This is a genomic window from Variovorax nivicola, assembly GCF_051216475.1.
GTDB lineage: Bacteria > Pseudomonadota > Gammaproteobacteria > Burkholderiales > Burkholderiaceae_C > Variovorax.
In genome coordinates this window covers 56,565-112,978 of record NZ_JBPJZK010000009.1, presented here as the reverse complement: position 1 = coordinate 112,978, position 56,414 = coordinate 56,565, and the positions used below count along the sequence as shown (strand labels likewise).

Below are 56,414 nucleotides of genomic sequence, written 5' to 3'. Positions count from 1 at the left end.
CCGCGGAGCAACTGGGCGTGGCGCCGAGCGCCATCAGCCGCCAGATCGCCAAGCTCGAAGGCGAACTGCAGACCGCCCTGCTCGACCGCCGCGCCAACCGCACCACCCTCACGCCGGCCGGAGAGCTGGTGCTGGCACATGCCGACCAGGCCCAGCAGAGCAGCGAGGCGCTGCGCGGCGCGCTGCAGGAACTGATCGGCCAGCCCGCCGGCACGGTGCGCGTCGGCAGCATCGAGGGCATGGTCAGCCACTTCCTTGCGAACAACCTGGCGCGCTTCCAGAAGCGGCATCCGCAGGTGAAGCTGCAGGCCTCGGTGGTGGGCTCGCGCGCGGTGCTCGAGGCGCTGCAGGAAGGCCGCATCGACATCGCGCTGGCCTTCAACCTGCCCGAACGCCACGCCTTCCGCGAACATGCGCGGCTGGAGCAGCCGCTGTGCGCCATCGTCGCACCCACGCATGCGCTGGCGCGGCGGCGCAGCGTGTCGTTCCGCGAACTCGAGGGCCATCGCGTGGCGCTGCCCGACCGCTCGTTCCAGATTCGCCACCTGGTCGACCGCATCGCGTCGAAGACGCAGGTGTCGCTCGACCTGGTGATCGAGACCAGCACGCTCGACATGGCCAAGGGCGTGGTGCGCAACAGCGACCTCATCACCTTCCTGCCGCGCTATGCGGCGCTGCACGAGGTGTCGAACGGCGACCTGTGCGCCGTGCCGCTGCAGGAGCGCGACTTTGCCGCCACCGCGACCAGCCTGCTCACGATGCCGGGGCAGCGCCAGTCGCCGGCGTCGCGCGCGCTGCTCGAAATGCTGGCCACCAGCATGGGGCGCTACGGCTCCAATGCAGTGCCGCGTTCTGATTCCGGCAACACGCGCGTGCAGAAATGAGCCTTCCCGCCGGCCTCGCCGCTCCCTACATTGGGCGGCATGACGACCACAAGCACCGACGAAACCACTGCGTTCCCCGAAGGCGGCTACCGCTACGCGAAGGGCGTGTTCCAGTATTCCGCCGGCGTGGCGGCGCTGCCCGGCTTCGCCATCGAGCGGGTGCGCTTCCAGCAGGCCGTGCCGCTGGCTGATGGCTTCGATGCCATCGCGGCGCATCTGGGCGCCATCGGCCGGCCGCTCACCGCGCTGTGCGCCTGCGAACTGCGCTCGCCCGCGCCGTTCTCCGAGCGCGGCTTTCACGACTTCAACCGCATCTACGCTGGCACGCTCGAGCGCTGGCATCTGCTGCGCGGCGACCACAACCCGGTGGCGCGCACCAACGTGTGCCCGCGCATCGGTGCACCGGCCACGCCGGCCTTCCAGGCCTTCTCGTACACCGTGCCGGCCGACGACGATGCCGGGCCGCCGAGCTTCGTGGTCTCCGGCGGCGGCGAAGCGCCCGACGGCCATGCCAGCTACCGCGACGTGATGGTCCGCCTGGGCGACACCAGCCCCGACGGCCTGCGCGCCAAGCTCGGCTACGTGATGACGGAAATGGAGCGCCGCCTCGCCGTGCTGGGCTTCAGCTGGCGCGATGCAGCGGCCGTGCAGGCCTATACGGTGCATGACATCGGCGCGCTGGTGTTCGACGAGATCGTGCAGCGCGGCGCACTCACCACCGGCCTGACCTGGCACCTCGCGCGGCCGCCGATCGTGGACATGGAATTCGAGATGGACCTGCGCTGCGCAAGGCGCGAGATCGCGCTGTCATGGCCCTAGGCCGGGCAGGGGCTGACCGCCTGTTGGCACATGTCGTGCTTGAGAGTTTTTTTCGTCCTTTCCGCCATTCCAACTCAACGGAGTTCCATGTGAAGCGTGCTGCCCCTGCCCTGTTCCTGAAACCCCTGGCCGCATGCGCGGCGCTCGCCATCCTGGCCCTGGCCGCGCCCCATGCGATGGCCCAGGAAAAGACGCTGCGCATCGCCATGACGGCAGCCGACATTCCGCGCACGCTGGGCCAGCCCGACCAGGGCTTCGAGGGCAACCGCTTCACCGGCATTCCGATCTACGACTCGCTCACGCAGTGGGACCTGTCGAAGGCCGACGCACCGAGCGTGCTGATTCCCGGCCTCGCCACCTCGTGGGCAGTGGACGCCAAGGACAAGACCAAGTGGGTCTTCAAGCTGCGCCCCGGCGTCAAGTTCCATGACGGCTCGGCCTTCACCGCCGACGCCGTGGTGTGGAACGTGCAGAAGGTGCTCGACAAGGAAGCCGCGCAGTTCGACCCCAGCCAGGTCGGCGTGACGGCCTCGCGCATGCCCACGCTCAAGTCGGCGCGCAAGATCGACGACACGACGGTCGAGCTCACCACCAGCGAGCCCGACGCCTTCCTGCCGATCAACCTCACGAACCTGTTCATGGCCTCGCCCGCGCAATGGCAGAAGAAGTTCGATGCCGCCGCCGGCGCCACGCCCGCAGACAAGGCCAAGGCCGCCTGGACTGCCTTCGCCGCCGACCCCGCCGGCTCGGGCCCGTTCAAGGTCACCCGCTTCGTGGCGCGCGAGCGCCTTGAGCTGGCCGCCAACAAGGGCTACTGGGACGCCAAGCGCGTGCCGAAGATCGACAAGGTCGTGATGCTGCCGATGCCCGAGGCCAATGCGCGCACCGCTGCGCTGCTGGGCGGCCAGGTCGACTGGATCGAGGCGCCCGCGCCCGACGCGATGGCGCAGATCACGCAGCGCGGCTTCAAGATCTATTCGAACGCGCAACCGCACGTGTGGCCATGGCAGCTCTCGTTCGCCGAAGGCTCGCCCTGGCTCGACAAGCGCGTGCGCCAGGCGGCCAACCTGTGCATCGACCGCGGCGGCATGAAGCAGCTGCTGGGCGGCATGATGGCCGAGCCCAAGGGCACGGTGCCCCCGGGCCACCCGTGGTTCGGCAAGCCCACCTTCGACATCAAATACGACGTGAAGGCCGCGCAGGCGCTGATGACCCAGGCCGGCTACTCGGCCGCCAAGCCGATCAAGGTGAAGGTGCAGATCTCTGCCTCGGGTTCGGGCCAGATGCAGCCGCTGCCGATGAACGAGTTCGCGCAGCAGTCGCTCAAGCAGTGCTACTTCGACGTGCAGTTCGACGTGATCGAATGGAACACGCTCTTCACCAACTGGCGCAAGGGCGTAAAAGACCCGTCGGCCAACGGCGCCAATGCGGTCAACATCAGCTTCGCGGCCATGGACCCGTTCTTCGCGATGGTGCGCTTCGTGAGCACCAAGGCCTTCCCGCCGGTGTCGAACAACTGGGGCTACTACGGCAACCCCGAAGTCGACAAGCTGGTGGCCGATGCGCGCACCAGCTTCGACGACAAGGCGCGCGACGCCGCACTCGCAAAGCTGCACACGCACATCGTGGACGACGCGCCCTTCGTGTGGATTGCGCACGACGTGGGCCCGCGCGCCATGTCGGCCAAGGTCAAGAACGTGGTGCAGCCCAAGAGCTGGTTCATCGACATCGCCACGATGACGATGGACTGAGCGTTCTTTTCAGCCAGCCACGAGCCAGCCAATGTTCGCCTACCTCCTGCGCCGCGTGATCTACGCCGTGCCGATCATGATCGGCGTGGCCCTCGTGTGCTTCCTGCTCGTGCACATCGCACCGGGCGATCCGCTGGTGTCGATATTGCCGCCCGATGCTTCAGCCGACCTGCAGGCGCAGCTGCGCGAGCTCTACGGCTTCAACCGTTCGCTGCCCGAGCAGTTCGTGATGTGGCTGTGGCGCGCGATGCACGGCGACCTGGGCGTGTCCATCGCCAGCAACCGCGCGGTGGCCGGCGAGGTGTTCACCGCCGTGGGCAACACGCTGCGGCTCGCGGTGGTGGCCACCTTCATCGGCTTCGTGCTGGGCTGCCTGTTCGGCTTCGTGGCGGGCTACTTCCGCAACTCGTGGGTCGACCGCCTGGCCTCGATGTTCTCGGTGCTGGGTGTGAGCGTGCCGCACTACTGGCTGGGCATGGTGATGGTCATCGTGTTCTCGTCGCAGCTCATGTGGCTGCCGGCCACCGGCGCAGGCCCCAGCGGCTCGGACGACTGGGCCTGGAATTGGGAGCACCTGCAGTTCCTGCTGCTGCCGGCGCTCACGATGTCGGTGATTCCCATGGGCATCATCGCGCGCACGGTGCGTGCGCTGGTGGCCGACATCCTCGACCAGGAATTCATCGTCGGCCTGCGCGCCAAGGGGCTCACGCACCTCGGCGTGTTCCGCCACATGGTGAAGAACGCGGCGCCCACGGCACTGGCGGTGATGGGCCTGCAGCTGGGCTATCTGCTCGGCGGCTCGATCCTCATCGAAACCGTGTTCTCGTGGCCGGGCACCGGCTTCCTGCTGAACTCGGCCATCTTCCAGCGCGACCTGCCGCTGCTGCAGGGAACGATCCTTGTGCTTGCGCTGTTCTTCGTCGTGCTCAATCTGCTCGTCGATGTGCTGCAGACCCTGCTCGATCCACGCATTGCCCGGGCCTGAAAGACCATGTCCTCCGTGCTCACCCCCTCCTCCGTTGCCGCGGCCGTCGAGCCGCTGCCGGCCCAGCGCTCGCGCGGCTACTGGGCCTCGGTCTGGCTGCGCTTCCGCCGCGACCCGGTCGCCGTTGGCGCGGCCATCGTCGTGCTGCTGCTGATCGCGCTCGCAATCTTCGGCCCCTGGCTCGCACCATCGGACCCATACCAGTCGTCGATGCTCAAGCGCCTGAAGCCCATCGGCACCGAGGGCCTGCCCTTCGGCAGCGACGAGCTGGGCCGCGACATGCTCTCGCGCCTCATCGTCGGCGCCCGGCTGTCGCTGTTCATCGGCATCACGCCGGTGCTGTGCGCCTTCGTGCTGGGCACGATCATCGGCATCGTCGCGGGCTACGCGGGCGGGCTGACCAACACGCTGATCATGCGCACCATCGACGTGTTCTACGCCTTCCCGTCGGTGCTGCTGGCCATCGCGCTGTCGGGCACGCTGGGTGCGGGGGTGGTCAATTCGCTGATCTCGCTGACCATCGTGTTCATTCCGCAGATCGCGCGCGTGGCCGAGAGCGTGACCACGCAGGTGCGCACCCGCGACTACGTGGAAGCGGCGCGCGCTTCCGGCGCCAGCCCCTTCACCATCGTGCGGGTGCATGTGCTGGGCAATGTGCTCGGGCCGATCTTCGTGTACGCCACCAGCCTGATCGCGGTGTCGATGATCCTGGCTTCGGGCCTGTCGTTCCTCGGTCTCGGCGTGAAGCCACCGGAGCCCGAGTGGGGGCTGATGCTCAACACGCTGCGCACCGCCATCTATGTGCAGCCCTGGGTCGCGGCGCTGCCGGGCGCGATGATCTTCATCACTTCGATCTCTTTCAACATCTTGTCTGACGGGCTTCGGTCCGCCATGGACAACAAGGGGTGAGCATGGCATTCCGCTTTTTGAATCGCTGCGATTCGGGGTGCGCTCACGTCGATGGGGTACCTTGCTCCGCGAATGTCCCCCGGCCTGCGGCCTCCTCCTTTATTTCGCTGCGCAAGGCACCCCATCGACGTGATCGTCCAGCGCAGCGGTTGATCGGCCAGCACAACAGCTGCGCTCATGTGCGAATGGCACCGGGTGCTCCCCGCAGCGAAATAAAGGAGGAGCCGAAGGCGGGGGACATTCGCGGAGGGGAGCACCCGGTGTCATTCGCACGCACCCCGAATGCAGTGACCAGGAGCTAACAAAATGGACGCACCCAAAGACATCGGCGGCCCAGCCCAACCGCTCCTGACGATCAAGGGCCTGGTCAAGCACTTCCCCCTGAAGAAAGACCCCCTGGGCCGCGGCGGCGGCGTTGTGCGCGCAGTCGACGGCGTGGACTTCGAAGTGCTCAAGGGCGAAACGCTCGGCGTGGTCGGCGAATCGGGCTGCGGCAAGTCGACCACCGCCCGCCTGCTGATGCAGCTCATCGAACCCACACGCGGCGAAGTCGTGTTCGACGGCCGCGAAGTCGGCAGCCGCGACCTGCCGCTGAAAGAATTCCGTCGCCAAGTGCAGATGGTGTTCCAGGACAGCTACGCCTCGCTGAATCCGCGCCTCACCATCGAAGATTCGATCGCCTTCGGACCGCAGGTGCATGGCGTGCCGCGACGCGAATCGGTGGAACGGGCGCGCGACCTGCTCGCGCGCGTGGGACTGTCGCCGCAACGCTTTGCCGAACGCTACCCGCATGAACTCTCGGGTGGCCAGCGGCAGCGCGTGAACATCGCGCGGGCACTGGCGCTGCAGCCGCGCATGGTGATCCTCGACGAAGCCGTCTCCGCGCTCGACAAGTCGGTGGAAGCACAGGTCATCAACCTGCTGCTCGACCTGAAGACCGAGTTCGGGCTGACCTACGTGTTCATCAGCCACGACCTCAACGTGGTGCGCTACGTGAGCGACCGCGTCATGGTGATGTACCTCGGCCAGGTGGCCGAGATCGGCCCGGCCGATGCGCTGTACGAGGCGCCCGCGCACCCCTACACGCGTGCGCTGCTGTCCTCCATGCCGTCGATGGACCCTGACCACCGCACCGAAGAAGCCGCGCTCGCTGGCGATCCGCCGAACCCCATCAACCCGCCCTCGGGCTGCCGCTTTCATCCGCGCTGCGCGCTCGCCGCGCCGGTGTGCAGCAAGGTCGTGCCCGAGCGCATCGTCACCGGCTCGCAGCACGCGGTGAGCTGCCTGATCCACGAGGTGGGCAGCGGGCATCCGATGGCCATCGAAACCGCGGGGCAAGCAGCATGAGCGACAACAACGAACCGATGGTCCGCCTGCGCGACCTCAGCGTTACCTTCAGCGGTGGACGCAAGCCGGTGCACGCCGTCAGCGGCGTGAGCCTCGAAGTGCAGCGCGGCGAGGTCGTCGCGCTGATCGGCGAATCGGGCTCGGGCAAGAGCGTGACCATGCGCACCCTGCTGCGCCTGCACCCCGAGCGCCGCACCCGCATGGGCGGCATGGTGCAGGTGGCAGGCCGCGACGTGCTCGCGATGTCGCAGCGCGAACTGGCCGACTTCCGCGGCAAGGTCGCGTCGATGATTTTCCAGGAGCCGCTGCTGGCGCTCGACCCTGTGTATTCGGTGGGCGCGCAGATCGTCGAGTCGATCCGCCGGCACGAATCCGTCACACAGGCCGAGGCTCAACAACGCGCGCTGGCGCTGTTCGAGCGCGTGCGCATTCCGAGCCCCGAGCGGCGCCTGCAGGCCTATCCGCACGAGATGTCGGGCGGCATGCGCCAGCGCGCCATGATTGCGCTCGCGCTCGCCTGCAAGCCCCAGCTGCTGCTGGCCGACGAGCCCACCACCGCGCTCGACGCCACGGTGCAGATACAGATCCTGCTGCTGCTGCGCGAGCTGCAGCGCGACCTGGGGCTGTCGGTGATCTTCGTCACGCACGACATCGGCGCCGCCGTCGAGGTGGCCGACCGCATCGCCGTGATGTATGCGGGCCGCATCGTCGAGGAAGGCACTGCGCGCGAGCTGATCCGCTCGCCGCGCCATCCGTACACGATTGCGCTGCTCAAGAGCCGCGCGCACGGTGCGCTGGCGCGCGGCACGCGGCTCGAAACCATCGGTGGCGCACCGCCCGACCTGTCCGCGCTGCCGCCCGGCTGCGCCTTCGCCGAACGCTGCGCGCTCGCAAGCGACGCCTGCCGCGCCGCGCAACCACCGGTGGTCGAGCTTGCGCCGAACCACCGCGTGCGCTGCATCCACACCGATGCGGCCGCCGCCATTGCGCCGGTGCTCGTCGCCTGACAGACAACCTCTTCAACACCTTTCATCGCCATGCCACTGCACGACCCCGCCCACGCCTTCGTTCCGTACCCCGATGCGCCGGTGCCGCGCGCCGCGACCGGTCCGCTGGCCGACCTGAGCTTTGCAGCAAAAGACCTGTTCGATGTGGCCGGCTACCCCACGGGCGGCGGCAATCCCATCGTGCTGGCGATGTCAGGCATCAAGACCCGCACCGCACCCACCGTGCAGAAGCTGCTCGATGCCGGCGCGCGCTTTGCCGGCAAGACCGTGACCGACGAACTCGCGTTCTCGATGAACGGCAACAACGCGCACTTCGGCGCGCCAATCAACGGCGGCGCGCCCACGCGCATCACCGGCGGCTCGTCGTCGGGCTCGGCCTCGGCCGTGTCGTCGAACCTGTGCGACTTCGCGCTGGGCACCGACACTGGTGGCTCGGTGCGCGCGCCAGCCAACCACTGCGGCCTGTACGGCCTGCGCCCCACCCACGGCCGCGTGAGCCTCGAAGGCGCGCTCGACCTCGCACCCAGCTTCGACACCTGCGGCTGGTTCGCGCGCGACATCGGCACCTTCGCGCGCGTGGCCGACGTGCTGCTGGGCGCCGATGCGGCAGCCCTGCCCGAACGCGTGCGGCTGCTGCGGCCCGACGATGTCTGGGCACTGGCCGTGCCCGCCGCAATCGAGGCGCTGAAGGGCGCGGCCGACCGCGTGCAGGGCCTGCTCGGTGCCGCCAAGGGCACCACGGTGGCGCTGGAATCCTTCGACACGATGTACTGGAACTTCCGCTACCTGCAGTCGCGCGAAGCCTGGCTCACCGATGGCCCGCTGATCGAACGCTACGCGCCGCCGCTTGGCCCGGGCGTGGCCGAACGCTTTGCGTGGTCGCGGGAAGTGACCGATGCGCAGGTTGCGGCGGGCCGCACCTTCCGCACCGCGTTCCGTGAGCACCTGTCTGCACTGCTCGGCACCGACGGCGTGCTGCTGATGCCGTCCATGCCCGACATCGCCCCGCTGCGCAGCGACAGCGAAGCCGCGCTGGAGGACTACCGCAATCGCGCGATCCGCATGCTGTGCATTGCGGGCCTGGCGGGCTTTCCGCAGCTGTCGATGCCGCTGGCCACGCGCGACGGTGCACCGCTGGGCATCTCGCTGCTCGGGCCGGCGGGGTCGGACCGTTCGCTGGTTGCGCTGGCGCAGCGCATCGCGGGCTGAGGCCGGGGCTTCAGAGCTGCACGCTGCCACCCTGCCGAAGAAGGCAGACATCGCAATCGACACCGCTCCCCGCGCGTTCGATCACCACGAAGTCGCCCGCATCCACCGCCAGCAGCGCGTGATGCCAGGTGCCGGGCGCGAGCACCACGCCCTGGCGCCCGTCGGTGACGAAGGCCGCGAGCTGCTGCGCCGAAGTGGGCGCGTCTCCCGCGCGGGCGACCACGATCACGAAGCGCCTGTCGCCCAGCGGCACGAAGGTCTGGCTGCCCAGCGCGTGGCGCTCCATCTCCGACACCTCGTGCGGGAAACGCCGCGCCTGCGCGCGGAACAGCGCGAGCATCGGCCGGCCGCCTTCGGCGTCGAGCTGTAGGTCATCGAGCAGGTCGAAGCGCTGCGCATTGCCGCCGTTGATGGGCCGGCCCTCGCCGGTGGGCGCCTCGATCACGGTGCCATATGGGGCAAAGGCCTGGGAGGTCAGCGGCTGCGCAACGAGCAATGCGGCGCTGGCGGGAGAAAAATCGGTCATGCCGCGATTGCAGCAGAAAGCATGCCTTCCGCCTCGCGAGGGATACTGTTCGCCATGAGCACGACAGAGCCCCAGTTGATCGCCCCGGCGCTTGCCGATGGCGGCCTCGCTGCCATCTTCACGGCACCGGGCGGCGCCCAGGCCTTTGCCGTACGCTGGCAGGGCGGCGTGCACGGCTATCTCAACCAATGCCCTCATGCGGGCGGCCCGCTTGATTTCGAAGGCCAGGTGCTGGAAAGTTCAGGCCGCTTTCTGATGTGCGCGCGGCACGGCGCCATCTTCGAGCCCGACACCGGCAAATGCGTCGGCGGCCCCTGCCGCGGCGCTCGGCTTACGCCGCTGGCAGTGCATGAGAAGGCGGACGGCAGCGTATGGCTCGGCCAGGCCGAATGAAGACGAAGACAACCCTCCAGGAGAAAAAGATATGCGCAGCAACAACAGGCTTCACCCCCTCACCCTGTCGGTCACGGCCCTCGCCTTTGCCGGCCTCATGGCGGGCTGCACGGGCATGTCGTCCGGCATGGGCAAGTCCTTCACGGGCATGAAGGTCACGTCCAGCGCCTTCGGCGACAACGGCGTCATTCCGGCCGACTATGCCGGCGCGGGCGACTGCGGCGGCAAGAATGTCTCGCTGCCCGTGGCGTGGAGCAACCTGCCGGCCAAGACCAAGTCGGTCGCCGTGCTGGTGTTCGATCCCGACGGCGCGGCCGGCCTGGGCGTGTCGCACTGGGTGGCCTACAACATCGCGGCCGAGCGTGGCGAGCTCAAAGCCGGCGAAGGTCAGGCGGGCTCGAACTTCAACTTCACCATGGGCCCGAACGTGGCCGGTGCCCCCGCCTACCGCGGCATGTGCCCGCCAGTGGGCGACCGGCCGCACCACTACGTGCTGACCGTGGTCGCCACCGACTTCGCGCCGGGCAGCCTGCCGGCAGGCCTTGCGCGCGATGCGCTGCTGGCCGCGCTCAAGGGCCATGCGCTGGGCGGGCAGAGCGTGGTGGGCCTCTACAGCCGCTGAATGCAGCGGGTGCACGGGTAATAATTAAGACTTCAGTTCGCCGGCATTCGTCAGCCATGGCTGCAGCCGCTTCTTCGAAAGCTTCATCGATGGCCCAGCCCGCAGCCGCTTCCGACCCTTCTTCGGTTCCGCCGTCCGTCGGCGACCTCGACGCCATGTTCGACCTGGCGCCCGTCTCGCTCTGGATCGAAGACTACGGCGACCTCAAGCGCAAGCTCGACGGCTGGCGCGCCGAGGGCGTTACCAACCTGGTGGCACACCTGCATGCAGACCCGCAGCGGGTGAGCGACTGCATGGCGCTGCTGAAAGTACTGCGGGTCAACCAGCACACACTGAAACTCTTTGCCGCTGACAGCCAGGAGACCCTGCTGGGCGCGCTCGACCGCGTGTTCCGCGGCGACATGTCGGCCACCGTGGTGCACGAGCTCGACCAGCTGTGGCACGGCCAGCTCACCTTCGAGAGCGAGACCGTCAACTACGCCCTCGACGGCCGGCGGCTCGACGTGCGCGTGCGCGCCCGCGTGCTGCCCGGGTATGAAGACAGCTGGAGCCGTGTGCTGGTGTCGCTCGACGACGTTACCGAGCGCGTGGCCGCGCAGCGCCTGCGCGACGAGAGCGCCATGTATGCGCGCAGCCTGTTCGACCGCTCGCCAGTGTCTCTGTGGGTGGAAGACTTCAGCGCGGTGCGCTCGCTGCTCGAGAGCATCCGCGCGCGCGGCATCACCGACTTCGCCACCTTTATCAAGGTGCACCCCGACTTCGTTGCGCGCTGCATGCAGGAGATTCGCGTCATCGACGTGAACCACGAAACGCTGCGCATGTTCGGCGCGCCCGACCTGCCCACGCTGCTGGGCAGCATCTCGCGCATCTTCCGCGACGAGATGCGCGAATCGTTCGCTGAGCAGCTGCAAGACCTGTGGAACGGCAAGACCGTGCAGCACCGCGAGGTGCTCAACTACTCGCTGTCGGGCGAAGTGCTGAACATCCACATGCAGTTCGCGGTGCAGGAAGACCGGCAGGGCACCTGGGACCTGGTGCTGGTGTCGCTGGTGGACATCACCGCGCGCAAGAAGGCCGAGGCCTATCTGGAGTACCTCGGCAAGCACGACGTGCTCACGCAGCTGTGCAACCGCACCTACTACACCGAGGAGCTCAACCGCCTGTCGCGCAAGGGCCCCTGGCCGGTGTCGATCGTGGCCATCGACCTCAACGGCCTGAAGCAGATCAACGACCAGGAAGGCCATGCCGCCGGCGACTCGCTGTTGCGCCGCATGGGCGAGGTGCTCGACAAGGCCGTCGACCCGCCGGCCTGGCCCGCGCGCATCGGCGGCGACGAATTCGCGGTGCTGCTGCCGATGACCGACGAGCGCGGTGCCGAGGCAATGCGCGAGCGCATCCTCACGCTGCTCGAAATGAACAACCAGTTCCACGCGGGGCAAAGCGGCCATGCCCTGAGCCTGGCCATCGGGCTCGCGACCTGCCATGGAGACGAATCGCTGGAGGTTGCGCTGCAGCGGGCGGACCGGGCGATGTATGTGGACAAGTCACGGTATTACGAGAGCGTGACGGGGAGCCGGGAGCACTCGGCGTAGTGGGGCTTCGACTCTTGTTTTTCCCCTGACGGCTGATTAGGATTCCCGCGCTGTATCAGCATGTAGCGCGGTCGTCGTTCATCGATGGGCCGTCGGTCCCGGGCATCTGAGGGGGTGCACGGGGTCCGCTTCTTCCACGCAAAAAAAGGAAGAGCGGATGAGCGTGTTGGGGCAGCAAGGGAGGAGGTTGGTCTGTGACCGGCGTCCGGTATGGATCAATCTTGCTAGGTAGACACAAATGAAGAAGCGCTATGCCGCCTCGCTGGGCGTGCTCGTTCTGTCCTGTCTGATCGCTTCGTGCGGCGGTGGAGGCGGAGGTGGTGGGGGCGGAGGATTCCCCGGGCTGGTAACCCCTCCTCCGACCGGTGGCACGCCGCCGCCCTCCAATCCGGCCGGTGCATGGCTGACGTTCAATCCGTCGCCGGTCGAGCTCACGCTGTTCCCCAATACGCCCAAGACTTTCTCCGTCGTCGCGACGTCGACCAAGGTCATTTCGGCGCCCGTGTACGTCGGCATCATCGAGCCCAAGGGCGTGATCACGACCAACATCAAGATCTCGAGTGCCGGCCTGCAGTACACGGCCACCATGAACACCAACCCGGCGCTGGCTCCCGGTGTTCACACGGGCAACTTCGAAGTGCGCGTGTGCTACGACGCCAACCCGCTGGTGTGCTCGCAGCCCGTCGAGGGCTCGCCGTGGCAGTTGCCCTACAAGTTCACGGTGATCGATCCGGCTTCGCTGCACTACTCGGGCTGGGAAGCGGCGCAGACAACGCCCGGCTTCCTCGACAACTTCGCGCTCAGCTACCGCGGCGGCGCTCCCTTCGTGGTGACGGCCGGCTTCTACACCAACGTGATGGAGACCTGGACCTCCGGCGACATCGGCAGCACCTGGACCAAGGTGACCACTGCCCAGGTACCGACGCCGTTGACCAAAGGTTTCGCTCTCGCAAGCGATGACAGCGCGATCTACCTGAGTGGCGGGCAGTTGTCCGGCTCCAGCGCCTACCAGAACCAGGTCTGGAAATTCGACGGCACCGATTGGTCGCAGAAGACAGCCGCAGCCGAATTCCCCGGCCGCGCGAACCATGTGATGGCCAAGGTCGGCAATGCGCTTTATGTGGTGGCAGGCCGCACCACGGCCGGCGACGTGCGCAACGTGTGGAGGTCCGACAACGATGGCGTCAACTGGACGCAGGTGTCGCAGGGCCTGCCCGCGGCCCTCGGAAATCCGACCTGCGCGCTGAACTGGCAGGGTTCGCTGCTGCTGGTCGGGGACCAGGTGGCCACGTCCGCCGACGGTGCCACCTTCACCATGGCCAGCGGCTTCCCTTCGACCTTCCCCAAGGGCAGCACGCAATGCGCGGTGCTCAATGGCCGGCTCTTCATCAGTCCGACCAGCACCTTCTCCGACAACGGCTCGGGCAAGAGCGCCGTGTCGACCACCGACCTGGCCAACTGGCAGCTCGAGCGCAGCCGGCTCACGACCATGGGCGACGCCCCGGGCATGGCTGCGATCAACAGCCGCCTGGTCGTGACCACGGGCCAGGGCTCGTCGCAGCGGACCACCTACCGGACCGTGCCCTGAGCACGATGCGGGTGCCGGCGTCTTCGGTTCACTCCGGCACCCGCACCCGCTCCAGAATGAAATCGATGAACGTCCGGATCGCCCGCGTGTGCTGGCGGTTCGGCATGTAGAGCATGAACATCTGCGTGCCGAAGATGCTCAGGCGCCAATCGTCGAGCGTGGTCACGACGTCGCCGCGGCGCACGTCTTCCTGCACCACGTAATCAGGCACGAGCCCGATGCCCAACCCCGCGAGGATGGCCTGGCGCAGGAACAGGAAGTTCTCTGAAATAAGCGTCGGCTCCAGGATCACCTCGCGCCGCGTCTCGCCCTGGTAGGCCGACACGCGCAACTGCCGCCCGATGACGGCAGCGGTGACCACCGGCGCGCCCTGCAGCGCGTCGAGCTGCACCGGCAGCGGGTTCTTCGCCGCGTAGTCGGTTGAGGCACACGCCACATAGCGCACCGGCCCCATCTCGCGCGCCACGAGGTTCTGCGGCGGCTCGGGAATCACGCGGATCGCGATGTCGACTTCGTCGCGCAGCAGGTCCTCGATGCGGTTCTCGAACACCACGTCGAGCACGATGCCGGGGTACTGGCGCTTGAAGTCGATGAGCCAGTCGGCCATCACCAACTGGCCGTAGCCGCTGGGCACGCTCAGGCGCACGCGGCCCTGCAAGCCCTGCCCCAGCGTCGTTACCGATTCGCGCGCCGCCAGCAATTCGCCCTGGATGGCGACGCCGTGCTGGTAAAGCCGCAGGCCGATTTCGGTCGGCTCGGCGCGCCGGGTGGTGCGCCGCACCAGCTGCGCGCCGACCGAGCGCTCCAGCTGGTTCAGGTGGTAGCTGACGTTGGCGCGGCTCATCTTGAGCCGGCGGGCCGCCGCGCTCAGGTTGCCGGCGTCAAGAATTTCCACCAACAAAGTGAGCGACTGGAGGTCCATGGGCCGATTGTGTCAAAAATTCTTTGACAGTCTGTCAACCGCCTATGCAATTGTCAAAGCGGCGCAGCGGGCCAAGAATGCTGGGTTCACCCCCAGAGCCTCGAACCGCACGGTTCGCAACGCAAGAGACAAGCAAGCACATGGCCACCACAACTCCCAGCCCCTCCACGTCCAACGGTCCCGTCACCTTCCAGCGTCGAGGCGACGTGTTCGTGGTGACCATCGACAACCCGCCCGTCAACGCCCTGGGCGTGGATGTGCGCCGCGGCCTCGTGGCCGCCATCGACGCGGCCGAGGCCGACAGCGGCGCCGCGGCGGTGCTGATCGTCGGCGCGGGCCGCAACTTCATCGCCGGCGCGGACATCCGCGAGTTCGGCAAGACGCCGCAACCGCCGTCGCTGCCCGAGGCGTGCCTGAAGATCGAGAACAGCACGAAGCCGGTGGTCGCCGCGATTCACGGTGCCGCGCTCGGCGGCGGGCTTGAAGTGGCGCTGTCGGCGCACTACCGCCTCGCCTCGCCCACCGCCAAGCTGGGCCTGCCCGAAGTGGCACTGGGCCTCTTGCCCGGCTCGGGCGGCACGCAGCGCGCGCCGCGCCTCATCGGCGTGAAGCCCGCGCTCGAACTGATGCTCAGCGGCCGCCATGCGGGCGCGAAGGAAGCGCTGTCGCTCGGCCTCGTCGACCGTCTCGGCACCGATGCCGACGCGCTGGCCGAAGGTCTCGCCTACGCGCAGGAGCTGATCGCCGCCAAGGCCCCGGTGCGCCGCACGCGCGAAGCCGGCGCGCTGGCCGACAAGGAAGCCAGCCGCGCCGCCCTCGAGGCCGCGCGCGCCGACACCGCGAAGAAGAGCCGCGGCCTGTTCTCGCCGATGAAGATCATCGAAGCCGTCGAAGGCGCGCTCACGCTGCCCTTCGATGAAGGCATGGCGCTGGAGCGCAAGCTGTTCATGCAGTGCATCGACAGCCCGCAGCGTGCTGGCCTGATCCACGCCTTCTTCGCCGAGCGCGAAGTGCTGAAGGCGCCCGAAACCAAGAGCGCGAAGCCGCGTGCGCTGGAGTCGGCCGGCATCATCGGCGGCGGCACCATGGGTGCGGGCATCGCGGTGGCGATGCTCGACGCGGGCATGCCCGTGACCATGATCGAGCGCGACGACACCCAGCTCGCGCGCGGCCGCGCCAACGTGGAGAAGGTGTACGACGGCCTCATCAAGAAGGGCCGCATGACGCCCGAGGCCAAGACCGCCGTCATGGCGCGCTTCTCGGGCTCCACGAACTACGAGGCGCTCGCCAACGTCGACATCGTGGTCGAAGCCGTGTTCGAGGAAATGGGCGTCAAGAAGGCCGTGTTCGCCGAGCTCGACCGCGTGTGCAAGCGCGGCGCCGTGATCGCCACCAACACCTCGTACCTCGACATCGACCAGATCGCCGCCAGCATCTCGCGTCCGCAGGACGTGGTGGGCCTGCACTTCTTCTCGCCCGCCAACATCATGAAGCTGCTGGAGATCGTGGTGCCCGCCAAGGTGAGCGCCGACGTGGTCGCCACCGGCTTCGAACTCGCGAAGAAGCTCAAGAAGGTGCCGGTGCGCGCCGGCGTGTGCGACGGCTTCATCGGCAACCGCATCCTCGCGGTGTATCGCCAAGCCGCCGACCACATGATGGAAGACGGCGCCTCGCCATATCAGATCGACGAGGCGGTGCGCAACTTCGGCTACCCGATGGGCCCGTTCCAGGTGTCCGACCTGGCCGGCGGCGACATCGGCTGGGCCACGCGCAAGCGCAAGGCCGCCACGCGCGACCCGCAGGCGCGCTACGTGCAAGTGGCCGACCGCATCTGCGAGCGCGGCTGGTTCGGCCAGAAGACGCAGCGCGGCTACTACCTGTACCCCGAAGGCGCGCGCACCGGCCAGCCCGACCCCGAAGTGCTGGCCATCATCGACGCCGAGCGCGAACGCGCCGGCATCAAGCCGCGCACCTTCACCGAAGAAGAAATCATCCGTCGCTACATGGCCGCGATGATCAACGAGGGCGCCAATGTCGTGCTCCAGCGCATCGCGCTGCGCCCGCTCGACGTGGACGTGACCTTCCTCTACGGCTACGGCTTCCCGCGCCACCGCGGCGGCCCGATGAAGTACGCCGACACCGTGGGCCTGCCCAAGGTGCTCGCCGACATCCGCGAGTTTGCGAAGGAAGACCCGATCTTCTGGAAGCCCTCGCCGCTGCTGGTCGAACTGGTCGCGCAAGGCGCCGATTTCGCCAGCCTCAATCAATCCGAGTAATCAGAGTCCACCTCAGTCAGCCGTCCAGGAGACATTCCCATGCGTGAAGCCGTCATCGTTTCCACCGCCCGCACCCCGCTCACCAAGGCGCACCGCGGCGAATTCAACATCACCCCCGGCCCCACGCTGGCGGCCTTCGCGGTGAAGGCTGCGGTCGAGCGCTCGGGCCTCGATGCGGCGCTGATCGAGGATGCGATCCTCGGCTGCGGCTATCCCGAAGGCACCACTGGCCGCAACATCGCGCGCCAGGCCATCATCCGCGCGGGCCTGCCGATCAGCATTGCCGGCACCACGGTGAACCGCTTCTGCGCCTCGGGCCTGCAGGCGATTGCGATGGCCGCGGGCCGCATTGTGGTGGACGGCGCGCCGGCCATGATCGCTGGCGGCGTTGAAAGCATCTCGCAGATCCGCTCGCGCAGCGCCACCGACAGTGGCGACAGCGGCATGGACCCGTGGATCGTCGAGCACAAGCCCGCGCTGTACATGGCGATGATCGAGACCGCCGACATCGTGGCCAAGCGCTACAACATCAGCCGCGAAGCGCAGGACCGCTTCTCGGCCGAGAGCCAGCGCAGGACAGAAGAAGCGCAGCTCGCCGGCCGCTACAAGGACGAGATCGTCGCCTGCACCACCACGATGGCCGTGACCGACAAGGACACGAAGGAAGTCAGCTACCGCGAAGTCACCGCCACCGAAGACAACTGCAACCGTCGCGGCACCACCTACGAGGCGCTCGCCAAGCTGAAGCCGGTGATGGGCGAGGACAAGTTCGTGACCGCAGGCAACGCCTCGCAGCTGTCGGACGGCGCATCGGCCTGCGTGCTGATGGAAGCGAAGGACGCCGAGCGCGCCAACATCAAGCCGCTGGGCGCCTTCCGCGGCCTGGCAGTCGCTGGCTGCGAGCCCGACGAAATGGGCATCGGCCCGGTCTTCGCGGTGCCCAAGCTGCTCGCGCGCCACGGCCTCAAGGTGCAAGACATCGGCCTGTGGGAACTCAACGAAGCCTTCGCCTCGCAGTCGATCTACTGCCAGGACAAGCTGGGCATTCCGTCGGAGCTGCTCAACGTGAACGGCGGCGCGATCTCCATCGGCCACCCCTTCGGCATGACCGGCGCGCGCCTCACGGGCCATGTGCTCATCGAAGGCAAGCGCCGCGGCGCGAAGTACGCCGTGGTCACGATGTGCATCGCTGGCGGCATGGGCGCGGCCGGCCTGTTCGAAATCTATTGAGGAGCCTGCGATGGACCTGAACTTCACCCCCGAAGAAGAAGCCTTCCGCAGCGATGTGTACGCCTTCCTTGCAGCAAAGCTGCCCGTGCGGCTGTCGGAGAAAGTGCGCAGCGGCAAGATCCTCGAGAAGGCCGACATGCAGGAATGGCACGCCATCCTCAACGAGCGCGGCTGGCTGGCCAACCACTGGCCCGAGCAGTACGGCGGCCCGGGCTGGACGGCGGTCGAGAAGTTCATCTTCGAGAACGAATGCGCGCTGGCCTTTGCGCCGCGCATCGTGCCCTTCGGCGTGAACATGCTCGGCCCTGTGCTCATCAAGTACGGCAACGAGGCACAGAAGAGCTACTGGCTGCCGCGCATCCTGAACGGTGCCGACTGGTGGTGCCAGGGCTACTCGGAACCCGGCGCGGGCTCCGACCTGGCAGCGGTGAAGACATCGGCCGTGCGCGGCATCGACGCGCAGGGCGATCACTACATCGTGAACGGCCAGAAGACCTGGACCACGCTGGGCCAGCACGCCAACATGATCTTCTGCCTGGTGCGCACCAACCGCGAGGCGAAGAAGCAGGAAGGCATCAGCTTCCTGCTGATCGACATGAATTCGCCCGGCGTGGAAGTGCGCCCGATCATCACGCTCGACGGCGAGCATGAAGTGAACGAAGTGTTCTTCTCCGACGTGCGCGTGCCGGCCGAAAACCTCGTGGGTGAAGAGAACAAGGGCTGGACCTGCGCCAAGTACCTGCTGACCTACGAGCGCACCAACATCGCGGGCGTGGGCTTCTCGGTGGCCGCGCTCGAACAGTTGAAGGGCATTGCGGCCACGCAGACGAAGAACGGCAAGCCGCTGGCCGACGACCCGGCCTTCGCCGCACGCATGGCGCGCGTCGAGATCGACCTGGAGAACATGAAGACCACCAACCTGCGCGTGATCGCGGCGGTAGCCGGCGGCGGCGTGCCCGGCGCGGAAAGCTCGATGCTGAAGATTCGCGGCACCGAGATCCGCCAGGAAATCTCTTCGCTGGCCCGCCGCGCGATGGGCGTCTATGGCCGCCCCTTCATCGCCGAAGCGCTGAAGGACGGCTATACCGAGAACGGGGGCGAGACCTTCGGCCCCGACTACGCATCGGCCGCCGCCTCGCGCTACTTCAACAACCGCAAGCTGTCGATCTTCGGCGGCTCGAATGAAATCCAGAAGAACATCATCAGCAAGATGATCCTGGGCCTGTAAAGGAGACATGCAATGAACTTCGAACACACCGAAGACCGGCGCATGCTCGCCGACAGCCTGAACCGCTTCATCAGCGAGCAGTACGCCTTCGACGCGCGCGACCGCATCGCGAAGTCGGAGCACGGATTCAGCAAGGAAATCTTCCAGCAGTTCGCCGAACTGGGCGTGATCGGCGCGCTGTTCAGCGAGGCCGACGGCGGCTTCGGCGGCGGCGGTTTCGACATCGCCGTGGTCTTCGAGGCACTGGGCCGCGGCCTCGTGATCGAACCGCTGCTGGGCGCCGTGATGGTCGGCGAGGCAATCAGCGCCGCCGGCACCGACGCGCAGAAGGAAAAGATCGGCGACATCATCAATGGCGTGACCGTTGCGGCCTTTGCGCACGACGAAGCAGACACGCACTACGAGCGCACGCGCGTGCAGACCAAGGCCGAGCGCAATGGCGACGGCTGGGTGCTCCACGGCGCCAAGGCCGTCGTGCCGCAAGGCGAGCAGGCAGACCTGTTCCTGGTCTCGGCCCGCACCTCGGGCAAGGTGGACGACGAAGCCGGCATCTCGCTGTTCCTCGTGCCCGCGAAGACTGCCGGCCTCACGGTGCGCGGCTGCCCCGCCATCGACGGTGGCCGTGTCGCCGAACTCGCATTCGACGGCGTGAAGCTGGGCGCCGATGCGCTGCTGGGCACCGAAGGCCAGGGCTACGCCACGCTGGAACGCGCCATCGGCCGCGGCGTGCTCGCGCTGTGCGCCGAAGCACTGGGCGCGATGGAAGCCGCCAAGACCGCGACGCTGGAATACCTGCGCACGCGCAAGCAGTTCGGCATTCTCATCGGCAGCTTCCAGGCGCTGCAGCACCGCATGGCCGACCTGCTGCTCGAAATCGAACAGGCCCGCTCGGCCGTCATCAACGCCGCAGCCGCCATCGACACCGACGAGCGCCTGGCGCGCGAGCGCGCGCTATCGGCCGCCAAGTTCAGCATCGGCCGCATCGGTGCGCTGGTGGCGGAAGAAAGCATTCAGATGCACGGCGGCATCGGCATGACGTGGGAGCTGCCGATGCCCCACTATGCCAAGCGCCTCGTGATGATCGACCACCAGCTGGGCGACGAAGACCACCATCTGCAGCGCTACATCGCGCTCGGCAAGGAGGTCGTGGCATGACAGACAAGACGGTGTTGATCTCGCAGGAGGGTGCGGTCCGCATCCTCACCAACAGCAACCCCGGCGCACGCAACGCGATCACGCCGACGCTGTACGCCGAACTCTCGGCCGCGCTCGCCGACGCACAGAACGACCCCGAAGTGGGCGCCATCGTCTTCACCGGCGCGGGCGATTTCTTCTGCTCTGGCGGCGACCTCAACCTGCTGGCCAAGCGCCGCGAGCTGCCTGCCTCGGAACGCCGCGAAAAGCTCGAAGGCCTGCACGACCTGATCCGCGCTATCCGCGATTGCGGCAAGCCCGTGATCGCGGCCGTCGAAGGCGGTGCAGCCGGTGCGGGCCTGTCGATGGCGCTGGCCTGCGACATGCTGGTGTCGGCGCGCGACGCCTTCTTCACCGTGGCCTACGTCAAGGTCGGCCTCACGCCAGACGGCGGCGCCACGGCCTTCCTGTCGGAGTTCGTCTCGCGCCAGGTGCTCACCGAGATGTGCCTCACCGGCGACCGCATGCCGGCCGAGCGACTGCACGCGCTGGGCGCGGTCAACCGCCTCACCGACAAGGGCGCCGCGCTGGCCGAAGCCATCGCGCTCGCAGCCAAGGTGGCCAGCGGCCCGCAGCGCGCGAGCGCCCGCATCAAGACGCTGTGCCGCCAGGCGCACCGCGCCACGCTGGAAGAACAGCTCGACGCCGAAGCCGTATTCATGGTCGAGTCGCAGGCGGACGCCGAAGCAGCCGAAGGCATCGGCGCGTTCCTCGGCAAGCGCAAGGCCGACTTCGTCGCACTGCGCCGCCAGAAGCAGGACGCGTCCTGACACGCGCCGTGCTCACCCCTCCAACCTCTTGCACGCAGGTGCAGAGGTTTTTCGTTTTTCTGGAGCTGCCATGTCTTCGCTGAATTCCTCGCTGCCGCTTGCCGGCGTGCGCGTCCTCGATCTGTCCCGCATCCTCGCGGGCCCCTGGTGCGGCATGGTGCTGGCCGACATGGGTGCGGAGGTCATCAAGGTGGAGCACCCGGGCCGCGGCGACGACACGCGCGACTGGGGCTTGCGCGTGGGCAAAACCGAGACCGCCTATTTCAACAGCGTGAACCGCAACAAGCGCTCGGTCACGCTCGACCTGCAGACGCCCGAAGGCCAGCAGATCGCGCGCGACCTCGCCAAGCAGTGCGACGTGGTGATCCAGAATTTCAAGTTCGGCGGCATCGACAAGCTGGGCCTCGGCTATGAACAGCTCAGCAAGGAGCATCCGGGGCTCATCTACTGCTCGATTTCGGGCTACGACCGCACCGGCCCCGAAGCCGCGCGCCCGGGTTATGACCTCGTGGTGCAGGGCGAGGCCGGCCTGATGGCGCTCAACGGCGAAGCAAACCAGCCGCCGCTGAAGTTCGGCGTGGCCGCCGTCGACCTGTTCACCGGCATGTATTCGGCACAAGCCATCCTGGCGGCGCTGTACCAGCGCGAGAAGACCGGCAAGGGCCGGCATGTGGAGATGGCGCTGTTCGACTGCGGCCTGATGATCACCGCCTACTACGGCCTCGAAGCACTGCTGATGGGCGAAGACCCGCCACGCTATGGCAACTCGCACCCGTCGATCGTGCCCTACGGCGTGTTCGATGCGGCCGATGGCCCGCTGGTCATCACGGTGGGCAACAACGCGCAGTTCGCGCGCTTCTGCACCGACGTGATCGAGCGGCCCGATCTCGCGGCCGACGAGCGCTTCAAGACCAACATCCTGCGTTCGGCGAACCGCGCGGTGCTGCTGCCCGAGCTGCACGCCGAACTGGCGAAGCGCCAGCGCGCCGACCTGCTTGCGAAGCTCACCGCCTCGGGCATTCCGTGCGGCGAGGTGCTGGGCCTGCTGGAAGCGCTGCAATCGAAGCGCGCGACCGATGCCGGCCTGGTCACCACGCAGCCGCACCCGGTGGCCGGCACGGTCAACGTGCTGGCGCCGCCCTACCGTTTCGATGGCGAGCGCCTGCCCGTACGCAGCGCGCCGCCCACGCTGGGCGAAGGCACGCACGACGTGCTGCAGTCCCTGCTCGGCCTGTCGGATGAAAAGCTGGCCGCGCTTAAAACGAGTGGCGTCGTCTGAAGAAGACAGGCGCCCGCATTTCCAAAGTAGACAAACCCAATGGCATCCCTTTCTTCCCTTCGCAGTCCCGTTCGCCGCGCCCTTCTCGCACTCGCCCTGCCCCTGGTGGCCGGCACCGCCTTCGCACAGGCCTGGCCCGCCAAGCCGATCACGCTGATCGTGCCCTTCCCGCCCGGCGGCCCGACCGACGTGGCCTCGCGCATCGTGGCGCAGAAGATGTCGCTCGCGCTCAAGCAGAACATCGTGATCGACAACCGCAGCGGCGCATCGGGCACCGTGGGCGCCGCCGCGGCAGCGCGCGCGCCGGCCGACGGCTACACCTTCGTGATGCTGGCCACGCCCACGCTGCTGGCCTCGCACCTGTACGGCCCCACGGGCTACGACATCTTCAAGAACTTCACGCCCGTGGGTTCGGTGTATGACCTGCCGATCGTGCTGGTGGTCAACCCCAAGTCGCTGCCCGACGTGACCGGCGTGCAGGGCCTGATCGCCAAGGCCAAGGCCGAAGGCGGCAAGCTCAACTACACGAGCGCGGGCGCCGGCAGCTTCGGCCACCTGACGACCGAGCAGCTGAAGAACATCGGCAAGTTCGACATGCAGCACGTGCCCTACCGCGGCAGCGCACCGGCCGTGACCGACCTGATCGGCGGCCAGGTGCCCGCGATGTTCTCTGACCTGGTGGGCGTGCTGCCGCACATCAAGGCCGGCAAGCTGCGCGCCATCGCGGTCGGCTCCGGCCAGCGCGTGAGCCTGCTGCCCGACGTGAAGACGGTGGCCGAGCAAGGCTTCCCGGGCTTCGACGCGACCTCGTGGGGCGGCCTGCTGGCGCCGGCTGGCACACCGAAGGACGTGATCGACCGCATGAGCGCAGAGCTGAAGACCGCGCTGGCCGACAAGGAAGTGCAGGACAAGCTCCAGAGCGTCGGCACCTTCTCGGCCTACCGCACGCCCGAGCAGACGGGCGTTCGCATGCGCGAGGACTTCGAGCGCTGGGGCAAGGTCATTCGAGACAACCACATCACGAACCAGTAAAACAACCGGGCCGGCAGGGCGACAACACCAAGGAGACAAGACATGACAGACAGGCACGACAACAACTACAGCACCCCGGTCGGCGCGCCGTTCCGCCCCGCCCTTCCCGTCCGCAGCCTCGCCGACATCCGCAAGCTCGAAGAAACGCCGCTGGAGCAGGCGCTCACGGTGCGCAGCACCTACGAGATCTTCCGCAACGCGGGCCATGCCTTCGGCGGCAAGACCGCGCTGACCTTCCTGCGCACCGGCAATCCGGCCGACGAGCCCATCCGCTGGTCGTACGCCGAACTGCTCGCGCGCATCCACCAGACCGCGAACATGCTGCACACGCTGGGCGTGGGGCCGGGCGACGCGGTGGCGGTGCTCCTTCCTGGTTGCCTGGAGTACCACCTCGCGCTGTGGGGCGGCGAGGCGGCCGGCATCGTGCAGCCGCTGAACCCGCTGCTCACCGACGAGAAGCTGGTCGCGCTGATGACCGCGGGCCGCGCCAAGGTGCTGATCGCCTACGGCTCGGACAGCGAATCGGGCATGTGGTCGAAGGCGATGCGCCTGCGCGGCCAGGTGCCGACGCTGACCACTGTGTTGCGCGTGGCACCGCACGACGAGGCGCCCGGCGCCGCCGGCAAGCTGCCCGAAGGAGTCGCCGAGTTCGACGTGCTGCGCGCCGCGCAACCCGACGACCGCCTCGTGAGCGGCCGCGATATCGCACCCGCCGACATCGCCGCCTACTTCCACACGGGCGGCACCACGGGCGCGCCGAAGCTCGCGCGCCACAGCCACGGTGCGCAGGTGTTCACGGCCTGGGCCAGCGTGCAGGTCGCGGGCATGAACGAGAACGGCATCTCCATCAACGGCTATCCGCTGTTCCACGTGGCGGGCGTGCTGCCGGCCTCGCTCTCGTCGCTGTCGGCGGGCGTGGAAGTGATCATTCCCACGCCCTCGCTGCTGCGCAACAAGGAGGTGCTGGCCAACTACTGGAAGCTGGTGGCGAAGTACCGCCCGACCTCGCTGTCGGCCGTGCCCACCGTGCTCGCCGCGCTGGCCAACGTGCCGTTGGACGGCGCGGACATTTCATCGATCACCTACTGCCGCACCGGCGCCGCCGTGCTCGCGCCCGAGCTGGCCGCTCGCTTCGAGCGCCTGTTCGGCCTGCACGTGCACGAGAGCCTGGGCATGACAGAGATGGCCGGCATCTCGACCATCACGCCGCCGGGCGTGGACGGGCCCGCGGGCTGCGTGGGCTTTCGCCTGCCGTACATGCAGATGCGCGTGGTGGCGCTCGACGAGAACGGCAATGCCAGCGACCGCGAAGTGGCGCCCGGCGAACAGGGCATGGTGCTGTTCAAGTCGCCCAACGTGTTCTCGGGCTTCGTGGACCCGGCCGACAACGCCAAGGCCTTCACGGCCGACGGCTGGCTCGCGACCGGCGACCTGGGCTGGATCGACAGTGAAGAGCGGCTCAACCTCACGGGCCGCTCGAAGGACCTGATCATCCGCAGCGGCCACAACATCGACCCGAAGACCATCGAGGACGCGCTGGGCGCGCACCCGGCCGTGCAGCTCTGCGCCGCCGTGGGGGCGCCCGATGCCTATGCGGGCGAACTGCCCGTGATCTTCGCGACGCTGGTGCCCGGCGCCTCGGCGACGGAACAGGAGCTGCTGGCCTTCACCGCCGAGCGCGTTGACGAAGCTCCCGCCAGGCCCAAGTGGGTGTCGGTGATCGAGACCATGCCGATGACCAACGTCGGGAAGATCTACAAGCCCGAGCTGCGCGCGATGGCCGCGCGCCAGGTGGTGAGCGCGACAGTCGCGGAAGTGTGCGTGTCGCTCGGCGTGTCCGATGCAGCGCGGCCCGTCGTGAAGACCGAAGGCGAAAGCCTCGTGCGCGTGCTGATCGACAACGCGGCAGTGGGCGCGCTGGCCGCTGCACTGCAGGAGCAGCTGCAGAAGACGCTGGAGCCGCTGCCCTTCAAGACGCGCATCGCGGCGCAGTGACCCTTTTCGAAACCTAGACCGAGAGACAGAGACAAGCCATGACCTTCTTCCGCATCCAGACCCGCCGCGCCGTGCTGTGCACCGCCGCTTCCGTCGCCACGCTGTGCGCGCTGCCCGCAGCCAATGCCCAGACCGCTTACCCGAACAAGCCGATCCGCATGGTCGTGCCCTTCGCCGCTGGCGGCGCCACCGACGTGCTCGCGCGCGTGATCGGCCAGAAGATGTCGGCTGGCATGGGCCAGCCCGTCATCATCGACAACAAGCCCGGCGCAGCCGGCATCATCGGCACCGACGCGGTCGCCAAGTCGGCGCCCGACGGCTACACCATCGTGCTGGGGCTGAGCAATTCGCTGATGACCAACGAGTTCCTCTACGAGAAGCTGCCCTACGACACGCAGCGCGACCTCACGCTGGTCTACCAGATCGCGATGGCACCGCTGGTGCTGGTGGTGCACCCCAGCGTGCCCGCCAAGACCGGCCCCGAGCTGCTGAAGTACGTCGTGGCCAACAAGGGCAAGGTGGCTTACGGCTCGTACGGCGTGGGCGCGTATCCGCACCTGGCCGGCGCGCACATGAGCCTTGCGACGCAGTCCGACATGAACCACGTCGCTTACAAGGGCGAGGCGCCGATGATGCAGGACCTGATCGGCGGCCAGATCCAGATGGCGTATGCGAGCGCGCTGGTGGCCAAGCCGCACATCGACTCCGGGAAGATCCGCGCCATCGGCGTGAGCGGCGAACGCCGCATGAGCACGCTGCCCAACGTACCCACGCTGGCCGAGCAAGGCCTGAAGGACGAGGCCTATCGCGTGACCGGCTGGCTCGCCATCGCAGCCCCTGCAAAGACACCGAAGCCCATCGTGGACCGCATCGCCGAAGAAGTGCGCAAGGCCACACAGCAGCCCGACGTGCGCGAGCGCGTGGCGGCCATGGGCTTCGAGATCAAGGACAGCTCGCCTGAACTCTTCGCCACCGCCTGGAAGGCCGAGCGCCCGGTGTGGGAGCGCCTCATCAAGCAGTCGGGCGCCAAGCTCGAGTAAGCCATTCACTCACTCATTCATTTCTTCGTCATTCAAAGGAACAGCCATGAAGGTTCTCGTACCTGTCAAACGGGTCGTCGACTACAACGTGAAGGTGCGCGTGAAGAGCGACGGCACCGGAGTGGACATTGCCAACGTCAAGATGAGCATGAACCCCTTCGACGAGATCGCCGTTGAAGAAGCCGTGTGCCTGAAGGAAAAGGGCGTGGTGACCGAAGTCATCGCTGTTTCCTGCGGCGATGCCAAGTGCCAGGAAACCTTGCGCACCGCCATGGCCATCGGCGCCGATCGCGGCATCCTCGTGGAAACCACCGAAGAACTGCAGCCTCTCGCCGTCGCCAAGCTGCTCAAGGCGCTGGTCGACAAGGAACAACCCCAGCTGATCATCCTGGGCAAGCAGGCCATCGATGACGACGCCAACCAGACCGGCCAGATGCTGGCTGCCCTGGCCGACCTGCCGCAAGCCACCTTCGCCTCCAAGGTCGAAGTCGCAGGCGACAAAGCCACCGTCACCCGCGAAGTCGATGGCGGCCTGGAAACCATCTCCCTGAGCCTGCCCGCTGTCATCACGACCGACCTGCGCCTGAACGAGCCGCGCTACGTCACGCTGCCCAACATCATGAAGGCCAAGAAGAAGACGCTCGACATCTTCAAGCCCGAAGACCTGGGCGTGGACGTCAAGCCCCGCCTGAAGACCCTGAAGGTAGCTGAGCCCCCGAAGCGCGGTGCCGGCATCAAGGTGCCCGACGTTGCAACGCTGGTGGACAAACTGAAGAACGAAGCGAAGGTGATCTGAACATGACCGCACTTGTTATTGCCGAACACGACCACGCGACCGTCAAGCCCGCGACCCTGAACACCGTGACCGCAGCCATCGCCTGCGGTGGTGATGTCCACATCCTCGTGGCCGGTGCCAATGCCGCCGAAGCCGGCAAGGCCGCCGCCCAGATCGTGGGCGTTGCCAAGGTCATCGTGGCCGATAGCCCCAGCCTGGCTGAGAACCTCGCGGAGAACGTCGCCGCCCAGGTGCTGGCGATTGCATCCAACTACAGCCACATCCTGTTCCCCTCGACCGCCAACGGCAAGAATGTGGCTCCGCGCGTGGCCGCCAAGCTCGATGTGGCCCAGATCTCCGATATCACCAAGGTCGACAGCCCGGACACCTTCGAGCGCCCGATCTACGCCGGCAACGCCATTGCCACCGTGCAAAGCAGTGACGCTACCAAGGTGATCACGGTTCGCACGACCGGCTTCGATGCTGCGGCCGCCACCGGTGGCAGCGCAGCGGTTAAAACCGCTGAAGGCGTTGCCGACAGCGGCAAGAGCAGCTTCGTGGGCCGTGAAGTCACGAAGAGCGAACGCCCCGAGCTGACGGCGGCCAAGATCATCGTCTCGGGTGGTCGCGCTCTGGGCAGCGCAGAGAAATTCACCGAAGTGATGGCCCCGCTGGCCGACAAGCTCAACGCGGGCCTGGGCGCCAGCCGCGCAGCCGTCGATGCAGGCTACGCCCCGAACGACTGGCAAGTCGGCCAGACCGGCAAGATCGTGGCCCCGCAGCTGTACATCGCAGCGGGCATCTCGGGCGCCATCCAGCATCTGGCCGGCATGAAGGACTCCAAGGTGATCGTGGCCATCAACAAGGATGAAGAGGCTCCGATCTTCTCGGTGGCCGACTACGGCCTCGTGGCCGACCTGTTCACGGCCGTGCCGGAACTCGTGAAGGCGCTTTGAGCAAGAGGCCGCGACGATGAAGACCCGCATCACCGAACTGCTAGGCATCCGCTACCCGATCATCCAGGGCGGCATGCAATGGGTGGGCCGCGCCGAGCTGGCCGCGGCCGTGTCGAACGCCGGAGGCCTCGGCATCGTTACCGCGCTGACGCAGCCCACGCCCGACGACCTGCGCAATGAAATCGCACGCACCCGCACGCTGACCGACAAGCCCTTCGGCGTGAACCTCACGATCCTGCCGGCGGTGAAGCCGCCGCCGTATGCGGAGTACGTGCAGGCCATCATCGACAGCGGCATCAAAATCGTGGAAACCGCGGGCAACAGCCCGAAGGACTTCATCGAAGCGCTGAAGCGCCATGACGTGAAGATCGTGCACAAGTGCACCTCGGTGCGTCATGCGCTGTCGGCGGAACGCAATGGCGTCGATGCCGTGTCGGTGGACGGCTTCGAGTGCGCGGGCCATCCGGGCGAGGACGACGTGCCCGGCCTGGTGCTGCTGCCCGTGGCGGCGCGCAAGCTGCGCATTCCGATCATCGCGTCGGGCGGCATCGCCGACGGGCGCGGCATGGCCGCCGCGCTGGCGCTGGGCGCCGAGGGCATCAACATGGGCACGCGCTTCTGCGTGACGAAGGAAGCGCCGATCCACGACAACATCAAGCAGGCGCTGGTCGACGCAACCGAGCGCGACACGAAGCTGATGTTTCGCACCCTGCACAACACGGCGCGTGTGTTCCGCAACGCCATCTCCGAAGAGGTGGTGGCTACGGAGAACCGCCCGGGTGGCTGCGAGTTCGAGGACGTGCGACCGCTGGTGGCCGGCGCGCGCGGCCGTGCGGCGTTGGAGTCTGGCGAGGTGCACAACGGCGTGGTCTCGGCCGGGCAGTGCATCGGACTGATCGACGACATTCCGACTTGTGCCGAACTGCTCGAGCGCATGGTGCGCGAGTGCCGGGAGCATCTGGACCGGGCGCGGTCCTGGATGGACTAAGGCCTGCTGCCCGCATCCGGGGGAGCGCTCACGCCGACGGGGTACCTTGCTCCGCGAATGTCCCCCGGCCTGCGGCCTCCTCCTTTATTTCGCTGCGCAAGGCACCCCATCGGCGTGAGCGTTCAGAGCCGCTGCGGAAGCTGCATTTGTTGGCGGTTGCCGGGACTTCATGCCGCATGGAGCGGCTATTTCGCCGGGTTCTTCTCTAGAGTGGATGCCCCTGTCACTCAACACCCCACCAAGGGGAGAAGAAAGGCGCAACACACCCAAGTCACTCAGATGTTTTAAGGCTGCTTGCCTCGCGGCAGGTTGTCGGTGCGAAAGCAGCGATGCAAATGCGAGGTATCAAAAGGCGACGGCCGAGGTGTTACTAGCACCCCGACCGTCTAACCAAGTTCGTGCACTACCTTGGAAGGAACGCACAAAAATGGCTACCAAGACTATAGCCCGGCCTCGCACGCCGGTAGCTTCCGAAGACAACGCCCAAGACCCGGCGGATCTTCTTGAAAACACCCTTTCTCAGCTTGAAGCTCTCCTGTGGGTCTGCCACGGGGAAGACATCGACTGGTGCAGCGGTGACGGGCCTCGACGACTGGACAACTTGCTTTGGCTTGCGACTGAACTTGCTCGCAAGGCTGGAGAACTGTTTCAGATGAGCGAGAAGGCGCGACACGGAGCGCCTGAGACTGGCGGTTAGCGGCTGGTCTGCGGGCTGCGGGTTTCGCAGCCCGCCTGGGGAACAGGTCCTTTGGGGTGCGATGACATGTCCGAAAGCACTAGTTATCGGACATCTGCGCTGAAGAACACCTTGCCGGCATATCCCCGGCTCCTTGCGAGCGCTTTGCGCGGCCCGGCGGGTCCCTGGCTGCCATAAAACCACCCGCGATTTCTGTGCCTCCAAGCCCTGCCATGAGAGCCACAGCGCGGCCCAAGCGCCCATACGCTTTCGCGATGCCTCCGCAGAAACGTGACACACGCCCCCAAAGCTGCGGCGCTCGTCTTGCCGCCAGTTGCAGCCAGCGCATGCGCTTCCGAACCACCGTTTTTTGGCTACGCCGCCATCCCCCTGTTCTGAAGACCCTGCAGGATATCCGTCAGTGACTGCTGAAAGTGCTGAGCGTGTGTCGGAAACCGGTCGGTCATGAAAAACTCACGATGGTAGTTCGCCAGGAGGACCGGCAAGGTCTCTAGGTAGTGCCTGCGCCAGAAATCTAGGTCGCGGTCGAAACCTTCCGCTAGTGCCTGCTCATACTGACGCAATGCCTGTGCTTCACGCGCTTTCGGAGAGGCCATACGGTCAAGGACTCCGAGAATGACCTCCTTGAACCATTGCCGCACGGTCAACACGACGAATTGCCCCGACTCCAGCGGCTTATCCAGCAGAGTTCGCGTTGCCTCGTCCGTGGTCGTGCGGGCCAGGACATTGACATAAAAATCCCGTAGACCGTCGTACAACTCGTTCGACCACAACCCTTCAGTCGCCCCGATGATGGCGAAGCAAGGCGCGGGCTTCAAGGGATCAATGCCAGCGATGGCATGACCACCAAAGCATGCTGCGACGGCCACGATCAAGCCTAGCTCCGTTGCCACGTTCAGAGGGCGAATAACCTCGGCAAGCTCGTTCCATGACAAGGTCGAACCGTCGCCGAACTCAAGGCCCCCGTCTTCGTCGCCGTGGCACTCCACGTGCAGCACAGGTAGATGTTCCCCGCGCTCGGCTTCTGCGGTCAAAAAGGCGATGGCTTCGCGAAAGCCTTCGGCACCTGCGCACCGTAGCACCTGGACAGCAATGAGCACCCCAGCACGGTCAAGCGCGGAAGCGACGTCCCGCGCGAGCGCCTCTCCGGTGTGGCCGCCAGCCTCAATGTCCGACTGGCGTAACGATTCCACGACGACGAGTTTCGTGATTCGAAGGATGCGGTCAGGCGAGTTCACAGAGGTCGCCAGAATACTTCAACCTGACAAGCTCTGCGAACGAGATTCCCTAGGGTCGGCCTCGCCCGCGCCGACGCCGGAAGGAAGCCCCTAGGGCACCCGTCGGCCTTCGGTAAGCCTGAGGGTCGCAAAGGCCGGTCAAGCGCCTCGCTGCGGGCGAATACGTGGCTGCTGTGGCTCGTGCGATGACAAACCAGCCCGCAAACCATCATGATGGCTTGGGACAGCTTGAGGTGTCTTCGGAAAGTCCGGAGGGACTGGGAAAACTGCTCGGCTCATGCATGTGCGTGTATGCCGGCCACTGTTCTGTTCTAAGAAAAGCGCCTTGGCTTCGGGGCGGCAGAATGTGGTTATGAGTACACCAGAGCCTCCAGAGCCTCCAGAGCCAACAACGGCAGAACATGACAATCCATACGGCGTTACTTTGCCAACGCTGAAGTCGCTGTTCATCGAAATGTTTTTCGGAGACCAGCTGTTGTCTTCGGGAACTGCATTCCTCGCTGCACGGACACAAAGCTCTCACTGCGCGTTGATCACGAATCGCCACAATGTCACAGGTCGCCACCAAGAGACCGGCTCTCCTCTCAGCAAAACTGCTGGAGTCCCTGACGCAATAGTCATCTACTTCCACAAAGGGAGCGGTCCACTGGGCGAATGGAAACCCATTCGATTGCCTCTGTACCGTGCTGACCACTCACCCTACTGGATAGAGCATCCAACTCTTGGAGCACAAGCGGACGTAGTTGCGTTAAATTTGACTTGGGGACGCGATGTCCACAAGCTCCCGTACTACGTCGGCGGGGACATAGCACTCGATCAAATGAACATGGTGATTGACCCGGCAGAACCGGTGTCCGTTATCGGATTTCCATTCGGATTTGCATCAGCCGGGCGGTTTCCGATTTGGGCAACGGGCTTCCTTGCGCAGGAGCTGTCTCTTATCGACCCCTTGCATCCGACGTTTCTCATCGACTGCCGGTCGAGGCAAGGCCAGTCCGGGTCGCCCGTCATCGCTTACAGGACGGGGAACATACGTAGACGCAATGGCGACCGCATAACGACCGCTATGGGTCCTGAGACAGCTTGGGAATTCCTCGGTATCTATTCGGGACGAAAGCACCAGGACTCTGATCTGGGGATCGTCTGGGCGGCGTCAACCGTCGCAGAGGTACTAGACGCTGCCGAGGCCGACCAAAAGACTCGTGAGCAACAGGCGATTAAACGCGCGGAAGCTGACCAAACGCTCGGAGAGCGTGACTAGTTCGATTTCGCCGCGTGCACTGCGGCTGTGTGCTAGTCACTGTGACAACTCGAATTCTCCAATGAGGCTGATGAGTGCCCCAGGGTTCGCGCCTCCGCCTTGTCCGGACGCGGGCACTCCCGATCCGCTGTTTTCTTGGTGATGGCACTCCGCACACAATGCCGCACCATGACCATGCCTATGACACGCCCAGCAATCGCTGAAAACGACCGGACTACCTCGACGGGCCTTGCCCGGTACGCGTTCGAATACATCCAGGCGGCACGACTGGTTGACAAAGACGCGGCGGACCGAGAGCCCAATCGGGCCACCTCACCAATCCCGGCCTACTTCCTCGCACATCACGGCATCGAACTGTCCCTTAAGGCGTACCTTCGACACCAGGGACTTACTCCACGGGATCTCGCCACCAAGACCTATGGACACGACCTCCACGCGTGCTACCGAAAGGCGAAGGAGCTTTTCTTGTTCGACTTCTTCAAGGAACATCCAAACGACGTCCAAGCTCTGCATCTCCTTACGCAGCTAAACGTCGGCCACGGACTGCGCTACATCAAGACGGGTGCCAAGGAATTTCCCCTGTGGTCAATCGTTGATCCGCTAGCGGTTCGACTACATCAGGCAGTGGCCCCTCTGACTGGATTCCATTCGTTTACCCACTCTTATCCCGCTTACGCCTAACTCCTTGCGAAGCCGACCTGGGCCTTGGACCGCTCCGCCAGCCCTTCAGGATTTGGGTAGGCCGTGCAGCTTGCCCCACGCCCGACCATCCTGCACTCCCAGAGCACCCCTGCCGTTCCGGCGCTCACACCTTAGGAACGGTTGCCCTGCCCTATTTGCTTCGCAATGGTTTCGGTCGCCGCAGCCAGCTTTTTCAACGCCGCAAGCTGGGGGCTCTCACCGACTGCATGGCCCTTGAACGACTCCAAGTCAATCAATGACGTTTCGGTGAACTCGTGGCCTTCGAAGGTATACCGCGCCGTCACGCTGAATCGGGGTGGACTGTGCTCTGGATTCGCAAAGACGCTCCAACCGACCCCAAGCAAAAGCTTGATCTCCGCATGAGGCGCTATCGAGTCGGTCTGCTGGGTAAAGACAGGCAGTTCTCGAATGTTCCGCTCATCTGCTTTGCCGTTGAAGAAGAAGTCTCGGTCCATCGATAGCCGCACACGCTGCGCGGCACTTGACCCTGTATTGCGAATGAAGAGGGTAATGGTCGGTTGATCTTCACCGGGGGTAGCCGCTATATCGAGATAGGGCCGGCGAGCAGCGAATATCTGTTCCTTGGTGGCCGCCAGCGTCTCGCGGGTCGCCCTCAGGATAAGAAACGTCGCGATGCAGACGGCCAAGGAAACGAGCGTGCTCAAACCCGAGACGATGGCGATTGATAGGTTGATTAGGTCGGAAGGGGCCATCCTTGCAGCATAGTGGATACCCCTGCGGCTTGAGCCAAGCTACAGTCCACCGGTCCCTGCTGCCCCACCTGTCGCACGTGTGTTACTTCGTGTGCTCTCTCTGTTGACGGGCGCATAACTGCATTTCTCTTCTGGGGTACAGCGCGAAAGCGTTGATCTCGTCGCCCACCCAGTCGCCTCGCGAGCAATCGTTCTCTAGGACGCCTGTGCGCCGCCCGTCTAAGCCAAGCCGAGCTTTCGGTGAAGGTTGTATCGGATAAAGCCTGGCGTCTGAGTTTCCCGCTTGAGGTATCCGTTCCAAATTCCCAAGGCCCCGACCTCCGGCAAGCCATCCAAAGCTCGGATAACGTCATCGACTTGCGCAGGTGCCCACTCGTGGCTCTGGGCTAGCTTCCTGAATTCTTGTTCCCACGGCGCCCAAGCGGCATCTTCAAATGACGCAGCGTTCAAGCTACCGTCCGGCTTGCGTACCATGCGAAGCGCGAGCATTGGCCAGCCAGCAACAAAGGAGGCGGCATCGATGCGAGAGCAAACTTGACCCATCGCACGAGCGTATGAGTCGCCCTTGAGGCCCAACAGGTTAGCTGCTACGGCGTAGCCAAGGATGGGCGGCTCTTTCGCTTCGACACGGTCGCGGATCAGCTTTAGTAGTCTTCCGGCATGCAAGTGCTGTGTGTCCATCGCAGGGCGCTCCTCGTCAAGTGCTCGTTCCAATCGCAGAAGGTTGGCCGCTCCAAGTATCGGCTAGCGCAGTACACAGACAAACTGTGTCAACTGGAAGCGCTCGCAGCCTCTGACACAGCGCGTTTTCCCTAGGGAAACGGGTCAAAAGGGGAGGCTTCGACTCCCTTCACCGACAGTGTGACGGTTCGATGCTTGACCAGTACGCACGCATCCAACAGCGCGGGCTGAAGCCATTGAGCCACCGCGATGGATTTCCACTACCGGGTCTGAAGCAGTCGTGCAGATCGCCTGCATCGACTGCCCGCAACCAGTCTGAAGCGAACACCGAGCGCAGTCATACCAATGTCAACCGTAGCCGATACCAGCCCTCGGACTTCTGCTTCTCCAGCGCCCGTCTCTCACAAAAGCTCAGTGGCACGCCCCGCACGTCCATCTGCAAATCCGCCACAGCGCTCGACCCGCCAACCCCACAGCCGCACTCATCGTGCACAGGGCGTCGGGTGCTCCCCGCAGCGAAATAAAGGAGGAGCCCGAAGGGCGGGGGACATTCGCGGAGGGGAGTACCCGGCGGCCTGTGCACACACCCCGAAAGTGCCTCTCCCAAGCCCCGCAGCTAAGGAAACCCCCGATACATGAGTGGTCATCGACCACCTAGCATCGAAGGCTGTTCCCTGTCGAGGTGTACCGAACGCGTCCCGGCGTTCGTGCCTCACTGACCATCCCGCGATGACAACTCCACCCGAGTCCGGCCCCACGCTGGACGCCGCCAGCCCCCTTCCCCCCGACATCGAAGCCGCCGACGAACCGACCAAGGTTCCCCTTGCCATCGAAGACTGGCTCACGGTCATCATCATGGGCGCGCTGGCGCTCATCACCTTTGCCAACGTCATCGTTCGCTACTTCACCGACTCGTCCTTCGCGTGGACCGAAGAGTTCTCGGTGTTCCTGATGATCATGCTGGCGCTGGTGGCCGGCTCGGCCGCGGTGGCACGCGACCGGCACATCCGCATCGAGTACTTTTCCGAAAGCGGCTCGATGGCGCGGCGCAAACGGCTCGCGCAGTTCGGCGCGCTGACGATCGCCATCCTGTTCACGCTCATCGGCGCGCTCAGCATCCGCATGGTGTGGGACGACTATCGCTTCGAGGAGACAACGCCGGGCATCGGGCTGCCCGCGTGGTGGTATTCGATCTGGCTGCCGATCGTGTCATTCGCCATCGCATTGCGCGCGGTGGGCCTCATGATCCGCCGCGGACGCAAGACGAACTACGGCTCGGACAGCAAGGACGACGCCAAGTGATCGCCACCCTGCTCTTCGTCGCCTTCGTCGTGATGATGCTGGTGGGCGTACCCATCGGCGCAGCGCTGGGCCTGGCAGGTGCCGCGTGCATCGCACTGGCCAACAGCGACGCCCAATGGTTCGGCCTGCTGGCCGTGCCGCAGAACTTCTACGCCGGCCTCGGCAAATATCCGCTGCTGGCCATTCCGATGTTCGTGCTGGTCGGTTCCATCTTCGACCGCTCGGGCGTGGCATTGCGCCTCGTCAACTTTGCCGTCGCCATCGTGGGCCGCGGCCCCGGCATGCTGCCGCTGGTGGCGATTGCGGTGGCGATGTTTCTCGGCGGCATCTCGGGCTCGGGCCCGGCCAATGCAGCGGCTGTGGGCGCGGTGATGATCGCGGCCATGTCGCGTGCCGGCTACCCTGCCGCCTTCTCGGCCAGCGTAGTGGGCGCTGCAGCAGCCACCGACATCCTGATTCCGCCTTCCGTCGCGTTCATCGTGTACTCGGTGCTGGTGCCCGGTGCTTCGGTGCCGGCGCTGTTCGCGGCCGGCATGATCCCCGGCGTGATGGCAGGCCTGGCGCTGATGATTCCGGCCGTGATGCTGGCGCGCAAACACAAGATGGGTGCGCTCGAGGCTACGCTGCCGCGGCCGCCGTTCTGGAAGAGCTTTCGTGAAGCGACCTGGGGGCTGGCCGCGCCGGTGCTCATCTTGGGCGGCATGCGCGCGGGCTGGTTCACGCCGACCGAGGCGGCGGTGGTGGCCGTGTTCTATGGCCTGTTCGTGGGCATGTGCATTCACCGGACCATCAAGGTGCGCGACCTGTTCGTGATCTTGCGCGAGTCGGGCGAGCTGTCGGCGGTGATCCTGCTGGTGGTGTCGCTGGCAGGCATCTTCGCGTACTCGCTGTCAACGCTGGGCGTGATCGATCCGGTGACGCGCGCCATCGTGAACTCGGGCCTGGGCGAGTACGGCATCCTGGCGCTGCTGATCCTGCTGCTCATCACCGTGGGCATGTTCCTCGACGGCGTGTCGATCTTTTTGATCTTCGTGCCGCTGCTGCTGCCCATCGTGCAGTACTACAAGTGGGATCCGGTGTGGTTCGGCGTGATCCTCACGCTGAAGGTGGCGCTGGGGCAGTTCACGCCGCCGCTCGCAGTCAACCTGATGGTGTCGTGCCGCATCGCCAAGGTACGCATGGAAGAGACTGTGCGCTGGGTGGGCTGGATGCTGTTCTCGATGTTCGTGGTGATGGTGCTGGTCATCATCTTTCCCGAACTCGCACTCTGGCTGCCGCGCAAGCTCGGCTACTGATTTTTTGTCCCGTCGCAAAACCATAAGGAGAGCCCTCATCATGAAATTCCGCCGCACCCTTCTCGGCCTCGCCGCAGCAGCAACCGCCCTAGGCATGTTCTCCACAGGCGCCATGGCGCAGGCCGCCTACAAGCCCGAATACAAGATGTCGCTGGTGCTGGGCCCACCCACGCCCTGGGGCCAGGCCGGGAAGATCTGGGCCGACATGGTGAAGGAGCGCACCCAGGGCCGCATCAACATCAAGCTGTACCCCGGCGTGTCGCTCATTCAGGGCGACCAGACGCGCGAGTTCAGCGCGCTGCGCCAGGGCGTGATCGACATGGCCGTGGGCTCGACCATCAACTGGTCACCGCAGGTCAAGCAGCTCAACCTCTTCTCCATGCCCTTTCTGATGCCCGACTACGCGGCCATCGATGCGCTCACGCAAGGCGAAGTCGGCAAGGAAATTTTCAAGACGCTCGACAAGGCCGGCGTGGTGCCACTCGCTTGGGGCGAGAACGGCTACCGCGAAATCACCAACTCGAAGCGGGCGATCAAGTCGCCGGCCGATGTGAAGGGCATGAAGATCCGCGTGGTCGGCTCGCCCATTTACTCTGACATGTTCACCGCGCTCGGCGCCAACCCCACGCAGATGAGCTGGGCCGACGCACAGCCCGCACTCGCAAGCGGCGCGGTCGACGGCCAGGAGAACCCGCTGTTCCTGTTCACGGTGCTCAAGATGCAGAACGTGGGCCAGAAATTTTTGACCGCCTGGGGCTACGTGGCCGACCCGCTGGTGTTCGTGGTCAACAAGGAAATCTGGGCCTCGTGGACGCCGGCTGACCAGGCCATCGTGCGCCAGGCCGCCATCGACGCGGGCAAGGAAGAAATCGTCATCGCACGCAAGGGCCTGATCGAAGCCGACAAGCCCCTGCTGAAGGAGATCGCAGGCATGGGCGTGACGGTGACCAGCCTCACGCCGGCCGAACGCGATGCCTTCGTGAAGGCGACACGGCCGGTGTACGACAAGTGGAAGTCGACCGTGGGCGCAGACCTGGTGGCGAAGGCCGAGCAGGCGATTGCTGCGCGCAAGAAGTAGCAAGCGCGGCGTCTTGCGGGCGCGTCAGCTGCGGTAGCGGCTAGGGTTCGCGCCCGCCATCTTCTTCATCAGACGCCGCAGCGCCGTGGCGTCCTGGTAGCCCACGGCGCTTGCCACCTGCTCGACAGTCATGCGGCTGGATTCGAGCAGCGCCCGAGCTCGCCGCAAACGCACGCCTTGCACCAGCGCCTGCGTGCTCTTGCCGGTGGCCTTCTGGATGTGGCGCGACAGCGTGCGCTCCGACATGCAGAACTCGCGCGCCAGCACGCTGACCGCTGGCGGATCAGGCAACGCCGATTCGACCCGCGCCGCGAGCCGCGCCACGAGGTCGTTGCCGTTGGCCAGCACCTCCGGCACGATGAACGGCGCCTGCGCCTGGCGCCCGTCGATCAGCAGCATGCGCGAGACCAGGTCGGTGAGCACGCTGCCGCAACGCTCGCGCAGCAGGTGCAGCATCAGGTCGGTCTGTGCGAACGCAGCGCCAGCGGTGACCACGGGTCCGTCGGAACACACCATGCGGTCGACATCGACGGTGCAGCCCGGCGCCATCTGCTTGAGCAGCGCCGCGTACCACCAGGAGGTCGTCGCGCGCCGCCCCTGAAGCAGGCCCGCGGCATTCAGCAAAAACACCGCCGAGCACGAGGCCGCGACCTGCCCACCGGCCTTCGCATGGCGCACGAGGCCCGTGATGGCCTTGGCCGCGTCATCGCTGTCGAGGCACCGCCGGATCTCGCCCGGCGTGTTGAGCCCGAGCCCCGGCACCACCCATGTCGAACGATCGTCACGGGGCCGCACGGGCAGGCGCGCGGTCTCCAGGCTCATGCCAGCCTGCAAGCGCACCGGGCCGCCCTGCACCGAGCACAGCCTCCAGCGCGGCGGCGCCACGCCGGCACGCGCGGCCACGGCCTGGGCAGCGCCCAGGATGTCGAGCGTGACCGCCACGCTGGAGTTGAAGGCGCCGGGCAGCACCAGGACAGTGAAATCGTGCATGAGGAATCGATGACGGATAAAGCCCGAAAGAAGTCAAATTGGACACTGCCATTCTTGCGATGTGGACGGCCCAATACAAGCCTCATCAGCGAGGAAACAACGCACATGACATCGACCCGCTCCCTGAACGAAGACGATCCGCTCGACGACTTCACCCCGCGCCAGATCACGCTAGATGACATCGAGAAGAAGGTCTACCTGATGGGCCAAGGCCCCGCTGTGATCGTGATGACCGAGATGCCCGGCATCAGCCCGCACGTGGCGCGCTTTGCGCGCTGGGTGCGCGACGCAGGCTTCACCGTCTACATGCCTTCGCTGTTCGGCCGCGACGGCGCGGTACCGCAGGCCGAGGAAGGCGCCGCAGTGTTCAAGCGGGCCTGCGTGAGCGCGGAGTTTCGCGCGTTCGCATCGAACGCATCGAGCCCCGTGACGCAATGGCTGCGCGCGCTTGCGCGGCTGGCGCATGAGGAATGCGGAGGCCCAGGCGTGGGCGCGATCGGCATGTGCTTCACCGGCAACTTCGCGCTCTCGATGATGATGGAGCCGGCCATGCTCGCGCCGGTGGTGTGCCAGCCTTCACTGCCGCTGGATGACCCCGCCGGCATGAACGTGGCAGCCGACGAACTGGCAGCGGTGCGCCAGCGCCTGGAGCGCGAAGACCTCAGCGTGCTGGCCTACCGCTTCGACAGCGACAGGTTCTGCAAGGCCGAGCGCTTCGCTGCGTTCTCTCAAGCGCTGGGCGAGCGCTTTGTCGCGCGCGTGCTGCCCGACAGCGCGGCCAACCCGAACACGCCGCCCTTCTTCGCGCAGGTGGTAGCCAGCCCGCACAGCGTGGTGACGGCGCACCTGATCGATGAGGCGGGGCAACCGACGCTTGCTGCAAGGGACGAGATCCTGGCGTTCTTTGCGCAACGGCTGCTGGCTGGCCAGCGCTGAGCAAGCGGCGTTTTCACAACAGGCAACCGAGCTCTTCCTGCGCGTGTTTGCGCACTTTTCACTTCGGCCACATGCACGCGCTAACCCCTTGGTTTGCGCGACGTTGTGGGCCCGTGCATCAGCGCCGACAATGCACCCGCGATCCGATGCCCGCGCCACGAGATGCTCTGGCAGACTGACTTGCACAGCGCACTTCTTCGCGCAGCAAGGAGCCTCCTTCATCATGCATCTCAGGTCCACGGCATCGACTGTCGCAACAACACGGCCATCGCGCTTCGCGATCTTTTCGGTTCTTCTCGCAGCACTCGTTCTCTTGACCACCAGCTTCATCACACCGAAGGCCCATGCAGCCGACGCCACCGTGCACACGCTGATCATCGACACCGACCCCGGCGCCGACGACGTGATCGCGCTGCTGTTTGCCATGGCCTCGCCCGAGCAGCTGAAGATCCAGGCGCTGACCACTGTGGCCGGCAACGTGCAGCTCGCCAAGACCTCGCGCAATGCGCGCCTGGCGCGCGAGTGGGCGAAGCGGCCCGACATTCCGGTCTATGCCGGCGCGCCGCGGCCTCTGTTGCGCACGCCCATCTATGCGGCCGACATCCATGGCAGCGAGGGCATCACCGGCGTCAAGGTGCACGAGCCGAGCCAGCCGCTGGCTGATGGCAACGCGGTCGACTACCTCATCCGCACGCTGCGCGCGGCGCCCGAGAAAAGCGTGACGCTCGCCATGCTCGGCCCCGAGACCAACCTCGCGCTGGCGCTGACGCAGGCCCCCGACATCACGCGTGGCCTGCGCGAGCTGGTGCTCATGGGCGGTGCGCATTTCAACGGCGGCAACATCACGCCGACCGCGGAGTTCAACGTGTTCGCCGATCCGCATGCGGCCGAGATCGTGCTGAAGAGCGGCGTGCCCATCACCATGCTGCCGCTCGACCTGACGCACAAGGTGCTGACCAGCCCCGAGCGCATTGCCAAGCTACGCGGCATCGGCAACCAGTCCGGCAGGACGGTGGCCGACATCCTCGATGCCTATGTGCAGCACGACATGCAGTACTACGGCCTGCCCGGTGGCCCGGTGCACGACGCCACCGTGGTCGCCTACCTGCTGCAGCCTTCGCTGTTCAGGGGGCGGAAGGTGAACGTGGAAGTCGACAGCCGCGAGGGCTTGGGCTTCGGCCAGACGGTGGTCGACTGGTACGGCGGTTTGAAGAAGCCGGCCAACGTGAACTGGATTGCGGAGGGGGATGCGCAGGGGTTCTTTGATCTGCTGACGCAGAGAATTTCTCGACTGCCTTGACGAGGCAGACGCCTCTCATCATCTTTTGCGAGCCACGATGTAAGGCCTCTTTTCCCCGCCCTTCGTTGAGTGGTCTTCGGTGGCAAGAACGTCGAAACCCGCTGCATCGATGTGCCGGCTCAAGTCCGCTGCCTGAAAGACGCCCGCATGAGGCGCCTTGCCGATCGCGCGCATCGCGGGCAGCAAGGCCAACCCGATGAGCGGGTTCATGTCCCCTAGGCAGGGTGTCTTGGAAATGAACAAGCCCTCCGTCGCGAGCAAGGCGTGAATGTGGCGCAGCGTGGCGGACAGATCGCGGACCAGGTGGAGATAGTTGAATCCCAGCACGACGTCGAACTTTGCCGCCCCTGGCGCGAGCGCCTCTGCCGTCGCAGTGCTGAACACCAACTCCGGGACAGGAGCGGCGGCATGTTTTTCATTGGCGATTGCGATCATTCCGGCGGAGATGTCCGTCGCCAGGTATGCCCGGACATGGCCGGCGAGCCGGAGCGCCGTCGTTCCTGTTCCGCAGCCCAGTTCCAGCACCCTGGCGTCCGGCTTCAACAGGGTGCGGGTCCGGTCCAGCGTGCGTTCGTAGCCGGCCTGATCCGCTATTGCGCTCTTCGCATAGCTGCGTGAAGTCCGGTCCCAGAAGCTGGCGTCGCTCGCTGTGCTCATGATGGATTGCTTCTCGCGAATATCGGCGGTCGATGTCCGGTCGTGACCGAAGACGGTGACTTGAAATGGTCGCACGAAACCCGCTTCCACGGGAGCGACTTCAGGCTTCGCCCATGGAGCTTGGACCGGCACGCGCAGCACGCGCCGCTTCATTCGGTCATCTCGCACCGCCTTTCACGCACTTCATCGCATTCGCATGGAGGTTGCGCCGGCATGCGGCAACCATGCGCACTCCACAGAGACCATGCCATGGAGATCCGCAATGCACGCTGCCTTCCGCCAGATCCTGCTGCTCGCCTCGGGCCTGCTGCTGTCATTCCAGCTCCTGGCCGCCCAGGCTGGTTGGCGGCAGCTGCGCATTCCGGGCGCCACACCCGACGCGGCCCCTACAGTGGTCGCTCTTTACTACCCGACACGAGCAACCGAGCGCACAACGGCCATGGGTCCGTTCACGGTCCAGGCGGCTATCCAGGCGCCGCCCGAGGACAAGTTCAAGGGATTGATCGTGCTGAGCCACGGCATCGGCGGCACCGAACTCGGCCACAGCAGCCTCGCCGAGGCGCTCGCGCGGGATGGCTACATGGTCGCGGCTCTTCGCCATCCCGGCGACAACTGGCAGGACGGGTCGCTGCTGCAGAAGGGCGGCAGCGTCTACTTCACCGAGCGGCCGCGGCAGGTATCGCGCGTGATCGACGCGCTGCTGCAAGACCCGCAGTGGAAGGATCGCATTGCCAGCGACGCCCGGGGCTTTCGCATCGGCGTGCTGGGCCACTCGGCCGGTGGCTATACGGCACTGGCGCTGGCGGGTGGGCGGGTCGATCTGTCGCGCATCGGCAAGCATTGCGAGAACGAGCGCGCCGCCGATCCGATCTTCTGCAGCGTGGGCCGGAACGCCCCATCGACGGCCAGCCCACCTGCGGCATCGGTGCTGCCTTCGCTGCGCGACCCGCGGGTGCGCGCGGTCGTGCTGCTGGCCCCGGCGGGTGTTCCCTTCACGGCGTCTTCGCTGGCGGAGATCAAGGTCCCCACGCAGATCTACGAGGCGGAGCAGGACCGGTTCCTCGTCCCGCGCTTTCACGCCGAATGGATTGCGCAGAACATGCCCGGGGCTGAACTCCACCGGGTTCCGAACGCCTGGCATTTCGCGTTCATGGACACCCCGAGCAGCGCCATTCCAACCGACGACGGAGACATCAGGAACGACCCGCCGGGCTTCGATCGAAAGGCCTTCCTGACGCGTCTGAGCCGCGAGATTCCGGCTTTCTTCGACAAGGCATTGCCTGAAGGGCGCGAATGAAAAAAGCCACGCTGCAGAACAGCGTGGCTTTTGTCTTTCTTGCGCAGCAGCAGCGAATCAGTGCTGCAGGATCTTGTTCAGGAAGTCCTTGGTGCGCGGCTGACGGTTTTCCGGGTGGCTGAAGAACTCGTCCTTCGGGCAGTCTTCCAGGATCTTGCCGCCCACGTCGATGAAGATCACGCGGCTCGCGACCTTGCGGGCGAAAGCCATTTCGTGCGTGACCACCATCATGGTCATGCCTTCCTTGGCCAGGCTCACCATCACGTCGAGCACTTCGCCGACCATCTCGGGGTCGAGCGCGGAAGTGGGCTCGTCGAACAGCATCACGATCGGGTCCATCGACAGCGCGCGGGCAATGGCCACGCGCTGCTGCTGACCGCCCGACAGTTGGCCCGGGAACTTGTCCTTGTGCGCCATCAGGCCCACGCGGTCGAGCATCTTCAGGCCACGGGTCTTGGCTTCGTCGGGCGAGCGGCCCAGCACCTTGATCTGCGCGATCGTGAGGTTCTCGGTCACCGACAGGTGCGGGAACAGCTCGAAGTGCTGGAACACCATGCCGACCTTGGAGCGCAGCTTGGGCAGGTTGGTCTTGGGGTCGTGCAGCGGAATGCCGTTGACGGTGATCTCGCCCTTCTGGAAGGGCTCCAGCGCATTCACGGTCTTGATGAGGGTGGACTTGCCCGAGCCCGAAGGCCCGCACACCACCACCACGTCGCCCTTGGAAATGCTCACCGAACAATCGTTGAGCACCTGCACCGGGCCATACCACTTGGATACGTTCTTGATTTCAATCATTTTTTCGGACATTTCTTTCTCTCCGGTTCGGCCACTCAACGAATGATGGCGATCTTCTTGTGCAGGCGCTTCACGAGCCAGGACAAGGCGTAGCACATGACGAAGTACACGACGGCTGCGAGCAGGTAGGCCTCGATCGGGCGGCCGAAGTTCTTGCCCGCGGTCTCGAAGCCCTTGAGCATGTCGTAGGCACCGATGGCGTAGACCAGCGACGTATCCTGGAACAGGATGATGGTCTGCGTGAGCAGCACCGGCAGCATGTTGCGGAAGGCCTGCGGCAGCACGATCAGGCGCATGTTCTGGCCGTAGGTCATGCCCACCGCCTGGCCCGCATTCACCTGGCCGCGCGGGATCGACTGGATACCCGCACGCATGATCTCGCTGAAGTACGCGGCCTCGAACGCCACGAAGGTGATCACGGCCGAGATTTCGGAGCGGTAGTTGGAGCCGAGCGAGCCGAACAGCGAATAGAACGACGCCGGCACGAGCAGGAAGAACCACAGGATCACCATCACCAGCGGGATGCTTCGCATGCCGTTGACGTAGATGGCCGCAGGCGTATCGAGCCACTTCTTGCCCGACAGGCGCATGAGCGCCAGCAGGGTGCCGAAGATCACGCCGCCGATGGTGGCCACTATCGTCAGCATGATGCTGAAGTAGAAGCCCTTGACGACGAAGTTGCTGATGACGTCCCAGTTGTAGAAGGACAGGTCGAGATTCATCATGTCAGTGTCCTCCGCCGCCCGCGCTTGCAGACACGATGAAGCCCGGCACGCGGGTCTTCTTCTCGATGAATGCCATGAGGCGGTTGATGATGAGGGCCGAGATCACGTAGCAGCCCGTCACCGCCAAGTAGACCTCGATGCCGCGCGAGGTTTCTTCCTGCGCCTGCATGGCGAACATGGTGAGTTCGGTGACCGACACGGCGAACGCGACGGACGAGTTCTTGAAGATGTTCATCGTCTCGCTCGTGAGCGGCGGGATGATGATGCGGTAGGCCATTGGCAGGATCACGTAGCGGTAGTACTGCACGGTGGTAAAGCCCACCGCCATGCCCGCATAGCGCTGGCCCTTGGGCAGCGCCTGGATGCCCGAGCGCACCTGCTCGGCAATACGCGCCGAAGTGAAGAAGCCCAGCGCCAGCACCACGAGGATGAAGCTCGGCACGCCCTTCATGACGGGAATGAGCGCCGGGATCACGTGGTACCAGAGGAAGATCTGCACCAGCAGCGGAATGTTGCGGAACAGTTCGACCCAGGCGTTGCCCAGCCGCACCAGCCACGGGCTGTCGGGCAGCGTGCGGATGATGCCGATGAGCGAGCCCAGCACCAGCGCCACGATCAACGCCAGCAGCGCGACCGACACGGTCCAGCCCCACGCCGAGAGCATCCATTGCAGGTAGCTCGGATATTCCCCCCCGGGGTCTTGCAGGAATACCTGCCAATCCCAGTTGCCCATTTGTGTTTACTCCTTCTTCACCGTCTCTTCGAAAACCAGTCCCTTGAAAAGAAACGCCCACCGCGAAAGGTGGGCGTCATCACGCAGCGACGCGGCGCTTATTCCTTGGTGACGTAGTCTTCAGCAGGCTTGTCGTTCGGGTTGGCCCAAGCGTTCTTGGTGGCTTCGCCCAGCGGCAGGCCGATGGTCACGCCTGCCGGGGGAATCGGCTTGAGGAACCACTTGTCGTACAGCTTGGCGAGTTCGCCCGACTTGGCCTGTGCCTTGATGCTGTCGTCCACGGCCTTCTTGAAGGCGGGGTCGTCCTTGCGGATCATGATGGCGATGGGCTCGACGGCCAGCACGTCGGACAGGATCTTGTAGTCCTTGGGCGACTTCGACTTGGCGGCCAGGGCAGCCAGGATCGAGCCGTCCATCACGAAGGCATCGGCACGGCCGGTTTCGAGCAGCAGGAAGCTGTCGGAGTGGTCCTTGCCGTAGACCTCCTTGAAGGTCAGGTTCTCGGCGCGCTTTTGCTTGCGCACGGTCTGCAGCGGCGTGGTGCCGGTGGTGGTTGCAACCGTCTTGTCCTTCAGGTCGGCCAGCGAGTTGATGCCCGAGTTGGCCTTGACGACGATCTTGGTTTCTTCGACGTAGGTGGTCACGCCGAAAGCCACGTCCTTCTGGCGGGTGGCGTTGTTGGTGGTCGAGCCGCACTCGATGTCCACGGTGCCGTTCTGCACGAGCGGAATGCGGTTCTGCGAGGTCACGGGCTGGAACTTGACTTCGAGCTTCTTGCCGGCGGCCTTCTCGAGGTCTTTGATGATGTTGGCGCAGACGTCGTAGTGGAAGCCGGTGTATTGGCCATTGCCCAGCGTGTACGACAGGCCCGACGATTCACGCACGCCTTCGGTGATGACGCCGGAAGCCTTGATCTTGGCCAGCGTGTCACTGGCTTGCGCCATCGCGCCGCCAGCGGCCAGTGCCGCGACTGCCAATGCCAATACTTGTTTTTTCATACAGAAAACTCCTGAGGGTGACTGAAACAGATACAACTAAATTCTAGACATTTACATTTTGCGTGATACCCGGACCAACCCGGTGCATACACACACACGCTGCACCGGGCATGCGCATGGCAGCGCCAGCCTGGTGCGATCCTGCCTCCTGGCATTGTCCGACTTTCACTAAGCAGCCTTTATGCCCGAAGCCTGGCCCGAGGGCTCGGCAGCCGGCGGAACCGGCGCGGCCGACAGGCGCACCGGCTGCGTCAGGTTCTCGGGCACGAGCAGCGCCTCCATCTCGGCGCGCGTCATGATGCCCAGCGATTCGGCCACCAGGTCGATCGGCCCGCCGGTGGCGAGCGCGGTCTTTGCGATGAGCGCGGCCTTTTCGTAGCCGATGAGCGGGTTGAGCGCCGTGACCAGCGTGACCGATTCGCGCACCCTCTTGGCAAGAAACTCGCGGTTGGCCTCGATGCCGTCGACGCAGTTCACCTGCAGCGTGATGCAGGCCCGGCTCAGGTGCTGGATGCTCTTGAACAGGCTCCAGCCCATGATCGGCTCGAAGGCGTTGAGCTGCAGCTGGCCGGCTTCAGACGCCATGGTCACAGTGACGTCGTTGCCGATGACCTCGAAGGCCACCTGGTTCATGACTTCCGGAATCACCGGATTGACCTTGCCCGGCATGATCGACGAGCCCGCCTGCCGCGCCGGCAGCCTGATTTCGCCGAAGCCGGCCTGTGGGCCGCTGGACAGCAGGCGCAGGTCGTTGCAGGTCTTGCTGAGCTTGGTCGCCACGCGCTTGAGCACGCCCGACAGCTGCACGAAAGCGCCCGTGTCCTGCGTGGCCTCGATGAGGTTGGCGGCCTGCTTGAGCGGCACGCCGGTCTGCTCGGCGAGGTACTGGCAGGCCAGGTTCGCGTAGCCGTGCGGCGCGTTGATGCCGGTGCCGATGGCGGTGGCGCCGAGGTTGATTTCTTCGATGAGCGCGCGGGCCTCGCCAAGGCGGGCCTCGTCTTCCCCGATCATGATCGCGTAGGTCAGGAACTCCTGGCCCAGCGTCATCGGCACGGCATCTTGCAGCTGGGTGCGGCCGATCTTGAGGATGTCCTTGAACTCGAGCGCCTTGGCCTCGAAGCTGCGGCGCAGGGTGGCCATCGATTCGAGCAGCCGGCCGATGGCGAACCACAGCGCCAGCCGCACCGCCGTGGGGTACACGTCGTTGGTGCTCTGCGAGGCGTTGACGTGGTCGTTGGGGTGCAGCACGTCGTAGCGCGCCTTCTCGTGGCCCAGCTTTTCGAGCGCGAGGTTGCAGATGACCTCGTTGGCGTTCATGTTGGTCGAGGTGCCCGCGCCGCCCTGGATGACATCGACCACGAACTCGTCGAGCAGCTTGCCTTCAATGATGTCCTCGCAGGCCAGGATGATGGCCGCCGCGCGGTCGCGGTCGATGGCGCCGAGGTCGGCATTGGCGCGCGTGGCGGCCTTCTTCACGTAGGCCAGCGCTCGCACCAGGTCGGGCATGGCCGAGATGCGCGTGCCGGAGATGGGGAAGTTCTCGACCGCGCGCGCCGTGTGCACGCCCCAGTAGGCGATGGCAGGGATCTGCTTGTCGCCGAGGAAGTCGTGTTCAGTCCTGAAATTGGAGCTCATACAGGTTCCTCGGCTAAAAAAAAGCACGCGTAAGGCGCGTGCCGGAGATGTTGCTGTGACAGCGGCGAAGAAAAAGCAGCCGCGACTGTAGTGGCGCCGGGTTCGGGGCGCCAATGCCGTTTGCGGGGAGTCCTATGCGCGGCATTTATAGATTGTGCGGTGCACAAATCTCCGTTGTCAGCGGTGCGGCTGGGTGCCGACCAGGTAAGACCATAGCGCATCGGCGGTGCGTTTGGGTTGCAGGCTGTCGGCAGCCGCGGCCTTGCTGGCGGCGCGGCCACCGCCGGCCTTGACCGGCACCGGCGCGCCGGGCCGTTCGCGATACGCGCGGATTTCCATGGTCGCCTCCAGGCTGTCGATTTCGGGCGGCAGCGCGCTCACGAGCTTGCGCGCCTTGATCTCCTTGCGCACCGCGCTCTGCGGCAGGAAAGCGATGCCGTGGCCTTCGAGCGCCATGACCTTCAGGCCCTCGGCCATGTCGGTCTCGTAGACCCGGTCGAGGTGGATGGCCGTGCCCGATTCCTTCAGTAACTGGTCGACCACCCGGCCCAGATAAGCGCCGGGCGCATAGCCCAGGTAGGGCAGCGGCTGGCCGGGACGGCCCGGCAGCCGGTAGCGCGGCGCGCCTTCGGCATCGGCCTTGACCCAGGGGGCCACGGTTTCCTCGCCGAGGCTGACCATCTCGTACTTGTTGGCGTCGAGCTGCAGCGGCTGCGAGGGGTGGTGGTAGGCAATCAGCAGGTCGCAGCTGCCTTCGACCAGCCGCAGCACCGCGTCGTGCACGTTGAGCGCAATGAGCCGGCTCTTGATCGGCCCGAAATGCTCTCGCAGGCTGGTCACCCACGAGGGGAAGAAGGTGAAGGCCAGCGTGTGCGGCACGGCGATCTCGATCACGTCCTGCCCGGCGGCCGAGTGCCCGCGCAGCATGGCCCGGGTGCTTTGCAGCGACTGCAGCATCTCGATGGCCTGGCTATAGAGCGTCTGGCCCGCGGGCGTGAGCCGCGTGGGGTAGGAGCTGCGGTCGACCAGGTCGGTGCCGGCCCAGCCTTCGAGCGCCTGGATTCGGCGGGAAAACGCCGGTTGCGTCACATGCCTCAATTGAGCCGAGCGGCTGAAGCTGCGGGTCTCAGCCAAGCTGATGAAGTCTTCGAGCCACTTTGTTTCCATACGCGGCGATTATGCGAGCGCCGCGCCATACTGGGCGCCCCCTCCTTTTCCCGCACTCGCCATGCCTTCAGCCGACCTGCTCGAACTCAGCGCCACCGAACTCTCCCGCCGCATCGCCGCACGCGACGTGTCCTGCCGCGAAGTGATGCAGGCCTCGCTGGCCCGCATCGAGGCGCTGAACCCGCGCTTCAACGCCATCGTGTCGCTGCGCGATCCGGCTCAGCTGCTGGCCGAGGCCGACGAGCGCGACGCCGAGCTGGCGCGCGGCGAACGGCGCGGCTGGATGCACGGCTTTCCGCTGGCAGTGAAGGACCTGAGCCATGCCGCCGGCCTGCCGACCTCGATGGGATCGCCGCTGTCGCCGCGCTCGCCAGCTCGGGCCGACAGCCTGCACGTGGCCCGCGCCAAGGCGGCCGGCGCCGTCGTCATCGGCAAGACCAACACACCCGAATTCGGGCTCGGCTCGCACACCTACAACACGGTGTTCGGCATCACGCGCAACGCCTATGCGCCCGAACGCAGCGCGGGCGGCAGCAGCGGCGGTGCGGCAGTGGCGCTGGCCTTGGGCATGCTCCCCGTGGCGGACGGCAGCGACATGATGGGATCGCTGCGCAACCCGGCGGCCTTCAACAACGTGATCGGCATGCGGCCCTCGCGCGGACGCGTGCCGGGCAACCCCGACGAGGAACTGTTCTTCCAGCAGCTGGGCTGCGAAGGCCCGATGGCGCGCACGGTGGAAGACGCGGCAAGGCTGCTGGCCGTGCAGGCGGGCTTCGACACGCGCGTGCCGCTGTCGTCGCCGCATGCCCTGCCCTCGCCCGATGCGCTGCAGCTCGACGGCGACGGCAAGGGCCTGCGCATCGGCTGGCTCGGCAGCATCTGGCCCGACCTGCCGCTGGCGCCCGGTATCCGCGAACTCGGCGAGAAGGCGCTCGCCACCTTCCGCACCATCGGCTGCGAAGTCGAGCCCTGCACGCTCGACGTGCCGCGCGAGCACAACTGGAGCGCGTGGCTGCGGTTGAGGCAACTGCTGGTGGGCGGCAAGCTCGGCGCCTACCTGAGCGACCCGAAGCTGTTCGCGCAGCTCAAGCCCGAGGCGCAATGGGAAATCGAGCAAAGCCGGCACCTCGATGCGGCCTCGCTGTACCAGGCCTCGATGTACCGATCGAACGTGTACCGCGCGTTCCTGAAGCTGTTCGAGCGCTTCGACTTCGTGCTGGCACCGACCGCGCAGGTGTTTCCCTTCGATGCCGAATTGCACTGGCCTGCCGAAGTGGATGGCGTGAAGAGCGACACGTACCACCGCTGGATGGAGATCGTCACGCCCTTCACGCTGGCAGGGCTGCCAACGCTGAATGTGCGCGCCGGCTTCGGCGAAGGCGGGCTGCCGATGGGGCTGCAGCTGGCAGGGCCGATTCATGCGGACCTCGACGTGCTGCGACTCGGGCATGCCTATGACCAGGCCTGCGGCTGGGGCACGCACCGCCCCTCCGCGTTGGCTTGACTCCCTCCCCCTCTGGGGGAGGGCTGGGGTGGGGGCAAGCGGCGCATCCATCGGGCGCTCTGCCTGCCCCCATCCCAACCTTCCCCCAGAGGGGGAAGGAGCAAAGACATCAGATCGGCGTCAACACACCGCGCCCCGCGAAGTGCCCCTCGGCATTCGCGAGGAAATGGTCCACCGACTTCTGCGTCGCCTCGGGCGACCAGCCGGCCATGTGCGGCGTCAGCAGCACGTTGTCGAGGCCGACCAGCGGCTCGGGCCGCTTCGGCTCGCTCTCGTACACGTCGACGCCGGCCCCGGCGATGCGGTTCTCGCGCAACGCAGCCGCCAGCGCCTCGGTGTCGACCACGCTGCCGCGCCCGATGCTCACCAGGTAGCCTTGCGGCCCCAGCGCGTCGAGCACTTCGGCATTGACCAGATGCTTCGTCGCCGGCCCGCCCGGCGCGACCAGCACCAGGAAGTCGGCCCACGCCGCCAGCGACTTCAGGTCGTCGAAGTAGCGCTGCGTTGCGCCTTCGCGCGGTTTGCGGTTGTGATAGCCGACCTCCATGTCGAACGCCGCCGCCCGCTTCGCGATCTTCTGGCCGATGGTGCCCAGCCCCAGGATGCCCAGCTTCTTGCCCGACACGTTCGGCGGCTGCGGAATGGCTTCGCGCCACACGCCTTCGCGGCACAGCCGGTCGAGCTTGCGGAACTCGCGCACGATGCCGATCAGCAGGCCGAAGGCATGGTCGGCCACGCAGTCGTCGTTGGTGCCCGCGCCGTTGGCCGTGGCGATACCGCGAGCACGCGTCACCTCGAGCGGCACGCCTTCGTAGCCCGCGCCCAGGCAGCAGATCAGCTCCACCGCAGGCATCGCCGCGACTTCCTCGGGTGTGATGCCGATGACGCCGATGGTCAGCACGGCGCGAAACTTCTTGCCGTGCTCGGCGATGGCGGCCGCACGCTGGGCAGGGCCAGGGGCGTAGGTCATGTCGTAGGCCTCGGCAATCTGGGCCTGGTGGGCGCTCGAAAGGCTGTTGAGCACCAGCAGGGGAATCTTGGTCGACACGTCTGAACTCCTGAGATCGATAAAAAGGAATGGATGATCGCGCTACATCAGCGGTGTTGCTTCGCTCTTCTGCAAAGCCCACATCTGGGCGTAGCGGCCCTGCTTCGCGAGCAGTTCGGCATGCGTGCCGCGCTCGACGATCACGCCCGACTCCAGCACCAGGATCTCGTGCGCGTCGACCACCGTCGACAGACGATGCGCGATGACCAGCGTGGTCTTGTCCTGCGCGGCGCTCTTCAGCTCGGACTGGATGGCGCGCTCGTTGGCCGAGTCGAGCGCCGAGGTGGCCTCGTCGAAGATCACGATCGGCGGGTTCTTCAGCAGCGTGCGCGCGATGGCCACGCGCTGCTTCTCGCCGCCGGAGAGCTTCAGGCCGCGCTCGCCCACGGTCGTGTCGTAGCCCTTGGGCGTGGCCACGATGAAGTCGTGGATGCGCGCGGCGCGTGCGGCGGCCTCCACTTCTTCGCGCGTGGCGCCCGGGCGGCCATAGGCGATGTTGTATTCGACCGTGTCGTTGAACAGCACCGTGTCCTGCGGGACAATGCCGATGGCACGGCGCAGGCTCGATTGCGTCACTTCGCGGATGTCTTCCCCACCGATGGTGATGCGGCCGTGCTGCACGTCGTAGAAGCGGTACAGCAGCCGCGCGAGCGTGGACTTGCCCGAGCCCGAGGGGCCGACCACCGCCACCGTCTTGCCCGCCGGAATCTCGAAGCTCACATGCTTGAGGATCGGGCGCGCCGCCTCATAGGCAAAGCTCACGTCCTCGAAGCGTACGGTGGCATCGGCGCCGGCCAGCGGCTGCGCGCCGGGCGCATCGCGCACCTCGCGCTCCTTTTCCATCAGCACGAACATCTTGTCGAGGTCGGTCAGGCTCTGCTTGATCTCGCGGTAGATCACGCCCAGGAAGTTCAGCGGAATGTAGAGCTGGATCATGAAGGCGTTGACCATCACCAGGTCGCCCAGCGTCATGCGCCCTTCGACCACGCCCGAGGTGGCGCGCCACAGCATCAGCACCAAGCTCACGGCAATCAGCAGTTGCTGCCCCGTGTTGAGCATGCTCAGCGTGCGCTGGCTCTTGATGGCGGCCTTGCGGTAGCGGTCGAGGCTGGCGTCGTAGCGGCCGGCCTCGAAGTCTTCGTTGTTGAAGTACTTGACGGTTTCGTAGTTCAGCAGCGAATCGACCGCGCGGCTCTGCGCCACCGAGTCGAGTTCGTTCATGGTCTTGCGGAACTGCGTGCGCCATTCAGTCACCGTCACGGTGAAGGTGATGTACAGCACCAGCGCCGCTGCCGTGATCCAGACGAACAGCGAGTCGAACTTCACGCCCAGGATGGTGAGCACCAGCACCAGCTCGATGATGGTCGGCACGATGCTGTAGAGCGACATCGAGATGAGCGAGTGCACGCCGCGCGTGCCGCGCTCGATGTCGCGCGTCATGCCGCCGGTCTGGCGCTCCAGGTGAAAGCGCAGGCTCAGCGCGTGCAGGTGGCGGAACACCTCCAGCGCGATCTGCCGGGCCGTGCCCTCGGTGGCCTTGGCGAAGATCAGCTCGCGCAGTTCGCCGAACAGCGAGGTCGAGAAGCGCAGCAGGCCGTAGGCCAGCAGCAGCCCGATGGGCACGATGAGCAGTGCCTGCGCCATGTCGGGCTTGGGCGTCATCGTGTCGACCAGGTTCTTCAGCAGCACCGGCACGCCGACGTTGGCCACCTTGGCGCCCACCATGAAGGCCAGCGCCGCGGCCACCCGCCACTTGTACTGCCAGAGGTAGGGGAACAGGCGACGCAGCGTCGCCCAGTCGGAACGGTCGCTGGCGGCCGGCGGATGGCCGCCAGCCGTGTGGGGGGAAGGAAGGGCTTCGCCGCTTCGGCGCATGGAGGACAATCGTGGTTGCTTGTTTGTTCCAGATTGTGCCCATGTCAGATACTTCCAGTGCCGCCGCTGCTGCCACCCTCAAAAGCCTGCCCACCGACATGGAGCTGGTGCTCAAGGTCATCCCGATGCCGGCGGACTGCAACGTCAACGGCGACATCTTCGGCGGCTGGGTCATGGCGCAATGCGACCTGGCCGGCTCGGTAATCCCGGCGCGCTACGCCAAGGGCCGCCAGGCCACGGTGGCCGTGAACGAGTTCATCTTCAAGCAGCCGGTGCGGCTGGGCGACATCCTGTCGTTCTATTCGAAGCTGGTGCGCGTCGGGCGCACCTCGGTCACGGTAACGGTCGAGGTGTTTGCCGAGCGCTTCCGTGCGCAGGGCGAGTACATCAAGGTGACGCAGGCGACCTTCACCTACGTGGCCATCGACGACAACGGCCGGCCACGGCCCATCGAACAGCAGCCCTGAACGGGCAACTCAGACGCCCGGGTCGCGCACCCGCTCGAAGCGCTCGAACTCGCGGTTGACCCAGCGCCCGTCGCGCCGCTCCACGCGGCGGATGTACACGGTCTGCACGATGTCTCGGGTGTGGGCGTCGATCTCGACCGGGCCGCGCGGGCTGTCGAGCTTCACGCCACGGAACGCATCCACCAGCCGTTCCCCACTCACGCCACCGCGCGCCACGGGCGAGCTCATCGCTGCATCGATGGCGGCGAGCGCATCGTGGGCCGCGACCGCAAAGTAGCCCGGCCGCAGGTGGCTACCGTACTCCGTCTCGAAGATGCCCGTGAAGCGGCGGTTGGCCGGCGATTCGTGCGCGAACGAATAGTGGTGGCTGGTGACTAGGCCGTCGGCCAGCTCGCCGATGCCTTCGAGGTAGTGGTCGTCGGTGGCGTCGCCAGTGGCCATCAGTCGAATGCCGGTTTCGGCCATGCCGCGATCGCGCCAGAACTTGAGAAAAGTGGCCGGCATCTGCCCCGAGGGCAGGAAGAAGAACACCGCCTGCGGCTTGAGTTCGCGTAACCGCAGCATGTAGGCCGAGTAGTCGAGCGTGTTCAGCGGCACCCGTAGCATCGCGCCGACGCGGCCTCCGCCCGCGGTGATGCCGGAGACGAAAGCGCTTTCGGCATCAACGCCCGAGGCGTAGTCGGCCACCACGGTGCAGACGTCGCGCAGCCCCTGCTGAAGCGCCCATCGCGCCAGCGGCAGCGTGACTTGGCCGATGGTGAAAGACACCCGCACCGCGAACGGGCAGCGCGCCGTGATGCCCGAAGAGGCCGCATTCATCACCACCAGGGGCAGCTTTGCCTGCGTGGCGACGGTGCCCACGGCGTAGGCGTTGGAGCTGAAATCCAGGCCCGCCAGCAGGTCGACACGCTCGCTCTCGACGAGATCCTGCGCATGGCGGCGTGCCTGCTCGGGCGCGCTGCCGGGCACGTCGCGCCGCAGCAGTTCGACCGGCCGGCCCGCGATGTGCTGGTTGTGCGCCGCCAGCCAGACGGCCATGCCGGCATCGAACTGCCGACCTCCGCCCGCGTAAGGGCCGGACCACGAACCGATGACGCCGATGCGCAGAGGGCGCACACGCGCCAGGGCCAGCGAAGGCGCTGCCAAGGCGCCTGCCAGCAAGCCGAAAGTACGCCGGCGCGTGAGGTTGAATGCTACTTTTTCAGTAGCATCATTCGCCCGCTGGTCGGGCGTTACGAGCATTCTTGTCTCTGAAACTTGCACGCCGGGCAGTGTACGCGCGCAAGCCTCGAATGGGCCTCAGACCTTCGAGAAATCCGGCTTGCGTTTCTCCATGAAAGCGCCGAAAGCTTCGCGTGCAGCGGGCTCACGCAGCATGCGGCCGAAGCTCGCGCCCTCCTCGCCCATGCGTTCGAGCACGGCGGGCATCTGTGCCTTTTTCAGCAGGCGCTTGGTTTCCACCAATGCGCTCAACGGCTTGGCTGCCAGCTTGCGAGCCTGCGTCTGCGCGATGGCGTTGGCTTCGGTCGGCGGCACCACGCGGTTGACCAGGCCCACTTCGAGCGCGGCCTCGGCCATGAAGGGCTCGCCCAGCAGCAGCGCCTCGGCCGCGCGGTGGTAGCCCAGCATCTGCGGCACCAGCAGGCTCGACGCCGCTTCGGGGCACAGGCCCAGGTTCACGAAGGGCATCGAGAAGGCGGCGTTGTCGCCTGCATAGACGAGGTCGCAGTGGAACAGCATCGTGGTGCCGATGCCCACGGCCGGGCCGCACACGGCCGCGACGATGGGCTTGGGGAAGGTCGCAATGCCGCGCAGGAAGCGGAACACCGGCGATTCTTCTGTCGACGGCGGGCCGTTGAGGAAGTCGCCGATGTCGTTGCCCGCGCTGAAGATCGTCGGGTCGCCCTGGATCAGCACGCAGCGCACGGCCGCTTCGCTTTCGGCTGTGGCCAGCGCATCGGCCAGCTCGGCGTACATGGCGCTGGTGATCGAGTTCTTCTTGT

At 65.9% G+C, this 56,414-nt stretch carries 50 protein-coding genes (2 of these 50 cut by a window edge); 33 read left to right on the top strand and 17 right to left on the bottom strand.

Annotated features, from left to right (window positions below):
* The 8 genes from ACSFBF_RS28885 to ACSFBF_RS28850 form a co-directional block, all read left to right on the top strand.
* A protein-coding gene (locus ACSFBF_RS28885) for a LysR family transcriptional regulator (protein ID WP_435473001.1) crosses the window boundary here: on the top strand, positions 1-884 show its 3' portion. The gene continues 61 nt to the left of window position 1, outside the view; 884 of the gene's 945 nt are visible here — the last part of the coding sequence; its start codon lies off the left edge, out of view; the stop codon is at positions 882-884.
* A gap of 39 nt (positions 885-923) precedes the next feature.
* Positions 924-1,703: a 2-amino-5-chloromuconate deaminase CnbZ gene (gene cnbZ, locus ACSFBF_RS28880; protein ID WP_435472999.1), complete on the top strand. Its 780-nt coding sequence runs from the start codon at positions 924-926 to the stop codon at positions 1,701-1,703.
* Between the two features lie 89 nt (positions 1,704-1,792).
* The gene (locus ACSFBF_RS28875) at positions 1,793-3,454 is read left to right on the top strand and encodes an ABC transporter substrate-binding protein (protein WP_435472997.1); all 1,662 of its coding nucleotides are present in this window, start codon (positions 1,793-1,795) and stop codon (positions 3,452-3,454) included.
* Positions 3,455-3,485: 31 nt separating this feature from the next.
* Positions 3,486-4,439, top strand: a complete 954-nt coding sequence (locus ACSFBF_RS28870) for an ABC transporter permease (protein WP_435472995.1) — start codon at positions 3,486-3,488, stop codon at positions 4,437-4,439.
* 6 nt (positions 4,440-4,445) lie between these two features.
* On the top strand, positions 4,446-5,348 hold the full coding sequence (locus tag ACSFBF_RS28865; RefSeq protein WP_435472993.1) for an ABC transporter permease: 903 nt from the start codon (positions 4,446-4,448) through the stop codon (positions 5,346-5,348).
* A gap of 306 nt (positions 5,349-5,654) precedes the next feature.
* Positions 5,655-6,695 carry an ABC transporter ATP-binding protein gene (locus tag ACSFBF_RS28860; protein ID WP_435472991.1) on the top strand — a complete coding sequence of 347 codons (1,041 nt, stop codon included), beginning with the start codon at positions 5,655-5,657 and terminating at the stop codon, positions 6,693-6,695.
* On the top strand, positions 6,692-7,702 hold the full coding sequence (locus ACSFBF_RS28855; protein WP_435472989.1) for an ABC transporter ATP-binding protein: 1,011 nt from the start codon (positions 6,692-6,694) through the stop codon (positions 7,700-7,702). Before ACSFBF_RS28860 ends, ACSFBF_RS28855 begins: the two co-directional genes overlap by 4 nt.
* Before the next feature lie 30 nt (positions 7,703-7,732).
* Positions 7,733-8,911 (top strand): amidase, encoded by a 1,179-nt coding sequence (locus ACSFBF_RS28850; RefSeq protein ID WP_435472987.1) that lies wholly within the window; start codon positions 7,733-7,735, stop codon positions 8,909-8,911.
* 10 nt (positions 8,912-8,921) lie between these two features.
* Here the strand turns inward: ACSFBF_RS28850 and ACSFBF_RS28845 are convergent, their stop codons facing one another.
* The gene (locus ACSFBF_RS28845) at positions 8,922-9,437 is read right to left on the bottom strand and encodes an ureidoglycolate lyase (RefSeq protein WP_435472985.1); all 516 of its coding nucleotides are present in this window, start codon (positions 9,435-9,437) and stop codon (positions 8,922-8,924) included.
* A gap of 54 nt (positions 9,438-9,491) precedes the next feature.
* Here ACSFBF_RS28845 and ACSFBF_RS28840 point away from each other — a divergent pair, with 54 nt between their 5' ends.
* The 4 genes from ACSFBF_RS28840 (at position 9,492) to ACSFBF_RS28825 (ending at position 13,632) form a co-directional block, all read left to right on the top strand.
* Positions 9,492-9,830, top strand: coding sequence for a Rieske (2Fe-2S) protein (locus ACSFBF_RS28840; protein ID WP_435472983.1), 339 nt, complete (start codon positions 9,492-9,494; stop codon positions 9,828-9,830).
* Between the two features lie 31 nt (positions 9,831-9,861).
* Complete coding sequence (locus ACSFBF_RS28835; protein ID WP_435472981.1) at positions 9,862-10,452, top strand: YbhB/YbcL family Raf kinase inhibitor-like protein; 591 nt, start codon at positions 9,862-9,864, stop codon at positions 10,450-10,452.
* Positions 10,453-10,541: 89 nt separating this feature from the next.
* Positions 10,542-12,044, top strand: coding sequence for a sensor domain-containing diguanylate cyclase (locus ACSFBF_RS28830; RefSeq protein ID WP_435472979.1), 1,503 nt, complete (start codon positions 10,542-10,544; stop codon positions 12,042-12,044).
* Between the two features lie 238 nt (positions 12,045-12,282).
* On the top strand, positions 12,283-13,632 hold the full coding sequence (locus ACSFBF_RS28825) for a Kelch repeat-containing protein (protein ID WP_435472977.1): 1,350 nt from the start codon (positions 12,283-12,285) through the stop codon (positions 13,630-13,632).
* A 28-nt stretch (positions 13,633-13,660) separates the two neighbouring features.
* Here the strand turns inward: ACSFBF_RS28825 and ACSFBF_RS28820 are convergent, their stop codons facing one another.
* Complete coding sequence (locus ACSFBF_RS28820) at positions 13,661-14,554, bottom strand: LysR family transcriptional regulator (protein ID WP_435472975.1); 894 nt, start codon at positions 14,552-14,554, stop codon at positions 13,661-13,663.
* Positions 14,555-14,694: 140 nt separating this feature from the next.
* On the opposite strand from ACSFBF_RS28820, the gene ACSFBF_RS28815 reads away from it, so the two are divergent.
* The 12 genes from ACSFBF_RS28815 to ACSFBF_RS28760 all read left to right on the top strand — a co-directional run bounded on the left by ACSFBF_RS28815 (position 14,695) and on the right by ACSFBF_RS28760 (position 29,317).
* A complete protein-coding gene (locus tag ACSFBF_RS28815) occupies positions 14,695-16,830 on the top strand; it encodes a 3-hydroxyacyl-CoA dehydrogenase NAD-binding domain-containing protein (protein ID WP_435472974.1) in 2,136 nt (711 codons plus the stop codon).
* Between the two features lie 39 nt (positions 16,831-16,869).
* Positions 16,870-18,060, top strand: a complete 1,191-nt coding sequence (locus ACSFBF_RS28810; protein ID WP_435472972.1) for an acetyl-CoA C-acyltransferase — start codon at positions 16,870-16,872, stop codon at positions 18,058-18,060.
* 10 nt (positions 18,061-18,070) lie between these two features.
* Positions 18,071-19,288, top strand: a complete 1,218-nt coding sequence (locus ACSFBF_RS28805) for an acyl-CoA dehydrogenase family protein (RefSeq protein ID WP_435472970.1) — start codon at positions 18,071-18,073, stop codon at positions 19,286-19,288.
* 12 nt (positions 19,289-19,300) lie between these two features.
* Positions 19,301-20,443, top strand: a complete 1,143-nt coding sequence (locus ACSFBF_RS28800; RefSeq protein WP_435472968.1) for an acyl-CoA dehydrogenase family protein — start codon at positions 19,301-19,303, stop codon at positions 20,441-20,443.
* The gene (locus ACSFBF_RS28795; protein ID WP_435472966.1) at positions 20,440-21,252 is read left to right on the top strand and encodes an oxepin-CoA hydrolase, alternative type; all 813 of its coding nucleotides are present in this window, start codon (positions 20,440-20,442) and stop codon (positions 21,250-21,252) included. The genes ACSFBF_RS28800 and ACSFBF_RS28795 overlap by 4 nt, the downstream gene beginning before the upstream one ends.
* Before the next feature lie 70 nt (positions 21,253-21,322).
* Positions 21,323-22,531 (top strand): CaiB/BaiF CoA transferase family protein, encoded by a 1,209-nt coding sequence (locus tag ACSFBF_RS28790; protein ID WP_435472964.1) that lies wholly within the window; start codon positions 21,323-21,325, stop codon positions 22,529-22,531.
* Between the two features lie 39 nt (positions 22,532-22,570).
* The gene (locus ACSFBF_RS28785; protein WP_435472962.1) at positions 22,571-23,563 is read left to right on the top strand and encodes a Bug family tripartite tricarboxylate transporter substrate binding protein; all 993 of its coding nucleotides are present in this window, start codon (positions 22,571-22,573) and stop codon (positions 23,561-23,563) included.
* 42 nt (positions 23,564-23,605) lie between these two features.
* On the top strand, positions 23,606-25,558 hold the full coding sequence (locus tag ACSFBF_RS28780; RefSeq protein WP_435472960.1) for an acyl-CoA synthetase: 1,953 nt from the start codon (positions 23,606-23,608) through the stop codon (positions 25,556-25,558).
* 38 nt (positions 25,559-25,596) lie between these two features.
* Positions 25,597-26,598 (top strand): Bug family tripartite tricarboxylate transporter substrate binding protein, encoded by a 1,002-nt coding sequence (locus ACSFBF_RS28775; protein ID WP_435472958.1) that lies wholly within the window; start codon positions 25,597-25,599, stop codon positions 26,596-26,598.
* A 46-nt stretch (positions 26,599-26,644) separates the two neighbouring features.
* Positions 26,645-27,394 (top strand): electron transfer flavoprotein subunit beta/FixA family protein, encoded by a 750-nt coding sequence (locus ACSFBF_RS28770; protein WP_435472956.1) that lies wholly within the window; start codon positions 26,645-26,647, stop codon positions 27,392-27,394.
* A gap of 2 nt (positions 27,395-27,396) precedes the next feature.
* Complete coding sequence (locus ACSFBF_RS28765; protein ID WP_435472954.1) at positions 27,397-28,329, top strand: electron transfer flavoprotein subunit alpha/FixB family protein; 933 nt, start codon at positions 27,397-27,399, stop codon at positions 28,327-28,329.
* A gap of 16 nt (positions 28,330-28,345) precedes the next feature.
* Complete coding sequence (locus ACSFBF_RS28760; protein WP_435472952.1) at positions 28,346-29,317, top strand: NAD(P)H-dependent flavin oxidoreductase; 972 nt, start codon at positions 28,346-28,348, stop codon at positions 29,315-29,317.
* 1,050 nt (positions 29,318-30,367) lie between these two features.
* Here the strand turns inward: ACSFBF_RS28760 and ACSFBF_RS28755 are convergent.
* Entirely contained in the window at positions 30,368-31,252 is an 885-nt protein-coding gene (locus ACSFBF_RS28755; RefSeq protein ID WP_435472951.1) for a hypothetical protein, read from the bottom strand.
* A gap of 1,429 nt (positions 31,253-32,681) precedes the next feature.
* Here ACSFBF_RS28755 and ACSFBF_RS28750 point away from each other — a divergent pair.
* Positions 32,682-33,194, top strand: a complete 513-nt coding sequence (locus ACSFBF_RS28750; RefSeq protein ID WP_435472949.1) for a hypothetical protein — start codon at positions 32,682-32,684, stop codon at positions 33,192-33,194.
* Positions 33,195-33,325: 131 nt separating this feature from the next.
* Here ACSFBF_RS28750 and ACSFBF_RS28745 read toward each other — a convergent pair whose 3' ends face one another.
* The gene (locus ACSFBF_RS28745; RefSeq protein WP_435472947.1) at positions 33,326-33,928 is read right to left on the bottom strand and encodes a hypothetical protein; all 603 of its coding nucleotides are present in this window, start codon (positions 33,926-33,928) and stop codon (positions 33,326-33,328) included.
* 219 nt (positions 33,929-34,147) lie between these two features.
* Positions 34,148-34,609 carry a hypothetical protein gene (locus ACSFBF_RS28740; RefSeq protein ID WP_435472945.1) on the bottom strand — a complete coding sequence of 154 codons (462 nt, stop codon included), beginning with the start codon at positions 34,607-34,609 and terminating at the stop codon, positions 34,148-34,150.
* 729 nt (positions 34,610-35,338) lie between these two features.
* Between ACSFBF_RS28740 and ACSFBF_RS28735 the strand changes: the two genes are divergently transcribed.
* Genes ACSFBF_RS28735 through ACSFBF_RS28725 form a run of 3 tightly spaced genes read left to right on the top strand, consistent with a single transcriptional unit; the run spans position 35,339 to position 38,284 of the window.
* A complete protein-coding gene (locus tag ACSFBF_RS28735; RefSeq protein WP_435472943.1) occupies positions 35,339-35,911 on the top strand; it encodes a TRAP transporter small permease in 573 nt (190 codons plus the stop codon).
* The gene (locus ACSFBF_RS28730) at positions 35,908-37,206 is read left to right on the top strand and encodes a TRAP transporter large permease (protein ID WP_093079115.1); all 1,299 of its coding nucleotides are present in this window, start codon (positions 35,908-35,910) and stop codon (positions 37,204-37,206) included. The genes ACSFBF_RS28735 and ACSFBF_RS28730 overlap by 4 nt, the downstream gene beginning before the upstream one ends.
* Before the next feature lie 40 nt (positions 37,207-37,246).
* Positions 37,247-38,284 (top strand): DctP family TRAP transporter solute-binding subunit, encoded by a 1,038-nt coding sequence (locus ACSFBF_RS28725; RefSeq protein ID WP_435472941.1) that lies wholly within the window; start codon positions 37,247-37,249, stop codon positions 38,282-38,284.
* 24 nt (positions 38,285-38,308) lie between these two features.
* Here ACSFBF_RS28725 and ACSFBF_RS28720 read toward each other — a convergent pair whose 3' ends face one another.
* Positions 38,309-39,274: a GlxA family transcriptional regulator gene (locus ACSFBF_RS28720; protein ID WP_435472939.1), complete on the bottom strand. Its 966-nt coding sequence runs from the start codon at positions 39,272-39,274 to the stop codon at positions 38,309-38,311.
* Positions 39,275-39,379: 105 nt separating this feature from the next.
* Here ACSFBF_RS28720 and ACSFBF_RS28715 point away from each other — a divergent pair, with 105 nt between their 5' ends.
* Together ACSFBF_RS28715 and ACSFBF_RS28710 are read left to right on the top strand one after the other, a co-directional pair.
* On the top strand, positions 39,380-40,210 hold the full coding sequence (locus ACSFBF_RS28715) for a dienelactone hydrolase family protein (RefSeq protein ID WP_435472937.1): 831 nt from the start codon (positions 39,380-39,382) through the stop codon (positions 40,208-40,210).
* 223 nt (positions 40,211-40,433) lie between these two features.
* Positions 40,434-41,510, top strand: a complete 1,077-nt coding sequence (locus tag ACSFBF_RS28710; protein WP_435472935.1) for a nucleoside hydrolase — start codon at positions 40,434-40,436, stop codon at positions 41,508-41,510.
* Positions 41,511-41,528: 18 nt separating this feature from the next.
* On the opposite strand, the gene ACSFBF_RS28705 is transcribed toward ACSFBF_RS28710, so the two are convergent.
* Positions 41,529-42,320: a class I SAM-dependent methyltransferase gene (locus ACSFBF_RS28705; RefSeq protein WP_435472933.1), complete on the bottom strand. Its 792-nt coding sequence runs from the start codon at positions 42,318-42,320 to the stop codon at positions 41,529-41,531.
* Positions 42,321-42,429: 109 nt separating this feature from the next.
* Between ACSFBF_RS28705 and ACSFBF_RS28700 the strand changes: the two genes are divergently transcribed.
* Positions 42,430-43,464, top strand: coding sequence for an alpha/beta hydrolase family protein (locus ACSFBF_RS28700; RefSeq protein WP_435472931.1), 1,035 nt, complete (start codon positions 42,430-42,432; stop codon positions 43,462-43,464).
* 57 nt (positions 43,465-43,521) lie between these two features.
* Here the strand turns inward: ACSFBF_RS28700 and ACSFBF_RS28695 are convergent, their stop codons facing one another.
* From ACSFBF_RS28695 to ACSFBF_RS28670, 6 genes are all read right to left on the bottom strand, one after another.
* Positions 43,522-44,259, bottom strand: coding sequence for an amino acid ABC transporter ATP-binding protein (locus ACSFBF_RS28695; RefSeq protein WP_435462531.1), 738 nt, complete (start codon positions 44,257-44,259; stop codon positions 43,522-43,524).
* Between the two features lie 35 nt (positions 44,260-44,294).
* Positions 44,295-44,984: an amino acid ABC transporter permease gene (locus ACSFBF_RS28690; RefSeq protein WP_435472929.1), complete on the bottom strand. Its 690-nt coding sequence runs from the start codon at positions 44,982-44,984 to the stop codon at positions 44,295-44,297.
* Between the two features lies 1 nt (position 44,985).
* Positions 44,986-45,717 (bottom strand): amino acid ABC transporter permease, encoded by a 732-nt coding sequence (locus tag ACSFBF_RS28685; RefSeq protein ID WP_093057308.1) that lies wholly within the window; start codon positions 45,715-45,717, stop codon positions 44,986-44,988.
* A gap of 98 nt (positions 45,718-45,815) precedes the next feature.
* On the bottom strand, positions 45,816-46,715 hold the full coding sequence (locus ACSFBF_RS28680; RefSeq protein WP_435472927.1) for an amino acid ABC transporter substrate-binding protein: 900 nt from the start codon (positions 46,713-46,715) through the stop codon (positions 45,816-45,818).
* A 168-nt stretch (positions 46,716-46,883) separates the two neighbouring features.
* Complete coding sequence (locus tag ACSFBF_RS28675) at positions 46,884-48,350, bottom strand: aspartate ammonia-lyase (RefSeq protein WP_435472925.1); 1,467 nt, start codon at positions 48,348-48,350, stop codon at positions 46,884-46,886.
* Between the two features lie 177 nt (positions 48,351-48,527).
* Positions 48,528-49,517: a LysR substrate-binding domain-containing protein gene (locus tag ACSFBF_RS28670; RefSeq protein ID WP_435472923.1), complete on the bottom strand. Its 990-nt coding sequence runs from the start codon at positions 49,515-49,517 to the stop codon at positions 48,528-48,530.
* Positions 49,518-49,578: 61 nt separating this feature from the next.
* Here ACSFBF_RS28670 and ACSFBF_RS28665 point away from each other — a divergent pair, with 61 nt between their 5' ends.
* Positions 49,579-51,021: an amidase gene (locus tag ACSFBF_RS28665; protein WP_435472922.1), complete on the top strand. Its 1,443-nt coding sequence runs from the start codon at positions 49,579-49,581 to the stop codon at positions 51,019-51,021.
* Between the two features lie 109 nt (positions 51,022-51,130).
* On the opposite strand, the gene ACSFBF_RS28660 is transcribed toward ACSFBF_RS28665, so the two are convergent.
* Complete coding sequence (locus tag ACSFBF_RS28660) at positions 51,131-52,069, bottom strand: 2-hydroxyacid dehydrogenase (protein WP_435472920.1); 939 nt, start codon at positions 52,067-52,069, stop codon at positions 51,131-51,133.
* Positions 52,070-52,111: 42 nt separating this feature from the next.
* Positions 52,112-53,944, bottom strand: a complete 1,833-nt coding sequence (locus ACSFBF_RS28655; protein ID WP_435472918.1) for an ABCB family ABC transporter ATP-binding protein/permease — start codon at positions 53,942-53,944, stop codon at positions 52,112-52,114.
* A gap of 41 nt (positions 53,945-53,985) precedes the next feature.
* Here ACSFBF_RS28655 and ACSFBF_RS28650 point away from each other — a divergent pair, with 41 nt between their 5' ends.
* Positions 53,986-54,411 carry an acyl-CoA thioesterase gene (locus ACSFBF_RS28650; RefSeq protein WP_435472916.1) on the top strand — a complete coding sequence of 142 codons (426 nt, stop codon included), beginning with the start codon at positions 53,986-53,988 and terminating at the stop codon, positions 54,409-54,411.
* A gap of 9 nt (positions 54,412-54,420) precedes the next feature.
* On the opposite strand, the gene ACSFBF_RS28645 is transcribed toward ACSFBF_RS28650, so the two are convergent.
* On the bottom strand, positions 54,421-55,527 hold the full coding sequence (locus ACSFBF_RS28645) for an ABC transporter substrate-binding protein (protein WP_435473237.1): 1,107 nt from the start codon (positions 55,525-55,527) through the stop codon (positions 54,421-54,423).
* A gap of 183 nt (positions 55,528-55,710) precedes the next feature.
* On the bottom strand, positions 55,711-56,414 hold the 3' portion of the coding sequence (locus ACSFBF_RS28640; protein ID WP_435472915.1) for an enoyl-CoA hydratase. The gene runs 61 nt beyond the window's last position; only the last 704 of its 765 coding nucleotides appear in the window; its start codon lies off the right edge, out of view; it ends in the stop codon at positions 55,711-55,713.

Coding starts and splice junctions, on each gene's coding strand:
- cnbZ (WP_435472999.1), top strand. CDS start 924: ATGACGACCACAAGCACCGACGAAACCACTGCGTTCCCCGAAGGCGGC.
- ACSFBF_RS28870 (WP_435472995.1), top strand. CDS start 3,486: ATGTTCGCCTACCTCCTGCGCCGCGTGATCTACGCCGTGCCGATCATG.
- ACSFBF_RS28865 (WP_435472993.1), top strand. CDS start 4,446: ATGTCCTCCGTGCTCACCCCCTCCTCCGTTGCCGCGGCCGTCGAGCCG.
- ACSFBF_RS28860 (WP_435472991.1), top strand. CDS start 5,655: ATGGACGCACCCAAAGACATCGGCGGCCCAGCCCAACCGCTCCTGACG.
- ACSFBF_RS28855 (WP_435472989.1), top strand. CDS start 6,692: ATGAGCGACAACAACGAACCGATGGTCCGCCTGCGCGACCTCAGCGTT.
- ACSFBF_RS28850 (WP_435472987.1), top strand. CDS start 7,733: ATGCCACTGCACGACCCCGCCCACGCCTTCGTTCCGTACCCCGATGCG.
- ACSFBF_RS28845 (WP_435472985.1), bottom strand. CDS start 9,437: ATGACCGATTTTTCTCCCGCCAGCGCCGCATTGCTCGTTGCGCAGCCG.
- ACSFBF_RS28840 (WP_435472983.1), top strand. CDS start 9,492: ATGAGCACGACAGAGCCCCAGTTGATCGCCCCGGCGCTTGCCGATGGC.
- ACSFBF_RS28835 (WP_435472981.1), top strand. CDS start 9,862: ATGCGCAGCAACAACAGGCTTCACCCCCTCACCCTGTCGGTCACGGCC.
- ACSFBF_RS28830 (WP_435472979.1), top strand. CDS start 10,542: ATGGCCCAGCCCGCAGCCGCTTCCGACCCTTCTTCGGTTCCGCCGTCC.
- ACSFBF_RS28825 (WP_435472977.1), top strand. CDS start 12,283: ATGAAGAAGCGCTATGCCGCCTCGCTGGGCGTGCTCGTTCTGTCCTGT.
- ACSFBF_RS28820 (WP_435472975.1), bottom strand. CDS start 14,554: ATGGACCTCCAGTCGCTCACTTTGTTGGTGGAAATTCTTGACGCCGGC.
- ACSFBF_RS28815 (WP_435472974.1), top strand. CDS start 14,695: ATGGCCACCACAACTCCCAGCCCCTCCACGTCCAACGGTCCCGTCACC.
- ACSFBF_RS28810 (WP_435472972.1), top strand. CDS start 16,870: ATGCGTGAAGCCGTCATCGTTTCCACCGCCCGCACCCCGCTCACCAAG.
- ACSFBF_RS28805 (WP_435472970.1), top strand. CDS start 18,071: ATGGACCTGAACTTCACCCCCGAAGAAGAAGCCTTCCGCAGCGATGTG.
- ACSFBF_RS28800 (WP_435472968.1), top strand. CDS start 19,301: ATGAACTTCGAACACACCGAAGACCGGCGCATGCTCGCCGACAGCCTG.
- ACSFBF_RS28795 (WP_435472966.1), top strand. CDS start 20,440: ATGACAGACAAGACGGTGTTGATCTCGCAGGAGGGTGCGGTCCGCATC.
- ACSFBF_RS28790 (WP_435472964.1), top strand. CDS start 21,323: ATGTCTTCGCTGAATTCCTCGCTGCCGCTTGCCGGCGTGCGCGTCCTC.
- ACSFBF_RS28785 (WP_435472962.1), top strand. CDS start 22,571: ATGGCATCCCTTTCTTCCCTTCGCAGTCCCGTTCGCCGCGCCCTTCTC.
- ACSFBF_RS28780 (WP_435472960.1), top strand. CDS start 23,606: ATGACAGACAGGCACGACAACAACTACAGCACCCCGGTCGGCGCGCCG.
- ACSFBF_RS28775 (WP_435472958.1), top strand. CDS start 25,597: ATGACCTTCTTCCGCATCCAGACCCGCCGCGCCGTGCTGTGCACCGCC.
- ACSFBF_RS28770 (WP_435472956.1), top strand. CDS start 26,645: ATGAAGGTTCTCGTACCTGTCAAACGGGTCGTCGACTACAACGTGAAG.
- ACSFBF_RS28765 (WP_435472954.1), top strand. CDS start 27,397: ATGACCGCACTTGTTATTGCCGAACACGACCACGCGACCGTCAAGCCC.
- ACSFBF_RS28760 (WP_435472952.1), top strand. CDS start 28,346: ATGAAGACCCGCATCACCGAACTGCTAGGCATCCGCTACCCGATCATC.
- ACSFBF_RS28750 (WP_435472949.1), top strand. CDS start 32,682: ATGACCATGCCTATGACACGCCCAGCAATCGCTGAAAACGACCGGACT.
- ACSFBF_RS28745 (WP_435472947.1), bottom strand. CDS start 33,928: ATGGCCCCTTCCGACCTAATCAACCTATCAATCGCCATCGTCTCGGGT.
- ACSFBF_RS28740 (WP_435472945.1), bottom strand. CDS start 34,609: ATGGACACACAGCACTTGCATGCCGGAAGACTACTAAAGCTGATCCGC.
- ACSFBF_RS28735 (WP_435472943.1), top strand. CDS start 35,339: ATGACAACTCCACCCGAGTCCGGCCCCACGCTGGACGCCGCCAGCCCC.
- ACSFBF_RS28725 (WP_435472941.1), top strand. CDS start 37,247: ATGAAATTCCGCCGCACCCTTCTCGGCCTCGCCGCAGCAGCAACCGCC.
- ACSFBF_RS28720 (WP_435472939.1), bottom strand. CDS start 39,274: ATGCACGATTTCACTGTCCTGGTGCTGCCCGGCGCCTTCAACTCCAGC.
- ACSFBF_RS28715 (WP_435472937.1), top strand. CDS start 39,380: ATGACATCGACCCGCTCCCTGAACGAAGACGATCCGCTCGACGACTTC.
- ACSFBF_RS28710 (WP_435472935.1), top strand. CDS start 40,434: ATGCATCTCAGGTCCACGGCATCGACTGTCGCAACAACACGGCCATCG.
- ACSFBF_RS28705 (WP_435472933.1), bottom strand. CDS start 42,320: ATGAAGCGGCGCGTGCTGCGCGTGCCGGTCCAAGCTCCATGGGCGAAG.
- ACSFBF_RS28700 (WP_435472931.1), top strand. CDS start 42,430: ATGCACGCTGCCTTCCGCCAGATCCTGCTGCTCGCCTCGGGCCTGCTG.
- ACSFBF_RS28695 (WP_435462531.1), bottom strand. CDS start 44,259: ATGATTGAAATCAAGAACGTATCCAAGTGGTATGGCCCGGTGCAGGTG.
- ACSFBF_RS28690 (WP_435472929.1), bottom strand. CDS start 44,984: ATGATGAATCTCGACCTGTCCTTCTACAACTGGGACGTCATCAGCAAC.
- ACSFBF_RS28685 (WP_093057308.1), bottom strand. CDS start 45,717: ATGGGCAACTGGGATTGGCAGGTATTCCTGCAAGACCCCGGGGGGGAA.
- ACSFBF_RS28680 (WP_435472927.1), bottom strand. CDS start 46,715: ATGAAAAAACAAGTATTGGCATTGGCAGTCGCGGCACTGGCCGCTGGC.
- ACSFBF_RS28675 (WP_435472925.1), bottom strand. CDS start 48,350: ATGAGCTCCAATTTCAGGACTGAACACGACTTCCTCGGCGACAAGCAG.
- ACSFBF_RS28670 (WP_435472923.1), bottom strand. CDS start 49,517: ATGGAAACAAAGTGGCTCGAAGACTTCATCAGCTTGGCTGAGACCCGC.
- ACSFBF_RS28665 (WP_435472922.1), top strand. CDS start 49,579: ATGCCTTCAGCCGACCTGCTCGAACTCAGCGCCACCGAACTCTCCCGC.
- ACSFBF_RS28655 (WP_435472918.1), bottom strand. CDS start 53,944: ATGCGCCGAAGCGGCGAAGCCCTTCCTTCCCCCCACACGGCTGGCGGC.
- ACSFBF_RS28650 (WP_435472916.1), top strand. CDS start 53,986: ATGTCAGATACTTCCAGTGCCGCCGCTGCTGCCACCCTCAAAAGCCTG.